Here is a 55,622-nt window from a genome sequence, read left to right on the forward strand (position 1 = left end):
GATGAAGATCGCCGATCTGGAGCGCGACGCCGACCTGCTGCCGCGCATCTCGCCGCTGGCCGAGGCGCTGCTGGCCGAGCACCCCGAGGCCAGCCGGCCGCTGATCCGCCGCTGGCTGGGCGAGGAAGCCGGCCGCTACGGGCAGGTCTGACAGCTGCAAGCCAGCAGCGTGAAATCGTTCGCCGCAAAAGAAAACCCCGAAGGTGGAAGCCTTCGGGGTTTTCTTGTAGCTCGGCGCTTGTAGCTCGGCGCTTGTAGCTCGGCGCTTGTAGCTCGGCGCTTGTAGCTCGGCGCTTGTAGCTCGGCGCTACAGGTGCTTCAGCAGTCCCTGCAGGCGGTCGAGGTCCCTGGCATCGCCGACCAGCCGCACGCGGCCGGCCATCATGCCGTCGAGGAAGGCCTTCTGGGTGGGCTTGCGGAGCACCCGGATCGCGCTGTCCGCGTCCTCGAAACGCAGCTCCAGGTCGAGATCCACCGGCAGGCCGTTCCCGGTCTCGATGCCGCGAGGCGACATCCGATAGTGGCGGGCGATGGCGAGATCCTCGGTGCCGATGCCCCAGTCGAGGCGTTTCAGTTCACCCAGGCGCTCGCGGAAGGCGGGCTTGCGACGCAGCGCACGCTTGAGCAGCACGCCGAGCACCCACAGCATCAGGCGGAGCTTCATCGGGATACCGTTGGTCGGAAAGCGAAATGAGGAAGGATCGCGCGGCCCGAGCATCGGGCCGCGCCTCGCGCCTTACTTGGCGACGGCGTCCTTGAGGCCCTTGCCCGGCTTGAAGGCCACGGTCTTGCTGGCCGGAATGGTCAGGGACTCGCCGGTCTGGGGGTTCTTGCCGGTGCGGGCGGCACGCTCGCGCACGGTGAAGGTGCCGAAACCGATCAGCGACACGTCCTTGCCGTCGGACACGCTGCCGGTGATCTCGTCGAGAATGACGTTCAGCACCTGGCTGGCCTTGTCCTTGGAAAGATCGGCACGTTCGGCGATCGCCGCGGCGAGTTCGGGTTTGCGCATACAGCCCTCCTGGTTTGACATCCTGCCGATGATCCCATCGGCCGCATTGTTGTTCGCGGTGATTCATGCACCACTCGCATGCCGCCGACGGGGCGGCATGCGGATGACGCCGTGTGGCAACGCCGCTGCCAGACCCGGAATCCCGGGGGCGCCGTCGTTGACGTCACTAGCCTAGCAACGGCGGCGCAGCGCGCGCCAGTTCGACTTTCCGACGCACGCGGGCGCCTGTCAACGCAAATCCGATCAAACGTCCGTCTTCATCCTCGGCCAGGGCGCTCAGATCATGCCCCTCGCCCTCGATGCGCCAGCGGGCGGGAGAGACGGCGGGAGGAAGCGCCACCACCGGCAGCAGCGGCGTCTTCACCAGCACCGGCCAGGGCCCGTAGCGCACCTCGGTGGGCGTGCCGGAAAGCGTCGCCGCCAGCGCCTTGGCGCCGGCCTGCAGCGGCTGGACGTACATGGCATTGACGCCGTCGACGCAGGCCACGTCGCCCAGCGCATGGATGCCGGGCGCCGAGGTCGCCAGATGGCGGTCGACGAGAATCCCGGCCGGCCCCACAGCAAGCCCGGCCGCCTCGGCCAGCGCGGTGCGGGGCCGCAGGCCGGTGGCCACCAGCACCAGGTCGGCCTCGAGGGCGGTGCCGTCGTCCAGGCCCAGCGCCACCCGCTCGCCCTCGGGCGAAAGCAGGTCGACCATGCGCCCGGTGTGCAGGGCGATGCCGGCCTCGACGAAGGCCTCGCCCAGCGCCCGCCCCAGCGGCTCGGGCAGCAGCCGCGGCAGCGGCGCCGACTCCGGGGCGATCAGCTCGACCGCATGACCGCCGGCGGCCAGGTCGTTGGCGAACTCGCAGCCCACCAGGCCGATGCCGACCACGGCGACCCGCGCCGGGCGATCGAGCGCCGCCAGGGCGGCGTGGAAGGCACGGTAGTCGTCGAGATCGTTGACGGTATGGACCCGGCCGGCCAGCGCCTCGGGAATGGCGAAGGGCGGCGCCGGGGCCGCGCCGGTGGCCAGCACCAGCTCGCCCCAGGGCAGCCGCTCGGCGCCGAGGGTCAGGGTGCGCGCGGCCGGGTCGATGGCCTCGACCCGGGTGTGCGTGCGCATCGTCACACCGAGCTGGTCGGCCGCCTCAAGCGCGCTGCGCGAGGCCAGGCGATCCGGCGGCAGGCGCTTGGCGAAGCCGGTGGAGAGCAGCGGCTTGGAGTAGTCCTCGCCGCCGTCGGCGGTGATCAGGGTGATGGGGCGCTCGGACTGCCGGGTCCGGACCTGGCGCGCCAGGCCCAGCCCGGCCATGCCGGAGCCGATGATGGTCAGGGGTGCGCTCATGGGGCTCCTCGCTGCAGGGGCGCGACGGCCCGACATGGTACACTAGCCGCCCTTTGCATTGGACGCGGAGTAGCGCAGTGAATCACGGTCCGGCCCTCGCTCCCCGATGGCGCCCCCTGGCGGCGGCCCGCCCCGCCATGAGCCCGGCCTGGTGGCGTTGGGTCGCCTCACGGGACTCGCTGACCCGTCGGCTGATCGAGGCCGGCGCGCCGCGCCGCTTCCGGGTCAGGCTGCTCGACCAGCGCCTGGGCCGGCCGCGGCGCGACGAGGCCCTGGCACTGGGCATGGCGCCGGGCCGCCTGGCCTGGCGGCGCGAGGTCGCGCTGTGCCTCGACGACCGGCCCTGGGTGATGGCGCGCTCGGTGGCCCCGCTTCACGGCCTCCTTGGCCAGCGGCTGGCGGGCCTCGGCGAGCGCTCGCTGGGTCACTGGCTGTTCCGCCAGCCCGGCCTCGAGCGCGGCCCCATCGAGGTCAGCGCCGACCCGGCCCCCTTCCACGACGCTCCCGGCCCCTGGGGCCGACGCTCGGTGCTGCGCCACGGCCGCTTCGCGGTGCTGGTCCAGGAGTTCTTCCTCGACGACATGGCGGATGACCTGGCCCTGCCGGCGCGATAGGCTCCCAGGCATCGCCCGAAAACCGTGTCGTCCGATTCAACCGAGAGACCCACATGGAACGTTCCCTGATGCGCCCCAAGGGGCTGGACCGGCTGCCCGACTTCCTGCAACTGACCCGCCTCGACCGCCCCATCGGCACCTGGCTGCTGATGTGGCCGACGCTGTGGGCGCTGTGGACGGCGGCCGAGGGCGTTCCCGAGCGCCGGCTGCTGCTGATCTTCGTCGCCGGGGTCTACCTGATGCGGGCCGCGGGCTGCGTGGTCAACGACTACGCCGACCGCCACTTCGACGGCCACGTGAAGCGGACGAAGTCGCGTCCGCTGGCCACCGGACGCATCGGCGAAGGCGAGGCCAAGGCGCTGTTCGCCGGCCTGGTGCTGGCGGCCTTCGTGCTGGTGTGTTTCACCAACGCCTTCACCGTGATGCTGTCGGTGGGCGGCGTGATCCTGGCCTTCGTCTACCCCTTCATGAAGCGCTACACCCACCTGCCCCAGGTGGTGCTGGGGGCGGCCTTCTCGTGGGCCATTCCCATGGCCTTCGGCGCGGTGCTCGGCCAGGTGCCGCTGGAGGCCTGGCTGCTGTTCGCCGCCAACGTGCTGTGGACCGTGGCCTACGACACCGAGTACGCCATGGTCGACCGCGACGACGACCTGCGCATCGGCATCAAGTCCACCGCGGTGCTGTTCGGCCGTGCCGACCGGCTGATCATCGGCCTTTTGCAGCTGGCCACGCTGGCCCTGCTGGCCTGGGCCGGCGAACGCCTCGGCCTGGGCGGCTTCTTCTGGGTCGGCCTGGCCGCGATGGCCGCCACCTTCGTCCACCAGCAGCGGCTGATCCGCCATCGCGATCGCGATCGCTGCTTCCAGGCCTTCCTCAACAACCATTGGTCGGGGCTGCTGGCGTTCGCCGGCATCGCGCTGTCGCTGTGGCCGGCCGCCGGCGGGTGATGCCGGACGGGGTCGAACGACGGGGCTAAGCGGGGGCGACAGGCGGTGACTGTCACGGTATTGTCACAAGGACATGCTGTCATCGTCACCAATATGTCACTGATCTCGACCATGAGGCCCCGGGATGACCGCCAAGACCGTACTGATCGTCGATGATGAAGCGCCCATCCGCGAGATGATCGCCGTGGCGCTGGAGATGGCCGACTATCGCGTCCTCGAGGCGGACAATGCCCAGAGCGCCCACGCCATGGTCGTCGATCACCAGCCCGACCTGGTGCTGCTGGACTGGATGATGCCCGGCACCAGCGGCGTCGAGCTCGCCCGCCGCCTGAAGCGCGAGGAAGGCACCTCGGAACTGCCGATCATCATGCTCACCGCCAAGGGCGAAGAGGACAACAAGATCCAGGGCCTCGAATCCGGGGCCGACGACTACATCACCAAGCCCTTCTCGCCCCGCGAGCTGGTGGCGCGCCTCAAGGCGGTGCTGCGCCGCGCCACGCCGCGCGGCGTCGAGGAGCCGGTGCAGGTCGAGGGCCTGATGCTCGACCCGGTCAGCCACCGGGTCAGCATCGACGGCCAGTCGCTGGAGATCGGCCCCACCGAGTACCGCCTGCTGCAGTTCTTCATGACCCACCAGGAGCGCGCCTATACCCGCGGCCAGCTGCTCGATCAGGTCTGGGGCGGCAACGTCTACGTCGAGGAGCGCACCGTGGACGTGCACATCCGCCGCCTGCGCAAGGCGCTGGGCGAGCCGCACCAGCAGCTGATCCAGACCGTGCGCGGGACCGGCTACCGCTTCTCCGCCAAGGGCTGACGTGGGCCGGCTGTGGCGACGCGAATGGTGGCGGCTGGGTGCCCTGGTGGGCGCCGGCGCCCTGGTCGGCTGGCCCTTCGGCTTCAGCGGCACCGGCATCGCCGTGGGGCTCGCCCTCTATCTCTTCTACCAGCTGCGCCAGCTGCACGCCCTGCAGGAATGGCTGACCCATCATCCCCATGACGAGCCGCCCTCGGCCTCCGGCCTGTGGGGCGAGCTGTTCGATCGCCTCTACCGCTACCAGAAGGGCCAGCGCCTCACCCAGCGCCGGCTGCGCGACACCCTGAGCCGTATCCAGGAGTCCTCGGAGGCGATGCGCGACAGCGTGGTGATGCTCGACCGCCACGGCGACATGGAGTGGTGGAACAGCGCCGCCGAACGCATGCTGGGCCTCAAGCCGGCCCTGGACCGCGGCCAGCACATCACCAACCTGATGCGCGACCCAAGCTTCGTCGACTACTTCCACGCCCGGGACTATCGCGAGCCGCTGACGCTGTGCTCGCCGATCGACGAGAACCTCATCCTGCAGTTCCAGATCACCCTCTACGGCGACGACGAGCGCCTGGTGATGGCCCGCGACATCACCCGCCTGCACCGCCTGGAGCAGATGCGCCGCGACTTCGTGGCCAACGTGTCCCACGAGCTGCGCACCCCGCTCACCGTGCTGGCGGGCTACCTCGAGACCTACGGCGACATGGCCGAGATGCTGCCCGAGCGCCTGGGCCGAGGCATCGGCCAGATGCAGAGCCAGACCAAGCGCATGCAGAACCTGGTCAACGACCTGCTGCTGCTGTCGCGGCTGGAGAACGACCAGGGCGGCCACGACGACATCCGCATCGACCCCACCAGCCTGCTCGAGGCCGTGCGGCGCGACGCCGAGGCGCTGTCCGAGGGCCACCACCAGCTGGAGGTGGCGGTCGAGGAGCCCCGCGGCCTGCTCGGCTCGGAGAAGGAGCTGCACAGCACCGTTTCCAACCTGGCCTTCAATGCCGTGCGCTATGCCGGCGAGGGCAGCCGCATCGTGCTGCGCTGGCGCCCCTGGGGCGACGGCGCCTGCCTGGAGGTGGAGGACGACGGCGAGGGCATCGATCCGCTGCACATCCCGCGCCTGACCGAGCGCTTCTACCGGGTCGACAAGGGCCGCAGCACCGCCACCGGCGGCACCGGCCTGGGGCTGGCCATCGTCAAGCACGTGCTGCTGCGCCACGACGCCCAGCTGGAGATCGACTCCCGGCTCGGCGAGGGCGCCACCTTCCGCTGCATCTTCCCCACCGCCCGCCTCACCGACGCCGCGCCAGCTTCGCGGCGCGCTTGATCCCGTCCCCGGACGCCACTCCGCCCGACGCAGGCCGGGCGGAGGGATGTCACGTGATCACGACGCCTGCCCGGGGCGCGGGCATCAACGCCTCGCCGGGGCGGCATCGGGCGTCAGCGCCCGGTAGTGGTCTTCCCACATCAGCACCGCGCCGGCCACGGCACCGGGCAGCAGGAACAGGTTGGCCAGCGGCAGCCAGGTGATCAGCATCACCCAGCCGCCGTAGGTGAGCGTCGGCCAGCGGCGCGCGGCCAGCCGGCGGCGCATGTCGGCGAAGGTCACCTTGTTGTTGTCCATGGGATAGTCGAGGTAGGTGACCGCCATCATCCAGGCCGAGAACAGCAGCCACAGCAGCGGGGCGACCAGGTTGATCACCGGGATCCAGCCGATCACGAACAGCAGCGCCATGCGCGGCAGGATGTAGCCCAGCTTGACCAGTTCACGGCCCAGGGCATCGATGGCGGTGCGTGCCAGGCCACGGTCGTCCAACGGCGGCCGGCCGGTCACCTCGCGCTCGACCTTCTCGGCCAGCAGGCCGTAGAAGGGCGCGGCGATCAGCTGGGTCACCAGGGTGAAGCTGAAGAACACGATCAGCCCCAGGCTGAGCACGAACAGCGGCCAGATCAGCCACGACAGCCAGTCGAGCCAGCCCGGCACCATGGCCATCCAGCCGTCGAGCCAGCCGCCGAAGTGGGTCAGCACGTAGCTCAGCATGGCGGCGTAGACCACCAGGTTGGCCAGTATCGGCAGGAACACGTAGCGGCGCAGGCCGGGGGTGTAGACCAGGCGGGTTCCCCGGGACAGCGCCGAGAAGGCATCCAGCATCGGTATCGTTTCCTCCATCGCAACGACGGCGGCCGTCGCCAGGGGCGACGGCCGCTTCTTTGACGGTAGCGGTCGAGCGGGGTTCAGCCCTCGTCGCCGCGCACCTCGTCGTCGAGATCATCCGGGGCCGTGTGGCGGATGTCGAGCCCCTTGACCAGATAGACCACGTATTCGGCCAGGTTGTTGGAGTGATCGCCGATCCGCTCCAGGGCACGCAGGATCCACATGATGCCGAGTACCGGGGATATCGCCCGGGCGTCTTCCATCATGAAGGTCATCAGCGAGCGCATGGCGCTCTTGTACTCGTTGTCGACCTGCTCGTCCTCCTGGACCACCTTGAGCGCCATCTCGGTGTCGAAGCGGGCAAAGGCGGTCAGGGCGTCGCGCATCATCTTGCGCACGTGCTCGCTGATCACGCGTACCTCGACGAAGCCGCGGCTGCCGTTCTGGCTCTCGACCAGCTCCAGGGCGTTGCGGGCGATCTTGCTGGCCTCGTCGCCGATGCGCTCCAGGTCGGAGGCGGCGCGGATCACCGCCAGCACCAGGCGCAGGTCGGAGGCCGCCGGCTGACGGCGGGCCAGGATCTGGGTGCACTCGTCGTCGATCTTGATCTGCATGTCGTTGACGGCGCGATCGTTGTCGACCACTCGCTCGGCCAGGGCGGAATCGCTGTCGAGCAGGGCACGGACGGCGTCCTGTACCTGCTTCTCGACCAGACCGCCCATGGCCATCAGGTGGGTCTTGAGCTCCTCGAGCTCATGATTGAACTGCCGCGAGATGTGCTGGCTGTGGATATCGCTGGTGATGTCCATGAGACTCTCCTGAGGGCGCTGGCGTCAGGCCATGCGTCCGGTAATGTAGTTCTCGGTGCGCGCGAGGCGCGGATTGGTGAACAGGGTATCGGTGGGGGCGTACTCCACCAGTTCGCCGCCCTGCAGGAAGGCGGTGTAATCCGAGACCCGTGCCGCCTGCTGCATGTTGTGGGTGACCAGCACCAGGGTCAGGCTCGACTTCAGGTTGCGGATCAGCTCCTCGACCTTGAGCGTCGAGATCGGGTCCAGGGCCGAGGCCGGCTCGTCGAGCAGCAGCACCTCGGGCTCCACCGCCAGGGTCCGGGCGATCACCAGGCGCTGCTGCTGGCCGCCGGACAGCGCCCAGGCCGAGGCCTGGAGGCGATCCTTGACCTCTTCCCACAGCGCCGCCGAGCGCAGTGACCACTCGACGATGTCGTCGATACGCCGCTTGCGCAGCCCGCCCTGCAGCCGCAGCCCGAACGCCACGTTGTCGTAGATCGACATCGGGAAGGGGTTCGGCGCCTGGAACACCATGCCGACCCGCCGGCGCAGCTCGGCCACCGCCACCTCGGGGGCATGGATCTCCTGGCCCTCGAGCCGAATCTCGCCCTCCCGCCGCACGTCCTCGTTGAGGTCGTGCAGGCGGTTGAGGGCGCGCAGCAGGGTCGACTTGCCGCAGCCCGAGGGCCCGATGAAGGCGGTGACCCGATGACGCGGCACCCGCAGGCTGAGGTCGCGCAGCGCCGGCTTGTCGCCGTAGCGCAGCCCGAAGCCCGAGATCTCCAGGCAGGAGGCCTCGGGCGCGAAATCGATGAAGGCTCCGTGCCGCGGAGCCGGGTCCTGCTTGACCGGCATTACATACCCCTTGGCACCACGGCCGGCCTCAGAGACGCGAGAGGCTACCGTGGCGTGATCTCAGATGATGGCGCAGAAATATTGCAGTCAGGTTAAGCACCAGGATCACCAGTACCAGCAGCAGCGCCGTGGCATAGACCAGCGGCATTGCCGCCTGGACATCGTTGCTGTGGAAGGCGGTATCGAAGATGTGATAGCCCAGATGCATGAACTTCCTTTCAAGGTGAAGGAAGGGGAAGTCGCCGTCCAGCGGCACCTGGGGCGCGAGCTTGGCCACGCCGACCAGCATCAAGGGGGCCACCTCGCCGGCCGCCCGGGCCACCGCCAGGATCATCCCGGTGAGCATCGCCGGGGTGGCCATCGGCAGCACCACCCGGCTGAGCATCTCCAGGCGGGTGGCGCCCAGCGCCAGGGCGCCTTCGCGCTGGCGGTCGGGGATCCGCGCCAGCCCCTCCTCGGTGGCCACGATCACCACCGGCAGGGTCAGCAGCGCCAGGGTCAGCGAGGCCCACAGCAGGCCCCCGGTACCGAAGGTCGGCGATGGCAGCGATGCCTCGAAGAACCATTGATCGAGGCGGCCCCCGAGGCCGTAGACGAACACCCCGAGGCCGAACACGCCGTAGACGATGGAGGGGACGCCGGCCAGGTTGCGCACGCCGATGCGCACCAGCCGGGTCAGGCGCCCCTGGTGGGCCACCTCGTTGAGATAGACCGCCGCCAGCACACCGAAAGGCGTGACCAGCAGCGACATCAGCATCACCATCAGGATGGTGCCGAAGATCGCCGGCCAGACCCCGCCCTCGACGTTGCCCGCCCGCGGTCCCTCGGAGAGGAAGCGCCACAGGCCCTTGCCCCAGTCGGCGAACTTGGCCACGGGGCTCATGGCGTTGGGCCATCGAGCACGCAGGATCTCCTCGACGGGCAGGCGAATGCGACGACCGTCGGCGCTCTCCATCACCACCAGATCGCCCACCATGCGATCGCGCAGGACACGGATCCGTGCCTCGACGTCGCCCAGCACGCGGTTTGTCTCCGGCGTCTCGTCCCACTCGGCCCGGGCCGCCAGCGGCAGCAGGGCCCGGTCGCGCAGCCGGGCGATCTCCTCACGCCATCGCACCTGCTCCGCCAGCCGAGCGCGCAATGCCTCCCACGCCGCCTCGCCCTGCAGGCGCTCGCCCTCGTCGGGCATCCAGGCCACCAGGCGACCGATGAAATCCCCCCAACGACGGCGTTCCAGCACCATCAGCTCGCGGGGATAGGTCTCGGTCTCGATATCGGCCACCGGGACCCAGGTCCAGATATCGCCGTTCAGGTCGCGGTTGCCGGTGCGGTAGAGGCGCTCCTCGCCCTCGGCGTCGGGCAGCGGCGTCTGCCTCACCTCACGGCCGGCCAGGACCCGGCCGTCGGCCAGGGTCAGCTGGGCCACGTCGCTGGGCCAGAAATGCCCCAGCCCCCGCGAGGCCAGCAGCACCAGCAGCAGGGCCAGGAGCAGCAGCGACAGCGAGATGCTGCCGGCGGCCAGCCAGGCCCAGGGACCTTCGCCCCGGGGCAGGCGGGCTCGTCCCGGGCGTCGCCAGGCACGGATCATGGCGTGCCCCCCAGCCGGCGGTAGCGACGACGCAGGCGGGTGCGAACCACCTCGGCCAGGGTGTTGACCAGGAAGGTGAAGACGAACAGCAGCAGCGCGGCCAGCAGCAGCAGGCGATAGTGGGTTCCGCCGGGCGCCGCCTCGGGCAGTTCGGTGGCGATGCTGGCAGCCATGGAGCGCAGGCCGTCCAGCGGGCTGGCGGTCATCAGCGGCGTGTTGCCGCTGGCGATCAGCACGATCATGGTCTCGCCCACGGCACGCCCGGCGCCGATCATCACCGCCGAGAACACGCCCGGCCCGGCCGCCGGCAGCACCACGCGCCACAGGGTCTGCCAGCGCGTCGCGCCCAGCGCCTGGGCGCCCTCGGCCAGGCTCTTCGGCACCCCGGAGAGGGCATCCTCGGCCAGGGCGTAGACGGTCGGCATCACCGCGAAGCCCATGGCCATGCCGACGATGATGGCGTTGCGGCTGGCGTAGTCGAGCCCCAGGTGGGCGGCGAGCCAGGTGCGCAGGTCGCCGCCGAACCACCAGCCCTCCAGCCAGGGCGCCAGCCCGTTCGCCAGGCCCCACAGCAGCAGCAGCCAGGGCAGCAGCCACAGCGCCGACCAGCCCAGCGGCAGGCGCTGGCGTACCCGGCCGGGCAGCCGGCTCCACAGGGCACCGCCCAGCACCAGGCCCGGCGGCAGCAGCAACAGCAGGGTCAGTCCCAGCCCCAGGTGGCGTTCCAGCCAGGGGGCCAGCACCAGGCCGGCGAGGAAGCCGATCACCACGCCGGGCAGGGCCTCGAGCAGCTCCAGGGTGGGCTTGATATGAGCGCGCAGCCGCCGCGACATGAACAGCGCCGAGTGCGCGGCCGCGCCCAGCGCCAGCGGTACGGCGATCACCAGCGACCAGGCCGCGGCCTCCAGGGTGCCCCAGGCCAGCGGCGCCAGGCTGAAGCGCGGCCCCGGCTCCCCCTCAGGCAGCGCCGGCTGCCAGCGATAGACGGGCTCGTCCAGGCCGGGATAGGGCTGGGGCAGCCACAGCGACGCGAGGCTCACCTCGGGCTCGCCCGGCGACGACGACCAGAACAGCGGCAGGACCTCGACCGCCAGGAACACGCCGATGGCCATCACGGCGGCGATCACGCCGATGCCGCCGGCGGTGATCAAGGCCGTGGCCAGGCGGTCGCGGCCCTGGCGCAGGCGGCGTCGCAGCAGCGGTGAAGAGGAAGAGTCGTGCATGAAGGCCGGCGAGTCGGTGGGTTAGCGCAAGGTTACGACATTGTCATGACAGTCGGGTGACACTGTCACGTCTCGTCGCGCGTGGGCTGCAGGATGCGTCGCTGGCGGGCCAGGCTCGCGGCCGGCAGCGACACGAAGCCCATCTCCTCGACGATAGCCTGGCCCTCGACCGAGAGCACCAGTTCGAGGAAGGTCCGCTCGGCGACGGGCAGCACCTCGCCCGGCGGCTGATTGACGTAGATCCTCAGGTCCCGGGCCAGCGGATAGTCGTCGCGACGCACCGCCAGAGGCGTGGGCTCGTGCAGGCGCCCCTCGGGGTCCCGCAGGGCCAGCGCGCGCACGCCGGGCGTGAGGTGATTGAGGCCGGCGTAGCCGATGGCCAGGGGGTCGTCGGCCACCGCCTCGACCACCGCGGCCGACCCTGGATGTTCGTTGACCTCGGGGCGGAAGCTGCCGTCGCACAGGCCCTCGCGGCGGAACAGTCCGTGGGTGCCGGATACCGCATTGCGACCGTGCAGCACGATGGGCCCCGCCGGGAAATCGAGCCCCAGCGCCTGCCACTGGTGGATGCCTCGCTCGGCCCCACAGTAGTGAGTCTCGGAGAAGATGGCGTCGAACTCGCGGCGCGCCAGGCTCGACAGCGGGTTATGGCGATTCACCACGACCACCAGCGCATCCCGCGCCACCACGATCTCCCGCGGTGGATAGCCATGACGATCGACGAAGGCCTGGCGCTCTTCCTCGCTCATCGGCCGCGACATGGGCCCCAGCAGGGTGGTACCGGCGGTCAGCGCCGGCGGGGCGCTGGCCGAGCCGGCCACCTGGAGCTGAACGCGCAGCCCCGGGTAGTGCTCGCTGAGCAGTTCGCCCCAGCGCAGGATCAGCCCCGCCATGGTGTCGGAGCCGACGGTATCGAGGGTGCCGACATGGTGTTCGGCCGAGGCCGGCGCGCTCCAGAGCCCGACGAGGACCAGCAGCCAGGCCGGCAGGCAGCGACGAAGGACCGCTATCATGAAGTTTCTCCCGCTCATACGGATCGGGCGCGACCCTCGTCCCCACAGGGTAGAGTGGCCACGCCCTCGACGTTTATCATGTTTCGCTGATCCCTAGCCGGTGACGATCGCTCCGTCGATCCCCCACCATGACGCCCACACAACAACAAGCCAGGCGAACCGATGCCATGAGCGAACTCGACGACATTCCGGCCCCCCGCGGCCATCTGACTCTCAAGCTGGTCGCCCGCCGCCAGGACACCAACTTCCATGGCGACATCGCCGCCGGCTGGCTGGTCGGCCATATGGAGCAGGCCGCCGAAATCGCCGCCGGCCGCGAAGCCGGAGGGCGCACCGCCACCGTGGCCATCGAGGCCATGGATTTCCTGTGCCCGGTGCGAGTCGGCTCGATGGTCAACATTTTCACCGATGTGCGCGAGATCGGCCACAGCTCGATCAAGATCGATGTCGAGGTCTGGAGCCGCTCGCCCCACGAGCGCGACCCCGACGAGCTGCACAAGGTCACCGAGGCGCGCTTCGTGACCGTGGCGCTGGACGACAACGGCCGCATCCGCGCGGTGCGTCAGGGCGGCTGAGCCGCCCCGAGTCGCCTCAACCGACCAGCGCCTCCCGCGACTTCAGGTAGTCGAACTCGCCGATGCCGGTGAAGGCGCTGACCCGCTGCTGGAAGTCGCGATAGGCCTCGAAGATCCGCTTCGAGGCCTCGTCGTTCTCGACCTGCCGCTGGATGACCTGCCCGGACGACTCGTGCAGCGCCGCCATGACGTCGTCGGGGAAGCGGCGCAGCTTGACGCCGTGATCGTCGACCAGGGTCCGCAGCGCCTCGGCATTGCGGAAGGCGAACTCGCTGAGCATCGCCAGATTGGAGGCCCGGCAGGCCTCGGTGACCACCGCCTTGAGATCGTCCGGCAGGGCGTTCCAGGCCTCCAGGTTGACCGTGCCCTCGAGGATCGCGCTGGGCTCGTTCCAGGCCGAGGTATAGTAGTAGTCGGCCACCTGATGCAGGCCGAAGGCCAGGTCGTTGTAGGGGCCGACCCAGTCCGCGGCGTCGAGCACCCCGGTCTCCATGGAGGTGAAGATCTCGCTGCCCGGAATCGTCAGGGTGGTCACCCCGATGCCGTTCATGGCCTCGCCGGCAAGCCCCGGCAGGCGCAGCTTGAGCCCCTGCATGTCGTCCAGCGAGTGGATCTCCTTCTTGAACCAGCCGGCCATCTGGGTACCGGTGTTGCCCACCGCGAAGGGCTTGAGGTTGTGCTCGGCATAGAGCTCGTCCCACAGCGCCTGCCCGCCGCCGTAGTAGAGCCAGGCGTTGGTCTCGGTGGCGGTCATGCCGAAGGGCACGGCGGTGAAGAACTGCGCCGCGGCGACCTTGCCACGCCAGTAGTAGGAGGCGGAGTGGCCCATCTCGGCGGTGCCGGCCGAGACCGCGTCGAAGACCTCCAGCGCCGGGACCAGCTCACCGGCACCGTGGACCTTCACCCGCATGCGTCCACCGGACATGCGCTCGATGCGCTCGGCGAGGTCGTTGGCGCCAGTGCCCAGGGCCGGGAAGTTCTTGGGCCAGGAGGTCACCATGTTCCAGGTGATGGTCTCCTGGGCGCTGGCGGTGCTGACGAAGGGGGCGGCGACGGCACCGGCGGTGCCGGCCCCCAGGGTCTTGAGGCTGGTCTTGAGAAAGTTGCGACGCTCCATGGAGAGGGCGGCTCCTTGTCCTTGCTGTTCTTTTCGTATCGCATGCCGAAGCATGTCAGTGTCCGCCGGGCAGTATCGCGAAAGCGGCATTTATCAGCAAGCGAACGACTGCCGTGCCATGAACAGGATGGTTCGGGGCTGATCCGTCGGCGGCCGCGAGCCATGGCACGCCGACGTGGAGGACGCGCTTACAGATTCAAAGCGGCGTCAGTTTCGCGAACCCCAGCACCAGCCACTTGTCGCCCTCGCCCTCGAAGCTGACCTGCACCCGGGCGCGCTCGCCCTCGCCCTCGGCGTTGAGGATCACGCCCTCGCCGAAGGTCGGGTGGCTGACCCGCTGGCCCAGCGCCAGCGAGGGCAGGTCGGCGCCGCCGTCGACGCTCTCCTGGCGCGGGCCGGGGCGCGAGGCGGTGACCGGCCGCGAGACCTGGCCACGCAGCCGTACCTCCTCGAGGCAGTCCTCGGGCAGTTCGCGCAGGAAGCGCGACGGCCGCTGGAAGGTCTCCTTGCCGTGCAGGCGGCGCAGCTCGGCGTGGGTCAGGTAGAGCTTCTGCATCGCCCGGGTCAGGCCCACGTAGCACAGCCGGCGCTCCTCCTCGAGGCGACCGGGTTCCTCCATCGACATCTTGTGCGGGAACAGCCCCTCCTCGACGCCGGCCACGAACACCACCGGGAACTCCAGGCCCTTGGCCGAGTGCAGGGTCATCAGCTGCACGCAGTCCTCGAACTCGTCGGCCTCGTGCTCGCCGGCGTTGAGCGCGGCCTCGGCGAGGAATGCCTCCAGCGCGGCCATGCCCTCGCCGGCCTCCACGGTGTCCAGGGTCTCGCCCTGGCTGAAGGCCTTGGCGGCAGTGACCAGCTCCTCGAGGTTCTCGACCCGGGCCTGGCCCTTCTCGCCCTTCTCGTTGCGGTGGTGCTCGACCAGCCCGGTGCGCTCGTTGACGTGATCGATGATCTCGTGGAGCGCCATGCCGGAGGTCTCGTCGTCGAGCCGCTCGATCAGGTCGGCGAAGGCCTTCACCGAGGACACCGCGCGGCCCTTGAGCGAGCCATCGAGCTGGGCGTCGTGCAGCGCCTGCCACAGCGAGATGCCGACATGGCGGGCGCGCTCGCGCAGCACCTCGACGGTGCGGGTGCCGATGCCGCGTGCCGGCACGTTGATCACCCGCTCCAGCGAGGCATCGTCGTCGCGGTTGAGCAGCAGCCGCAGGTAGGCCAGGGCGTTCTTGATCTCCAGGCGCTCGTAGAAGCGCTGGCCGCCGTAGATGCGGTAGGGCACGCCCTGGCGGATCAGCGTCTCCTCGATCACCCGCGACTGGGCATTGGAGCGATAGAGGATGGCGATCTCGCGGCGCGTCATGCCCTCCTCGACCTTCTCGCGGATGGTGTCGACGATGAAGCGCGCCTCGTCCAGGTCGTTGAAGCCGCCGTACAGCGAGATCGGCTCGCCGCGGTCGCCGGCGGTCCACAGCTCCTTGCCCATGCGCTCGGCGTTGTGGCGAATCAGGGCGTTGGCGGCGTCGAGGATGGCGCTGGTCGAGCGGTAGTTCTGCTCCAGGCGCACCGTCTTGGTGGCGGGGAACTCGTCCTCGAAGCGGCGGATGTTCTCGATCCGCGCGCCGCGCCAGCCGTAGATCGACTGGTCGTCGTCGCCGACCACGGTCATCGGCGTGGTCATGCCGGTGAGCAGCTTCAGCCAGGCGTACTGCAGGGTGTTGGTGTCCTGGAACTCGTCGACCAGCACGTGGGCGAAGCGCTCCTGATAGTGGGCCAGCAGGGCGGGATTGTCGCGCAACAGCTCGAGGCTTCGCAGCAGCAGCTCGCCGAAGTCGACCAGGCCACCGCGCTCGCAGGTCAGCTGGTAGCGCTCGTAGAGCTCGACCATCTGGGTCATGTAGGCGTCGCCGTGGGCGTCCACCTGATGAGGGCGCAGCCCCTCCTCCTTGCAGCCGGAGATGAACGACTGCACCTGGCGCGGCGGGAAGCGCTCGTCGTCGACGTTATGGTCCTTGAGCAGCCGCTTGATCAGGCGCAGCTGGTCGTCGCCGTCGATGATCTGGAAGTGCTGGGGCAGCCGCGCGTCCTGCCAATGGGTGCGCAGCAGGCGATGGGCGATGGAGTGGAAGGTGCCGACCCAGACGTGGCGCAGCGAGATGCCCAGCAGCGCCTCCAGGCGGGTACGCATCTCGCGGGCCGCCTTGTTGGTGAAGGTCACCGCCAGCACGGCGTAGGGCGAGAGCCCCTCGGCCTGCATCAGCCAGGCGATGCGATGCACCAGCACCCGGGTCTTGCCGGAGCCGGCGCCGGCCAGCACCAGCATGTTGCCTTGGGGCGCGCTGACGGCCTCGCGCTGGGCCGGGTTCATGTGGTCGAGAATCGCCGTGACGTCGTCCATAGCGGGAAGCATCGCTGCTCGGAAAATGGCCCGACAGCTTACCATATCGCGCCGGTCACGGCCGGTTCAGGACTCGTCGGGCTCCGGATAGCGCAGCGAGTTGAGGCTCTTCTTCACCGACTTGAGCTGCTCGGCGAGCCTGGGGCCGCGGGACTTGGCCACGCCGACCGCCAGCACGTCGATCATCACCAGGTGGGCGATCCGCGAGCTCATCGGGGTATAGATCTCGGTGTCCTCGTGAACGTCGATGTACAGCGGCAGGGTCACCTCCTCCGCCAGCGGCGAGCCGCTGGGGCACAGTCCGATCACCGTGGCGCCGGCCTCGCGGGCCAGGCGCACGCTGGCGACCAGGGCCCGGGTGCGCCCGGTCTGGGAGATCGCCACCACCACGTCGCCCTCCTTGAGCGTCACCGCCGACATGTTCTGCATGTGCGGGTCGGTGTAGGCGGCGGTGGAGATCTGCAGGCGGAAGAACTTGTGCTGGGCGTCGAAGGCCACCGCGCCGGAGGCGCCGAAGCCGTAGAACTCGACCCGGTTGGCCATGCCCAGGGCATTGATCGCCTGGCTCAGCGAATCGTTGTCCAGGCGGTCGCGCACCGAGAGCAGGGTGCCCACCGTGGAGTCGAAGATGCTCTGGGAGAATTCCGCCACCGAGTCGCTGTCGTTCATCGAGAACTGGGCGAACTGGCTGCCGGTGGCCAGCATCTGGGCCAGCTTGAGCTTGAAGTCCTGGAAGCCGTTGCAGCCCAGGGCGCGACAGAAGCGCACCACCGTCGGCTCGCTGACCTTGGCCTCGGTGGCCAGGTCGACGATGCGCATATGGATCACTTCATCGGGATTGCGCAGCACGAACCTCGCCACCTTCTGCTCGGAGCGGCGGAAGTGCGTCATGCGGCGTCTCATTTCATCGAACAGGCCAAGGCTCACGCGGCACTCCTGGATCGGCGGATTCGAGGGGGAATGCCCACAGTATGCCCCAACCGACGCCCCCATGGGCAGCAAGGCGCCGAAAGGATCGTTGACACTCCTATCTTCATCATTCTGTCAAGAGGCGTATAGTAAGAATTGCAGTGTCGCGCAGCGTCCCTGATTCGATGCCGGCACCCTCACTGCAGACAGGAGAGTCGATCATGCGTAATGTCGAACGGTTATCCTCCGTCAAGAGCGAACTCCTCGACATCTTCATGAGCATGGAAGTCGTCGAGCACGAAGAACGCTCCCGTACCGCCGCCCAGCGCAACCTGCGCGCCCGCCGCGGCATCGAGCTCCACGAGGAGTTCAAGCGTCTCAGCCAGGACATTGCCGACCTGCCCGAGGACGACGCCGACGAGATGCACTGATCCGGACTCCCGCGACCGCAGGCACCCAACGCAAAGAGCCCCGCACGGGGCGGGGCTCTCGGGCGCAGGAGACATCTCCCGACATCGCCGTGCCATCAGAGGCTGGTGAAGAACACCACGGCCACGCCGATCGGCGCGATGAAACGGGTGATCAGGCTCCACAGGCTGAAGTCGTAGACGTCCATGCCCAGCTCGCGGCGCACGCTTTCCTTGTCGAGGCACCAGGCGGTGAAGACGATGGCGCCCAGGCCGGTAAGCGGCAGCATGAACTTGCTGGTCACCTTGTCCAGCAGGTCGAAGACGTTCAGGCCGAACAGCACCGGGTCGCTCCACAGGTTGAACGACAGCAGCGCGGCGATGCCCAGCGCCCAGGCCGCCACGCCGGCCACCAGGGCGGAGCCCACGCGCGGCAGCGGGGTGCGCTCCTCGACGAACTCCACCACCGGCTCGAGCAGCGAGATGGCCGAGGTCAGGGCGGCAAAGGTCAGCAGCAGGAAGAACAGCAGGCCGACCACGATGCCACCGCCCATCTGGCCGAACGCCAGCGGCAGGGTGACGAAGATCAGCCCCGGGCCGGAAGCCACATCGAGGTCGTTGGCGAACACCAGCGGGAAGATCGCCAGGCCGGCGCCCAGCGCGATCACGGTATCCATGATCACCACGGTACGCGCGGTCTTGAGCAGGTTGACCTCTTCGCCCAGGTAGGAGCCGTAGGCCATCATGATGCCCATGCCCAGCGATAGGGTGAAGAAGGCATGGCCCAGGGCCGCCAGCACGGTCTCGCCGGACAACTTGCTCCAGTCCGGGTTGAACAGGTAGGCGAGCGCCTCGCCGAAGTGGCCGGTGGTCATGCCGTAGCCGACCAGTACCACCATCAGCACGCCCAGCGCCGGCATCAGGATGCGCGCGGCGCTCTCGATGCCCTGGGTGACGCCGCGGGCCACGATGCCGATGACCAGCAGCATGAATACCGAATGGCCGGCCAGCAGCAGCCCCGGGCTGCCCAGCATGTCATTGAACAGTTCGCCGATGCCGTCGGCGCCCTGACCGCTGAAGGCACCGGTGACGGAGTTCAGGGTGTAGTACAGCGACCAGCCGCCGATCACGCTGTAGAAGGACAGGATCAGGAAGGCACCGAGGATGCCGCTGATACCGACCACCATCCAGGCCCGTGTGCGGCCAGAGGCCTTGGCCAGGTCGGCCATGGCATTGGCGGGATTGTTCTGACCGCGGCGGCCGATCATCCACTCGGTGACCAGGATCGGCAGGCCGATCAGCGCGATGCACAGCAGGTAGACCAGCACGAAGGCCGCGCCACCGCTCTCGCCCACCATGTAGGGGAACTTCCAGATATTGCCCAGACCGACCGCCGAGCCGGTGGCGGCGAGGATGAAGCCCAGCCGGGACGACCAGTGCGCGTGTTGCTGTTGCTTGAGGGACATAATTCACCTTGAAGGGTCGTGTCGCCATCGATCGATCGGATGCGATGACGTTCTGATTGTTGTCGCCACGTCCACGCCGTGCCGGATCTCGGTTCGGCGCATTCAAGGGCATAACGCATGCCAAGCAGGATCACTACCAGGGCTGCGTTTCCACCGGGGATGGAAGGTGGAAACCGCAAGGAAACACCGCGACACCCCACAGGGGTTAGGCGTGAGGGTCGGCGATATTCGATGGCAAGTGACGAGCGAGTCGTAACATATCCGATCGTCTGCCCGGAGGCCACCCATGGCGGCAAAACCACGCAGCGCGCGGCCTCCCGTTCAGAACGTGGCGCTGGTGGCTCAGAACAGCGTGGCCTGACGCTCGCCGGGGAAGTCGCCCAGCGGCGGCAGTTCGGCCCGCGCCGCCACCGAGGCATAGAGCCGGCGCGCCAGCTGAGGCGCGCGGCGATTGTCGGCGGTATGCACAAACAGGAAAGGGGTTTTCCCCTGTTTTATCCACAACGAAAGACGTTCGATCCAGGGCGCGAAATAGTCGATATTGATCGCTTCGTCAGCATGTCCAATGAAGCGCACCACGGGCGCCTCCCCTGTGGAAATCACATGTAGCGGGCGCTTCGGCTTCTCGTGCTGGGCCTGCTGCATGCCCGGGTGATGACCGGCGGCGGTGGAGAACAGCGGCCGCACGTCGAGCATCACGCGGTTGGCGCCGTGACTTATCAACAACCTGTTGAGCGCCGCCTCGGCCGTCCCCTTGTGGAAAAACTCACGGTGGCGCACCTCGACCGCGCAGGGCAGCCCGCTCGGCCAGCGTTCCAGCAGCGCCTCGAGACGCGGCAGCTCCTCGGCGCCGAAGTCTCGCGGCAGCTGAATCATCATCGGCCCCAGGCGATCGTGCAGCGGCGCGAGGGCCGCGAGGAAGTCGTCGAAGCCCGCCTCGACGTCGACCAGACGCCGCTCGTGGGTCAGCGACTGCGGGAGCTTGAAGCAGAAGCGGAAAGCGGGCGGCGCCTGGCGCGCCCAGGCCGCCACCGTCTCGCCGCGGGGCGCGCCGCTGTAGAAGGTGGTATTGCCCTCCACCGCCGAGAACACCCGGGCATAGTCGGCCAGCAGGTCGTCATTCCCGCCGTGGGGCGGGTAGAGGCCGCAACGCCAGTCGGGGTTGGCCCACATCGGCAGGCCAATCGGCAGGCGAGTGGCTTCAGCGGCGCCCGTGGCAGCCCCGTTCCTCATTCCACGGTGACGGACTTGGCCAGGTTGCGCGGCTGATCGACGTCGGTGCCCTTGAGCACGGCGACGTGATAGGAAAGCAGCTGCAGCGGCACGGTGTAGAGGATCGGCGCCAGGGCTTCCTCCACATGGGGCAGGCGCAGCACCCGAATGCCTTCGCCGTCCTCCAGCGCCACGCCCTCGTCGGCGAACACGAACAGCTCGCCGCCCCGGGCCCGCACCTCCTGGAGGTTGGACTTGAGCTTGTCGAGCAGGGCGTCGTTGGGCGCCACCGCGATCACCGGCATCTCGGCGTCGACCAGCGCCAGCGGCCCGTGCTTGAGCTCGCCGGCGGGATAGGCCTCGGCGTGGATGTAGGAGATCTCCTTGAGCTTCAGCGCGCCCTCCAGCGCCACCGGGAACTCGGGTCCACGGCCCAGGAACAGGGCATGATGCTTCTCGGCGAAGGCCGCGGACAGCGCCTCGACCGCCGGATCCAGCGCCAGCACTTCACCGACCTGGGCCGGTAGATGGCGCAACGCCTCGACCAGTGACGCCTGCTCGTCGGCGTCCTGGCCGCGGACGCGGCCCAGCGCCAGGGTCAGCAGCATCAGCGCGGTGAGCTGGGTGGTGAAGGCCTTGGTCGAGGCCACGCCGATCTCGGGGCCGGCCTGGGTCATCAGCGTCAGGTCCGACTCGCGCACCAGCGAGCTGCCCGGCACGTTGCAGATCGCCAGGCTACCCAGGTAGCCGAGCTGCTTGGCGAAGCGCAGCGCGGCCAGGGTATCGGCGGTCTCGCCGGACTGGGACAGCGTCACGAACAGCGTGCCCTCGGGCACCACCACCCGGCGATAGCGGAACTCCGAGGCCACCTCGACCTGCACCGGTACGCCGGCATAGCGCTCCAGCCAGTAGCGCGCCACCATGCCGGCGTGATAGCTGGTGCCGCAGGCCACCAGGTGAATCTGGCGCACCCGACCGAACAGCGCCTCGGCCTCGGGGCCGAAGCTCTCCACCAGCACGCTGCGATCGCCGAGCCGGCCCTCCAGGGCCGCGGCGATCACTGCCGGCTGCTCGTGGATCTCCTTGAGCATGAAGTGGCGATAGCCGCCCTTGCTGGCCGCGCCGTCGCCGTGCTCGAAGGTCTGCACCGGACGCTCCACCGCGGCGCCGCCGGCGTCGAAGACCTCGATCCTGCCGCCGTCGGAGAGGCGCACCACGTCGCCCTCCTCCAGGTAGATGAAGCGGTCGGTGACCTGCAGCAGCGCCAGCGGGTCGGAGGCCAGGAAGGCCTCCTCGATGCCGACGCCGACCACCAGCGGGCTGCCCTGGCGGGCACCGATCACCACGCCGGGTTCGTCGGCGTGCACCACGCCCAGCGCATAGGCGCCGTCGAGCCGGGCCAGCACGCGCTGCACGGCGCCGAGCAGGTCACCCTGCTCGGCCTCGCGGGCGATCAGGTGGGCCATGGCCTCGGTATCGGTCTCGGAGGAAAAGGCATAGCCCTCGCCCTCGAGCTCGGCCTTCAGCGCCTCGTGGTTCTCGATGATGCCGTTATGCACCAGCGCCACGCGCTCGCCCGACTGATGGGGGTGGGCGTTCGCCTCGCTGGGCTTGCCGTGGGTAGCCCAGCGGGTGTGCGCGATGCCGCTGTGGCCGGCCAGGGGCGCGGCGGCGAGCGTCTCCTCCAGAGCCGCCACCTTGCCCAGGGCGCGGCGACGATCGAGCCGGCCATCCCCGGCCTGCACGGCCATGCCCGCGGAATCGTAGCCGCGATACTCGAGTCGCTTGAGCCCTTCCAGCAGGATGCCCTGCACGTTGCGCTGGGCGACGGCGCCGACGATGCCACACATGGTTCGCTCCTTAGAGGTCGTCTTTCTTGACCGGCCGCTGCCAGTCTTCCTTGCTGATCAGGCGTCCGCGGCTCACCGCCAGGCTGTCGTCCGCCACGTCGCGGCTCAGGGTCGAGCCGGCGCCCACGGTGGCGCCACGGCCGACGCGCATCGGCGCCACCAGGGCGGTGTTGGAGCCGATGAAGGCCCCGTCGTCGATCTCGGTACGGTGCTTGTTGGCGCCGTCGTAGTTGCAGGTGATGGTGCCCGCGCCGACGTTGACGTCGCGCCCCAGCCGGGCGTCGCCCACATAGCTCAGGTGATTGATCTTGCTGCCTTCGCCCACCTCGGCGTTCTTGGTCTCGACGAAGTTGCCGACCTTGGCGCCCACCGCCAGGCGCGAGCCGGGACGCAGCCGGGCGAAGGGCCCGATGCGGTTGTGACCGGCCACCACGGCGCCCTCGAGCACGCTGTGGGCTTCGATCTCGCTCTCGGCCCCCACGTGGCTGTCGCGGATCACGCAGTAGGGACCGATGCGCACGCCCTCGCCCAGCTCGACATCGCCCTCGAACACGCAGCCCACGTCGATCTCGACATCGTGACCGCAGGTCAGGGTGCCGCGCACGTCGAGGCGCGCGGGATCGGCCAGGGCCACGCCGGCGGTCATCAGCGACTCGGCGATGTCGCGCTGGTGGGCGCGCTCGAGCTGAGCCATCTGCAGACGGTTGTTGACGCCCTCGACCTCCAGCGCCCGGGCCGGCTGGGCGGTGGCGATCTTCACGCCCTCGGCGGCGGCCATGGCGATGACGTCGGTCAGATAGTATTCGCTCTGGGCGTTGTCGGCGGACAGCTGCGGCAGCCAGCGGCGCAGCTGGGCGGCGGTCATGGCCATGATACCGGTGTTGCACTCGCGCACCGTGCGCTCGGCCTCAGAGGCATCCTTGTGCTCGACGATGGCCACCGCCTCGCCGGCCTCGTCGCGCAGGATGCGACCGTAGCCGGTGGGATCGTCGAGGGTCACGGTGAGCAGGCCCATGTGCTGCTCGTCGACCCGCGCCAGCAGGTCGCGCAGGGTCTCGCGGCGAGTCAGCGGCACGTCGCCATAGAGCACCAGCACCTTGCCGTCACCGAGGTGATCGAGCGTTTGGGCCACGGCGTGGCCGGTGCCCTTCTGCTCGGTCTGACGGGCAAAGCGCACCGGGCAGTCGGACAGCGCCTCGCGTACGCGGTCGGCGCCATGGCCCACCACCACGTGGGTGCGATCGGCCTCGAGGCCGGCGGCGGTGTCGATCACATGACGCACCAGGGGGCGGCCGGCCAGGCGATGCAGCACCTTGGGCAGGGTCGAACGCATCCGGGTACCCTGCCCGGCCGCCAGTATCACCACGTCGAGGCTCATCGGGACTCCTTGTCGATCAATCGTTGAATCGGGCCATTCTAGTGCCTAGGGGGCCTCGCCTGCCATGCCGGCGGTGGTCTCGCCGACCACCCTGACGCCCATCTCCGCGAGCCTGTCGCGACCGAAGCGCTCGGCGAAGGCCGGGCTCGCCACGCTCAGCCAGTCGTCATCGGCGGCGTTGCGCACCAGCATCAGCACCGCCAGGTCATGGTCGACGGCCACCGCCATGCCTTCCTGCTCGCCGAGCACCGACATGGCGGTGGCCCAGGCGTCGGCGCGGGCATTCGAGTCATCCACCACGGTCACCGAGGCCATGCGATGGCGGATCGGCCGACCGGTACGCGGGTCGATGGTGTGCGAATAGCGCCGGCCGTCTTCCTCGAAGTAGTTGCGATAGTCGCCGGAGGTGGCCACCGAGGTATCCTCCAGCGGCAGTACATACTTGGCCTGGGGCCGGCCGTCGCGGGGCAGCTCCACGCCGATGCGCCAGGGCTCGGCCTCGGCGTCGCGATGGCCGGCCACCTCGAGTTCGCCACCGATGTTGACCAGGTAGTTGTCGAGGCCCTGGGAAGCCAGATAAGCCGCCACCCGATCCGTGGCATAGCCCTTGGCCACGCCGGAGAGGTCGACGAACACGTCCTTCAGGCGCCGCGCACGGCGCTGCTCCGCATCGATCTCCAGGGTCTCCATGCCGATCTCGGCGAGGCGCTGCTCGATCAGGGCATCGTCCGGCACCTCGCGCGGCCGCGCCTCGGGGCCGAAGCTCCACAGGTTGACCAGGCCGCCCACGGTGACGTCGAAGGCGCCGTTGCTGGCCTCCCCCACCCGATGGGCGATCGACAGCACCTCGATCAGCGGCGCGGAGAGCGTCTGCCATTCGCCCAGCGGCGCGTGGTCGAAGGCCACCAGTTCGGCGTCGTCACGGTAGGTGGACATCGAGGCATCGACGGCCTCGAGCTCGTCGAGGATGCCTGACTCCAGCGCATCGCGGCGTTCGGCGGTGATCGGATCCGCCAGCGTCACCTGATAGAAGGTGCCGAATATATCGCCCTCGAGCGTGACCGGCGTCTCGAGCGTGCGCTCGGAACAGCCGGCCAGCAGGGCGGCCAGCGCAAGCGTCAGGAAGGCGAAGAGAAAACGTGGGAGTGGCATGAGTCCTCCAACAGGTAAATAAGTGCTTCTTCAACCGAACAGCCAGATCAGGGCCACACCCAATATCAGCCGATAGACCACGAAGGGCTGCATGCCGATGCGGCGGATGAAGACCAGGAAGAAATGAATGCACAGGTAGGCGCTGATGCCGGACAGCACCGTGCCCGCCGCCAGGTCGCCCCAGGCCACCGGGACCTCGTCCTGGGCCAAGCCCAGGGCCTCCAGGCCGCCGGCCAGCACGATCACCGGGATCGACAGCAGGAAGGAGAAGCGAGCCGCCGCCTCGCGGGACAGGCCGAGCATCAGCGCCGCGGTCATGGTGATGCCCGAGCGCGAGGTGCCGGGAATCAGCGCCAGGGCCTGAGCCAGACCGATCCACAGGGCATCGCGGACGCTCATCCGGTACTCGCTGCGCGTGCCGCGATGGCGCCAGTCGGCGATCCCCAGTACCACGCCGAACACGATCAACCCGCCGGCCAGCACCAACGGCGAGCGCATCACCTCCGAGATGACATCCTCGAACGCCAGGCCCACCACCGCCACCGGGATGGTCGCCAGGATCACCCACCAGGCCAGGCGGGCGTCGTCGTCGGTGCCGCGGCCAGCGACGCTGCGCCCCCAGCTGGCCGTCATGGTCACCAGCTCGTGGCGGAAGTAGAGCACCACCGCCGCCAGGCTGCCCAGGTGCAGGGCCACGTCGAAGGCCAGGCCCTGGTCGGGCCAGTCGGAGAAGACCGGTACCAGGATCAGGTGCGCGGAGCTGGAGACGGGCAGGAACTCGCTCAATCCTTGAACGAGGGAGAGCACGACGATCTGTAGCCATTCCATGGGCGGGGTCTCTATCAGCAAAAACGGTAAGTAGCTTGGTAAATCAAGGCCTAAGGACCCTGGCGACGCGTCGACGTTCCCCGGCTTGGGCGTTTTTTATCCGACCGGCAATACCATGGTGGCGATGCCAAAGTAGATCAGCACCCCGGAGGCGTCGATCAGGGTCGTCACCAGCGGCGCCGAGGCGGTCGCCGGGTCCCAGCCCAAGCGATCGAGCACGAACGGCAGGCACATGCCGAGCAGGCTGCCGAACAACACGATGGCGATCATGCTGACCGCCACCACCATGGCCACCGCCTCGCCGCCGCGAAACACGCCGATAGGCGCCACGGCGAGTGCCATGGTCAGCCCCAGCGAACCGGCCACCAGCAGCTCGCGACCGAACAGCTTGCCCCAGTCGCGCACCCCGACGTCGCCGGTCGCCAGGCCGCGCACCGTCAGGGTCGCGGCCTGGGCGCCGGCGTTACCGCCGCTGCCGATCAGCAGCGGCAGGAAGAACACCAGCGCCACCTGGGCCGAGATGGTCGCCTCGTAGTGGGCGATACCCGCGCCGGACAGCAGGTTGCCGAATACCAGCAGCACCAGCCAGGTCACCCGCTTGCGATACAGGCTCCACAGCGGTACCCGGCTGACGCCATCCTCCAGGGCGCCGATCGACATCCCCTTGTGGAAGTCCTCGGTGGCCTCGGATTCCACCACGTCCAGGGCGTCGTCGTGGGTGACGATGCCGACCAGGCGACGCATCTCGTCGACCACCGGCAGGGCCAGCAGATCGTAGCGAGCCACGATCCGCGCCACTTCTTCCTGGGGCGTGTCCACCGAGGTGTGGATGACGTCGTGGATCATCATGTCGTCGACCCGGGCGCCGGGGCGCGCCACCATCAGCTGACGCAGCGACATGGTACCGGCCAGGCGCCCCTCGGGGTCGATCACGTAGAGCTGGTAGACCGTCTCGGCGTCCGGGGCGGTCTGGCGCACGCGCATCATCGCCCGGGAAACGGTCATGCCGGCGGGAATGGCCACGTAGTCGGAGGTCATCAGGGCGCCGGCGGTGCCTTCCTCGTAGCTCGCCAGGCGCTTGAGTTCCTCGCGCTCCTGGTGGGCCATACGCCGCAGCAGCGCCTCGCGGCGATCGTCGTCGAGCGCCTTGAACAGGTCGGCGCGCTCGTCGCCGCCCATCTCCTCGAGCACCGCCTGGAGGCGGTCGTCGCCCATGCCCGCCGCGATCGCCAGCTGCTCCTCGCCGTGCAGATGGCCCATGACGCTGGCACGCCGTTCCAACGGCAGGCAGTCCAGCAGCGCGCGCGCGCGCAGTTCATGCTCGCTCTCGAGCAGGTCCTGGAGAATTTCGGCGATGTCCGCGGAGCGAAGCTCCGGCAGCAGGGTGCCCAGGCGCTCACGGTCGTCGACCTCCAGGGCGGCGAGCAGGCCTTCCTTGTGGCGATTCAGGGCATCGCTGAGTGGCATGGTCTGATCCTCCCTGTGCCAGCGCGAACGAGAAGGGGCGTCATCATCGCACAGGGCGTGGAAGGCGTCAGCTTCGGCGGCGTCCCTGGAGGCGCCGCCGGGAAGGGATGAGGCCGGGACACGGATCGCTGTATCCTTGACCGACGCAGGCACCGATCGGCCTGGCATCGATGCAGGGAGGACGACAGGAATGGAACGCAGGATTCTCGACACGCTGGCCGAACTCGGCTTCACCAGCCGCGCCCGCCTGAGTGAACTGGCGCGCCGCGAAGGCATCGAGCTGCCGCCATTCCTGTTGCGGGTGCTGTCCATCGTGGGCCGGTTCCCGGCGCACAACCAGCAGCAGCTGCTGCAGCGACGCGGACATGACAAGGGCCAGGTGGCACGCGCCTTCAAGCAGCTCGAGCAGCAGGCATTGATCCGCCGCAGCGGCAGCTCCACCCCGCGGCGCATCACCCAGGCGGCGCTGACCGAGGAAGGCCAGCGCCTCTTCTCGCGGCTGGAGGCGGCCCGTGGCGAACTGGCGAGCCAGGCGCTGTCGGGCTTCGCGCCCGAGGAAGTCACGCAGCTCAACGCCCTGCTGCAGCGCATGCTGGAGAACGTGGACCGCACCGCCGACTGAGCGCGCCCGCCCCTGCACACGCGGGACTCTCGGATCCTGCTACCGGCACAAGTTGACATAGTCAACTTGTGCCGGTAGCGTGTGCGCTCCTTCGCGGCCCCCTCACCGCGCCACTATCCCCACCGCCAGAGCGTTCGATGTCCCTGCGACTTGTCCTCGGGCTGGTAGGCATGCTGCTGGCCTGTATCGGCGCGGATATCAACCAGGAAGCGACCTCGCTGGCCCTGGCGGATGTCCGCGGCGCCTTCGGATACAGTGTCGATCAAGGCAGCTGGTTTACCACCCTCTACAGTATCGGTGCCGCCATGGGCATGCTGGTCGCGCCGTGGCTGGCCATGACCTTCTCGGTACGCCGCTTCGCCGCCGTGGCCGCCGTCTCGCTGGGCCTGCTCGGGCTGGCCTGCGCCGCCACCGAGTCGCGCTCGCTGCTGCTGATGCTGCGCTGGTGTCAAGGGCTCACCACGGGCTTTCTCATCCCACTGCTGATGATGGTCGCCCTGCGCTTCCTGACCCCGGCGCTAAAGCTGTTCGGCCTCGCCGCCTACGGCCTGACGGCCACCTTCGCGCCCAACATCGCCATGCCCGTGGTTGCCTGGGCCCACCACGGTCCGGGCATCGGCTTCGTGTTCTGGGCGGTCCTGCCGCTGTGCCTGGTGGCGTCGGGGCTGATCCTCCATGGCCTGCCGCAGGATCCGCTGCGCCTGGCGCGCTGGCGGCAGTTCGACTGGCTCGGCTGGGGGCTGGGCTGGGCACTGTGTGCCAGCGTCGTGACCCTGTTTGCCCAGGGCGAGCGCCTGGACTGGCTTCACTCGCCGCGGATCCGCGGGCTGGCCATGGCCAGCCTGGTGCTGCTGCCCCTGTTCCTGTGGCGCTGTGCGTTCGGGCCTGCGCCGCTGATCCGTCCGCAACTGCTCAGACGCGTCAATTTCGGCTTCGGCGTCTGCATGCTGGTCGGGGTGATCGCCCTGAGCGCCTCCAGCGCCTCTCTGCCCGCCGAGTTTCTCGCCGAGGTCCAGGGCTATCGCCCGCTGCAGAGCCTGCCGGTGACGCTGGCCGTCGCGCTGCCGCCGCTGATGATCCTGCCGCTCGCGGCCTTGGTGTTGAATGTCGAGCGCATCGACTCGCGCTGGATCATGGCATCGGGGCTGCTGCTGATGGCAGCGGCCAGCTGGTCGAACAGCCACGTCACCCTGGCGTGGATGCGGGAGCAGTTCTACGTCGCCCAGGTGGTCTTCGCGATCGGACAGTCCATGGTCGTGGTCGGCCTGCTGATGACCGCCACTGCGGTCGTCGATCCCATGGAAGGCCCCTTCGCCTCGGCGACGATCAACACCTCCCGGGCGCTGGCCGGTCCGGTGGCCGGCGGCCTCATCGGGCACTACCTCGCGGTCGCCATCGATCGCCACGCCCATGCCCTGATGGAACGGCTGGGCACGATGCGTTTCTCGCTGATGCAGTCGGCGCCGCTGAGCGGCCACGGCCGCGAGGCGTTGAACTGGCCCATGGGAGGCCCAGGCGGCGAGGCCTTGCTGCAGCTTCATGAACGAATCGATGCGCAGGCGACGGTCCTGGCCTATGCCGATGCCTGGCGCCTGATGGCGCTGCTGGCCCTGCTGCTGGTGCCGCTCTGCCTGCTGCCCAAACGCACCCACGCACCGCGGTTCAACCGCCCCCGACCGATATGACCGATACCCAGACGCCCCAAGCCCCTTCCCGCTCCCTCGCCCCACGCCTCATCGGCGCCGCCGCGCTGCTGTGCGTGACCCTGGGGGGCGCCTTCCTGACCGCCCCCTGGTGGATGAGCGACGGCCGAGCCTGGACCAACAATGCCAAGCTGGATGCCGACTACACGGTCATCTCGCCGCGCGTCGCCGGCGATATCGTCGCCGTGCACGTCGAGGATCACGAGACAGTGTCGCGAGGCGACGCCCTGATCGACATCGACCCGCGCGACTATCGTGCCGCCGTCGATGCCGCCGAGGCCCGGGTGGCGTCGGCGCAGGCCAGGCTGGCGGAGATCGAGGCCGAACTGGCCAGGCAGCCGTCTCGAATTCGCCACGCCCAGGCCGTGGTGGACGAGGACATCGCCAACGTCGACTACGCCCGCCTCGACGCCGAGCGCTACCGCCGCCTGCGTCATGACGGCAATGCCTCGCAGCAGAACGCCCAGCAGGCCGCCGCCAACGCCTCGGCACTGGACGCCCGCCGCCAGGCGGACCAGGCCAGCCTGGACGACGTGCGTCATCAGACTCAGGTCCTGGAAGCGCGGCGGGCGAGTGCGCAGGCGACGCTGGCCCAGGCCCGGGCCGAGCGTGAACAGGCCCGTCTCTCGCTGTCTCATACCCGGGTGGCGGCGCCTAGAGACGGCATTGTGGCCGAACAGGCCGGTCGCGTCGGCGCCTGGACCGAGGCCGGCGGGGCGCTGATGGCGATCGTGCCGACCGATGCGATCTACGTCACCGCCAACTATCGGGAGGTCGAGATCACCGAGGTTCGCGTCGGCCAGCCGGTGACGATCTCGTTGGATGCCTATCCCGGGATGACGCTCGAGGGCCACGTCGACAGCCTCGCCCCGGCCACCGGCACCACCTTCTCGCCGATCTCCCACGACGATGCCTCGGGGAACTTCACCAAGATCGTCCAGCGCCTGCCGGTGCGCATCGCCATCGAACCGGATCAGCCCGGGCTCGACCGGCTCAAGGTCGGCCTCTCGGTCGAGACGACCATCCATACCGACGCCGACGGCTGAGCCTCGAAGAGCCTTCCCGCGGCCATCGCCCCGCCTGCCGACCAAAAAAAGCGCCCCCCGACTCAGTCGGGGGGCGCTTTCATCGCACGGGGCGTGGCGCGACCTTAGCCGCTGCGACCCACCTTGCGACGCAGCTGCTGGATGGTCCGCAGCTGGGCCGCAGCCTCGGCCAGTTCAGCCGTGGCGCGGGTGTAGTCCATCTCGGCGGACTTGTCCTGCATCGCCTTGAGGGCCTGCTGGCGGGCCTCCTCGGCGGCGGCCTCGTCCAGGTCGTCGGCGCGCACGGCGGTATCGGCGAGCACGGTGACGACCTCGGGCTGGACCTCGAGGAAGCCGCCCGAGACGTAGAAGTGATCCTCTTCACCTCCGCCACGGACGATGCGCACCGGGCCGGGGGCCAGTTCGGTGAGCAGCGGCGTGTGCCCCGCCAACACCCCGAGATCCCCCGCGCGACCGGCTGCCACGACATGCTCGGCTTCGCCGGAGAAGATCGACGCCTCGGCGCTGACGATCTCGCACTTGAAGGTTTTCGTCATGATGACGTCTCCCAGGTGGAGGGATTACTTCATCTGGTTGGCTTTCTCGACGGCCTCGTCGATGGTGCCGACCATGTAGAAGGCCTGCTCCGGCAGCTCGTCGTACTCGCCGTCGAGGATGCCCTGGAAGCCACGGATGGTTTCCTTCAGCGACACGTACTTGCCGGGGGCGCCGGTGAAGACCTCGGCGACGAAGAACGGCTGCGACAGGAAGCGCTGGATCTTACGCGCCCGGGACACGGCCAGCTTGTCCTCGTCGGACAGCTCGTCCATGCCCAGGATGGCGATGATGTCCTTGAGCTCCTTGTAGCGCTGCAGCACGCCCTGCACGCCGCGAGCGGTCTTGTAGTGCTCCTCGCCGACGACCAGCGGATCCAGCTGACGAGAGGTGGAATCCAGCGGGTCGATGGCCGGGTAGATACCCAGCTCGGCGATGGAACGCGCCAGTACCACGGTCGCGTCGAGGTGCGAGAAGGTGGTGGCCGGGGACGGGTCGGTCAGGTCGTCCGCGGGCACGTACACCGCCTGCACGGAGGTGATGGAGCCGGTCTTGGTGGAGGTGATGCGCTCCTGCAGGACGCCCATCTCCTCGGCCAGGGTCGGCTGGTAACCCACCGCGGAGGGCATGCGGCCCAGCAGTGCGGACACCTCGGTACCGGCCAGGGTGTAGCGATAGATGTTGTCGACGAACAGCAGCACGTCGCGGCCTTCATCGCGGAACTTCTCGGCAATGGTCAGGCCGGTCAGGGCCACGCGCAGACGGTTCCCGGGCGGCTCGTTCATCTGGCCGTAGACCAGCGACACCTTGTCGAGAACGTTGGACTCCTGCATCTCGTGATAGAAGTCGTTGCCCTCACGGGTACGCTCACCGACACCGGCGAACACGGAGTAACCGCTGTGCTCGGTGGCAATGTTGCGGATCAGCTCCATCATGTTGACGGTCTTGCCGACACCGGCGCCGCCGAACAGGCCGACCTTGCCGCCCTTGGCGAACGGGCACACCAGGTCGATGACCTTGATGCCGGTCTCCAGCAGCTCGCTGGTGGCCGCCTGGTCGGCATAACCCGGTGCCTTGCGGTGGATCGGCATGCGCTCTTCTTCGCCGATCTCGCCCGCCTCGTCGATGGGCTCGCCGAGCACGTTCATGATCCGACCCAGGGTCTCCTTGCCGACCGGCACGGAGATGGCGGCCTGGGTGTTGGTGACGTCCATGCCACGCTTGAGGCCCTCGGTGGAGCCCATGGCGATGGTGCGCACCACGCCGTCGCCCAGCTGCTGCTGGACTTCGAGAACGGTCTCGGCATCCGAGACCTTCAGCGCGTCGTAGACCTTGGGAACATCGTCCCGCGGAAACTCTACGTCAATCACCGCGCCGATGATTTGTACGATACGTCCGCTCATCTTGGTTCCTCTCAAATACCTGCAAATGAAACCCGGTTGCCGGAAGGGATTCGCCCTTCCTCGGCGTTATACGGCGGCGGCGCCACCGACGATCTCGGAGATTTCCTGGGTAATGGCCGCCTGACGGGCCTTGTTGTACACCAGCTCCAGGTCGTCGATCAGATTGCCGGCATTATCGGTGGCGCTCTTCATGGCGATCATCCGCGCGGCCTGTTCGCAGGCCACGTTCTCGACCACCGCCTGATAGACCTGCGCCTCGACGAAACGCACGAGCAAGCTGTCCAGCAGCTCCTTGGCATCCGGCTCATACAGGTAGTCCCAGTTTCCGGGACGCTTGTTTTCTTCGTTCTGCTCTTCGGCACCCATCTCGGGCGACAGGGGCAGCAGTTGGCGAACCACCGGCTTCTGCGTCATGGTGTTGACGAATTCGTTGAACACCACGTACAGACGATCCAGCTTGCCCTCGTCGTAAGCGTCCAGCATCACCTTCACGCTGCCGATCAGCTCGTCGGCTTCCGGCGCCTCGCCCAGGCCGCTCTTGGCCGCGACCAGGCTGCCGCCATACTTGCGGAAGAAGTGGGTGGCCTTGCTGCCCAATGCGCAGAAATCCAGCTCGGCGCCACTGTCGCGCCAGGCCTTGGCCTCCTTGACGACGGCCTTGAACATGTTGACGTTCAGGCCACCGCACAGGCCGCGGTCACTCGACACCACGATGTAGCCGACCCGCTTGACCTCGCGATCCAGCATCCACGGATGCTTGTACTCGGGGTTGGCGTCGGCGACGTGGCCGACCACCTTGCGGATCTGCTGGGCGTAGGGCTGGCTGGCCTTCATCCGGTCCTGCGCCTTGCGCATCTTCGACGCAGCGACCATCTCCATGGCACTGGTGATCTTCTGCGTGTTCTTGATGCTGCCGATCTTGGTGCGTATCTCTTTTGCAGCTGCCATAGCGATCTACTCCGTTCGTGGCCCTCAGAAAGCTCCAGGGCCCGCTCCCCGGGAGGAGCGGGCCGGCGGGGTCACCAGCTCTGAGTGGCCTTGAACTTGTCGAGACCGGCCTTGAGGCCGCTCTTGATGTCGTCGCTGTAGTCGCCGGACTCATTGATCTTGTCGAGCAGCTCGGCGTGCTCGGCCTTCATGTAGTCCTGCAGGGCACGCTCGAAGTCCAGCACCTTGCTGACCTCGACGTCTTCCAGGTAGCCCTCGTTGGCGGCGTACAGGGAGACGGCCATCTCGGCCACGGACATCGGCGCGTACTGGTTCTGCTTCATCAGCTCGGTGACGCGCTGACCGTGCTCCAGCTGCTTGCGGGTGGCCTCGTCCAGGTCGGAGGCGAACTGGGCGAAGGCCGCCAGCTCACGGTACTGGGCCAGGGCCAGACGCACGCTGCCGCCGAGCTTCTTGACGATCTTGGTCTGGGCGGAGCCACCGACACGAGACACCGAGAGACCGGCGTTGATGGCCGGACGGATGCCCGAGTTGAACAGATCGGTCTCGAGGAAGATCTGACCGTCGGTGATGGAGATCACGTTGGTCGGAACGAACGCGGAGACGTCGCCACCCTGGGTCTCGATGATCGGCAGCGCGGTCAGCGAGCCGGTCTTGCCCTTGACTTCGCCGTCGGTGAACTTCTCGACGTAGTCGGCGTTGACGCGCGCGGCGCGCTCGAGCAGACGGGAGTGGAGATAGAAGACGTCACCCGGGAAGGCTTCACGGCCCGGCGGACGACGCAGCAGCAGGGAGACCTGACGATAGGCCACGGCCTGCTTGGACAGATCGTCATAGACGATCATGGCGTCTTCACCGCGGTCGCGGAAGTACTCGCCCATGGTGCAGCCGGAGTAGGCGGCCAGGAACTGCATCGGGGCCGGATCGGCGGCGCCGGCGGCGACCACGATGGTGTGCTCCATGGCGCCGTGCTCTTCGAGCTTGCGCACCACGTTGGCGATGGTCGACTGCTTCTGACCGATGGCCACGTAGACACAGGTGACGCCGGTGCCTTTCTGGTTGATGATCGCGTCGATGGCGATCGCGGTCTTGCCGATCTGGCGGTCGCCGATGATCAGCTCACGCTGGCCGCGGCCGATCGGCACCATGGCGTCGATGGACTTGAAGCCGGTCTGGATCGGCTGGTCGACGGACTGACGGGTGATGACGCCCGGGGCGACCTTTTCCACCGCGTCGGTCTTGTCGGTGCCGAGGTCGCCCTTGCCGTCGATCGGGTTACCCAGGGCATCGACCACGCGACCGCGCAGCTCGGGGCCCACCGGCACCTCGAGGATGCGGCCGGTGCACTGGGCGGTCATGCCCTCTTCGAGCTGCAGGTAGTCGCCCAGCACCACGGCGCCGACGCTGTCGCGCTCGAGGTTCAGCGTCATGCCGTAGATGCCGCCGGGGAACTCGATCATCTCGCCGAACATCGCGTCGGTGAGGCCGTGGATCTGCACGATACCGTCAGACACGCTGACGATGGTGCCCTGGTTGCGGGCTTCGGTCGCGACATCCAGCTTCTCGATACGCTGCTTGATGATGTCGCTGATCTCGGAAGGATTCAGTTGCTGCATGCCATGTCCCTCAGACTCAGGCGGAAAGGGCCTCGTGGAGGCGGTTCAGTCGACCGCGCACCGACCCGTCGATGACGGTGTCGCCGGCGCGCAGGATGACGCCTCCCAGGAGGGTGGAATCCACCTGAGTGGTAATGGAGATTTCGCGGTTCAGACGCTTGGCCAGCGCGCTCGCGAGCTTGTCCTGCTGCGCTTCGTCCAGCGGGAAGGCAGAGACGATGTCGACGTCCATGCGCTTCTCCTCCTGGGCCTTGAGCAGCTCGAATTGCTCGGCGATGACCGGCAGGGCCGTCAGGCGACCCTGCTGGCCGACCAGACGCAGGAAGTTGCGCACGTCGTCGTCGACGGCATCGCCGCAGATCTCGACGATCGCATCCACCTTCTGTGCGCTGGAGAGTCGCGGGTTGCCCAGCACTCGACGGCGCATGTCGTCGTCTTCGACGACATGCGCCACGGTGGTGAGCATGCCGGACCAGTCCTCGAGCGCCTTACGTCCGACGGCGTGTTCGAAGGCCGCCTTGGCGTAGGGGCGAGCGACGGTAGACAGTTCCGCCATGGGTCACCTCCTCCTCAAAGCTCTTCGGCAAGTTGGTCAACGAGCTTGCCGTGCTGCTTCTCGTCGATGGAGGCTTCCAGGACCCGCTCGGCGCCGACGATGGCGAGCCGCGAGACCTGGCCACGCAGCTCTTCCTTCGCGCGGTTCACTTCCTGGTCGATCTCGGACTTGGCCTGGGCGATCATGCGCTCGCCTTCCTGGCGGGCCTGATCACGCGCCTCGTCGATCATCTGGGTGGACCGCTTGTGGGCCTGCTCCAGGATTTCGGCCGCTTGCTCCTTGCTTTCACGCAGGGTCTCGCTGGCCTGCTGTTCGGCCAGTTCGAGGTCGCGAGAAGCACGGCTGGCAGCATCCAGGCCATCGGCGATCTTCTTCTGGCGCTCATGGAGCGCATTGCTGATCGGCGGCCACACGTACTTGGTGCAAAACCAGACGAAGATCGCGAAGGCGATCATCTGTCCGATAAGCGTCATGTTGATATTCACAGGGGCGTACCTCTGACAGATTCGTGGCGACCGGAAACAAGCAAACCGAGCGCAGCGCGCTCGGTATGCCAATCGTTAGCCGGCGACGACGAAGATCAGGTACATCGCGATACCAACGCCGATCATCGGCACGGCGTCCAGCAGGCCGGCCATCAGGAAGGTCTTGGTCTGCAGCTGGTTGCCCAGCTCCGGCTGGCGAGCGGTGGTCTCGAGCAGCTTGCCGCCCAGCAGAGCGAAGCCGATGCCAGTACCCAGAGCGCCCAGGCCGATCATGAGGGAAGCGGCGATGTAGACGAGTTCCATGATGATACTCCTTACGAGTTGAGGTTAAGTTTCAAGGGTTTATCGGGTATTACGCGATTCAGTGATGCTCGTGAGCAGCGTTCAGGTAGACCACCGTCAGCACGGTGAAGATGAACGCCTGCAAGGTGATGACCAGGATGTGGAAGATGGCCCAGGGAACGTTGAGGGTCCAGGACACCCAGAACGGCAGCAGGGCGATCAGGATGAAGATCACCTCGCCGGCAAACATGTTACCGAAGAGACGCAGGCCAAGGCTGAGCGGCTTGACGAGCAGGCCGATGATTTCCATCACCAGGTTGAAGGGGATCAGCAGCCAGTGGTTGAAGGGCGTCAGCGACAGCTCCTTGGCGAAACCACCGAGGCCCTTGACCTTGATGCTGTAGTAGATGATCAGGCAGAACACGCCCAGCGCCATGCCCAGGGTGGCATTGGGGTCGGTGGTCGGCACGAGCTTCATGTACTCGACCCCGAAGCGGGCGAACAGGGCGGGCGCGAAATCGACCGGCACCAGCTTGAGCAGGTTCATCAGGAAGATCCACACGAACAGCGTCAGCGCGATCGGCGCGATCAGCGGGTTCTTGCCCTTGAAGGCGCCGCGTACGGTGGATTCGATGAACTCGAAGACCATCTCGATGGCGTTCTGCAGCTTGCCGGGCACGCCGGTGGTCGCGGCCTTGCCGACCTTGCGGAACAGCCAGATGAACAGCGCGCCCATGGCCAGCGACCAGCCCATGGTATCCAGGTGAATGGCCCAGAACCCCATGTCCTGAGCCTCGGCAGCGGAGTGCGCAATGGACCAGCCGTTCTCGGGGTGGTAGCCATATGTCAGGTTTTGCAGATGGTGCTGGATATACTCCACAGGAGTCGGGTTATTGCCTGCCATGAGCTGCCTCGATTTCAGTGGGGTAATGGTCGCGTGCCCAGCCAGGCGGCCAGCCAGTGAACGAACAGCATCACCACATAAACGCCAAAGAATAAAGCATGATTTGAGGGGGGCACTGCGATGAACACCACCGCGAACAGAGCCACCGTCAAACCAAACTTACCCGCCTCCGCACGATAGAGGCCGCTCACCATCCGGCGCGCTTGGCGGCCGCCCCGGTGACGAAACATTCGCCAGGCGAAGTAGCCGTTGGCGATCAGCGCCACGCCGCCACCCAGCAGGATCGAGACCGCGTCTCCCGGGCTTCCCAGAAGCCGTCCCAGGCCGGACAGCGCACCGAGCATAGCAACCTGCGCGGCCATCAACCATCCGAGAATCGGGCGCCTGTACCTGGCTGCCATGGGATCTCCGTGCACGTTGCCGACATTGGGGCCGACGTCGGCGTCCCGTTTCCTCGCGCCCCGCCGTCGGCGGTAGCCAATGGCGAGCCCGGCGCGATTATAGGGAACCCCCTCGATGCCTTCAACCGATCGCGGGCCGATATCGCGCGAAATCGCCCCAGCTTACGACTAAAAGTCGATAAGTTTCGAAAAACTGTTTAGCACCCTAATAGGGTCTACTTGATGTGGCCGAGGATGCCGTCCAGCTCGTCCAGGCTCGAGTAGCGAATGGTCACCTTCCCCTTCCCGCCGCGGCCGTGCTGGATCTTCACCGGTGCGCCGAGCAGGTCGCCGAGGCGCGACTCCAGGCGCGCCACGTCGGGGCTCGCGGCCGGGGCCTCGGCCTTGGCCGGCTGCCCCTCGGCGAGCCGTTTCACCAGCGCCTCGGTGGCGCGCACCGTGAGGTCCTTGTTGACCACCTCATGAGCGGCCTGGCGCTGCTTGGGGCCCGACAGCGCCAGCAGCGCCCGGGCGTGCCCCATGTCCAGGTCGCCGCGTTCGAGCAGCGTCTGCACTTCGGGATCCAGCGCCAGCAGGCGCAGCAGGTTGGCCACCTGGGCTCGTGAACGGCCCACCGCATCGGCGGCCTGCTGCTGGGTCAGCTCGAACTCGTCGAGCAGCCGCTTGAGCGCCAGCGCCTCCTCGATGGGATTGAGGTTCTCGCGCTGGATGTTCTCGATCAGGGCCAGAGCCAGGGCGACCTCGTCGGTGACCTCGCGGATCACCGCGGGGATGACGTCGAGCTCGGCGAGCTGGGCGGCCCGCCAGCGCCGTTCGCCGGCGATGATCTCGTAACGCTGCTCGCCGATCGGCCGCACCACGATCGGCTGCATCACGCCCTGGGCGCGGATCGAGTCGGCCAGCTCCTCGAGGGCCTCGGGCTGGATGTCGCGGCGCGGCTGGTACTTGCCGCGGGACAGCTGGCCCAGCGGCAGGCGCTCGAGCCGCTCGTCGGCGGCGGGAGCCAGCGGCTCGGCGCCGTTGAGCTCGCCCTCCTCCGTCGCCTCCTCTGCCCCGGGCAGATCCAGGCTTTCGCGGCGGCGGGCGCCGGCGCCGATCAGGGCATCCAGCCCGCGTCCCAGAGCGCGTTGTTTGCGCGTCATCGAGTTCCCCTCATCGGTAAGCACCAAACGGTGTCGGCTACAGCGACAGGCGGCGAATCAGTTCCTTGGCCAGCACCCGGTGTGCCTGGCTGCCCCGCGAGAAGCGGGCGTACTTGGTGACCGGCAGGCCGTGGCTGGGCGCCTCGGCGACCCGCACGTTGCGCGGGATGGTGGTCTTGAGCAGGGCGTCGCCGAAGTAGTCGCGCAGCTGCTTGCTGACGTCGCGGGTCAGGCTGTTGCGGCCGTCGAACATGGTCCGCAGGATGCCATGGATCTCGAGCCCCGGGTTCACGCTGCCCTTGATCTGCTCAACGGTATCGAGCAGCGCCGAGAGCCCTTCGAGGGCGTAGAACTCGCACTGCAGTGGGATCAGCACGCCATCGGCGGCGGTCAGGCCGTTGACGGTCAGCATGTTGAGCGAGGGCGGGCAGTCGATCAGCACCACGTCGTATTCGCCGGCGACCTCGCCCAGCGCCTTGACCAGGCCCTGCTCGCGCCCTTCCTCGCGGTCGAGCAGCTCGACCTCGGCGGCGGTCAGGTCGCCGTTGCCGGGCAGCAGCGCGTAGCCGGCCTCGGGGCAGTCCAGGATCACCTCGGTGGCCCGCTTCTCGCCCAGCAGCACATCGAGCACGCTGCCGTCGAGGGCGTGCTTGTCGACGCCGCTGCCCATGGTGGCGTGGCCCTGGGGATCCAGGTCGACCAGCAGCACGCGCCGCTCCAGGGAGGCCAGGCTGGCGGCCAGATTGACGGCGGAGGTGGTCTTGCCCACGCCGCCCTTCTGGTTGGTCAAGGCGATAATCTTGGTCACGGCGACATCCTTGCGTTGGGAGACAGGGTTCACGGCGGCGCCCGGCGGCCTCCCCGGGCGCGGCTCAGCGCTCGCCGGGGGCGCGTTCGAGGATCACCAGGCGGCGATCGCCCACCGAGAAGGGCACCCTCAGCGTATGGCGGGCCACCGCCGCGATCCCTTCCGGCAGGCCGGCGAGCTCGTCCTCCACGGCGGGCCCCTTCATCGCCAGCCACTGTCCCCCCTCCCCCGGTAGCTCCCGGCTCAGGGCGAGGAAGTCCTCGAGACTGGCGAAGGCCCGCGAGATGACCTGATCGAAGCCGCCGGCGGGGGCCTCGAAGGCTTCCACCCGGGCCTGGACGGGCGTGACTCGCTCGAGGCCCAGCTCCATCACCGCCTGACGCTGGAAGCGCACCTTCTTGCCGTTGCTGTCGAGCAGCGTGACGTCGAGCTCGGGCGCGAGAATCGCGAGCACCAGCCCTGGCAGGCCCGGGCCGGCGCCCACGTCGAGCAGGCTCGGACCGGTCACGAAGGGCAGCACGGCGGCGCTGTCGAGCACGTGCCGGGCGACCATCTCCTCGGGATCGCGTACCGCGGTGAGGTTATAGGCGCGATTCCACTTGTGCAACAGCCCCACCAGGGCCACCAGCCGCTCGCGGCGAGCCGCCGGCACGTCGAGGCCGAGCTCGGCCAGGCCGCGCTCGAGGCGGTCGTTCAGGATCGTATCGTTCGGGGTCATCCGTTGGCCACTCGGGTGTCGTCCAGCAGGCGTCGCTTCTTGAGGTGGATCAGCAGGATCGAGACCGCCGCCGGGGTCACGCCGGAGATACGACCGGCCTGGGCCAGGGTCTCGGGACGCGCCTCGATGAGCTTCTGGCGGATCTCGTTGGACAGCCCCTCGACCTGCTCGTAATCGAAGTCGTCGGGCAGCCGGGTGGCCTCGTGGCGCTTGAGCTTGTCGATCTCGTCCTGCTGACGGTCGATGTAGCCCTGGTACTTGGCCTGGATCTGCACCTGTTCGGCGACGCGCTCGTCCTCGACCGGCTCACCGACCAGGCCGGCCACGTCGGCGTAGCCGAGCTCCGGACGCTTGAGCAGGTCCAGCAGGTTGTATTCGCGTGCCAGGGGCTGGCCGGTCTTCTCGGCCACGCGGTCGGCGGCCTCGGTCTTGGGCTGCACCCAGCTGGCCTTGAGGCGCGCGCTCTCGGCCTCGATGCCCTCGCGCTTGGCGCTGAAGGCGGCCCAGCGGCGGTCATCGATCAGGCCCAGGCCACGGCCGGCCTCGGTCAGGCGCAGGTCGGCGTTGTCCTCGCGCAGCAGCAGGCGATATTCCGCCCGCGAGGTGAACATCCGGTAGGGCTCCTTGGTGCCCAGGGTGATCAGGTCGTCGACCAGCACGCCGAGGTAGGCCTCGTCGCGCCGCGGCCACCAGGCCTCGAGCCCGCTGGCCCGACGGGCCGCGTTGAGGCCGGCCAGCAACCCCTGGGCGCCGGCTTCCTCGTAGCCGGTGGTGCCGTTGATCTGCCCGGCGAAGAACAGGTTGTGGATAAATTTCGTTTCCAGCGAGTGCTTGAGGTCTCGCGGATCAAAGAAATCGTACTCGATGGCGTAGCCCGGACGAGTGATGTGGGCGTTTTCCAGGCCCTTCATCGAGCGCACGACCTGCAGCTGAACGTCGAACGGCAGCGAGGTCGAGATGCCGTTGGGATACAGCTCGTGGGTATCCAGCCCTTCCGGCTCGATGAAGATCTGGTGGCTCGCCTTGTCGGCGAAGCGATGCACCTTGTCCTCGATGGACGGGCAGTAGCGCGGCCCGACGCTCTCGATGGTGCCGGAGAACATCGGCGAGCGATCCAGGTTGGCGCGGATGATCTCGTGGCTGCGCTCGTTGGTCTGGGCGATGTGGCAGCTGATCTGGCGCGGGTGCATCTCGCGGCTGCCGAGATAGGACATCACCGGCGTCGGGGTATCGCCCGGCTGCTCCTCGAGCGCCGAGAAATCGACGCTCTTGGCATCGATGCGCGGTGGCGTGCCGGTCTTCAGGCGATCGACGCGGAACGGCAGCGCACGCAGGCGCTCGGCCAGGGCGTTGGAGGGCGGATCGCCGGCGCGACCGCCACGGCTGTTGTCCAGCCCGATGTGGATCACCCCGCCGAGGAAGGTACCGGTGCACAGCACCACGGTCTCACCCATGAACCGCACGCCGGTCTCGGTGACCACGCCACGCACGGTGTCGCCGTCGACGATCAGGTCGCCGGCGGCCTGCTGGAAGATCGTCAGGTTGGCCTGGTTCTCCAGCATGCCGCGGATCGCCGCCTTGTAGCGCACGCGATCGGCCTGGGCGCGTGTCGCCCGCACCGCGGGGCCCTTGCGGGAATTGAGTACCCGGAACTGGATGCCGCCCATGTCGGTGGCGAGTCCCATGGCGCCGCCCAGCGCATCGATCTCCTTGACCAGATGGCTCTTGCCGATCCCGCCGATGGCGGGATTGCAGGACATCTGACCGAGGGTCTCGATGTTGTGGGTCAGCAGCAGGGTCCGGCAGCCCATGCGAGCCGAGGCCAGGGCGGCTTCGGTCCCGGCATGGCCACCGCCGATGACGATGACGTCGAAGCGGTCGGGGTACTCCAAGGTTCACCTCGATCGGCGCCGTCGCGCCGAATGTTGCGGTTCAGGGGTCGAATCAGCCCGCCAGTATAACCCCCTTGTGGGTAATCGTCAGGGTTTTCCACACCCGTTCAGGCCAATCCGCCTCCCTTCCGCGGAGACTTAAATAAAAAAACATATAGATAAAAAGAAGTTCTGTTGTGGTAGTGATTACTGGTGTGGACATTTCTCGTGGATAACTGATTTTACCACTTACTTATCAACACCTTGTAATGTTGACCGAAGCAAGGAAAAGGCGCGGACCGCCTGCGGAGGGCATGTTCGGGGCCTGTGGGTAACATCCCGGGTTACCCACAAGCCAGCGCGAACACGGCTTGTCCACCGAGTTCTTCCGGGCTTGTCACCGCGGCTGTGAACAACCACCTCGTTCTGTCCCCAGCCCCGCCATGGCCCGCGTGAGCGACGAGCGGCGAAAAATCTTGTCCACAGGCCGAAAAACGCCCAAAAAAAGGGCCCTGTCGCTGACGACAGGGCCCTTTGAGGCGGGAGGCATGGCGCTTGTCAGTGCTTGAGCACCCGGGACAGGAACTGCCGGGTGGGCTCGGCCTGAGGCGAGTCGAAGATCGTCTCCGGTGGCCCTTCCTCGGCGATCTCGCCCTTGTGAATGAAGATCACCCGGTCGGCCACCTCACGGGCGAAGCCCATCTCGTGGGTGACGATCAGCATGGTCATGCCCTCGTTGGCGAGCTCGCGCATGGCGTCCAGCACCTCGCCGATCATCTCCGGGTCCAGCGCCGAGGTCGGCTCGTCGAACAGCATCAGCCGCGGTTCCATGGCCAGCGCCCGGGCCAGTGCCACGCGCTGCTGCTGGCCGCCGGAGAGCTGGGTCGGATACTTGGCGGCCTGATCGGCGATGCCGACCCGGTCGAGCAGGCGCTCGGCGGTATCGGTGGCCTCATGGCGGCCCAGCCCCCGCACCTTCATCGGCGCCAGGGTGACGTTGTCCAGCACGCTCAGATGCGGAAACAGGTTGAACTGCTGGAACACCATGCCAACCTCGGTGCGGATCTTCTGCAGCGCCTGGGTGGCCTTGCCGTGGGGCTTCAGGGGATTGCCATCGACCTCCAGCTCGCCCTGCTGGAACTCCTCCAGGCCGTTGATGCAGCGGATCAGGGTCGACTTGCCGGAGCCGCTGGCACCGATGATCACCACCACCTCGCCGGGAGTGACCTCGAGATCGATGTTCTTCAGCACGTGCAGGTCGCCGAAGGACTTGTTGAGCTTCTCCATGCGGACGATGCGCTCGCCGCCGGAGGGGGACGTCGGTTGGTTCATGTGCGTGTCTTCCTTCATTGTCCGACCAGGCCCTTGCGCTCGAGCAGGCGCAGCGCCGCCGAGAGCGACAGGGTGATGACCAGGTACAGCATGGCCACCATCAGATAGACCTCCAGGGCGTTGAAGGTGGTGGCGATATAGACCTGGCCCTGGCGGACCAGCTCGCCCACGCCGATCACCGAGAACAGTGAGGTGTCCTTGATGCTGATGATGCCTTGGTTGCCGAGCGACGGGATCATGCGTCGCAGCGCCTGGGGCCAGATGATGTAGCGGAAGGTCTGGCGCCGGGACAGGCCCAGCGACAGCCCGGCCTCGCGCTGGCCGCGCTCGATGGACTGCACGCCGCCGCGGACGATCTCCGAGATATAGGCGCCGGAATTGACCGCGATGGCGGCGATGCCGGCCACCAGGGCGTTGATGGGGCCGCCGAGCAGCTGCGGCAGGCCATAGAAGATGAACAGCACCTGCACCAGCACCGGCGTGCCGCGGAAGACCTCGATGTAGGCCACCGCGGGCACTCGCAGCCAGCGCGACGGGCTGATGCGCAGCAGGCCGAACAGGATGCCGATCAGGAAACCGATCGCCAGGCCGGCGAAGGAGATCAGCAGCGTATAGGGAATCCCCGTGAGCAGATGGGGAATGGAGGCGAAGGCCGCCTGCCAGTCGAATTGAAAGGTGACGTCCACGTGGGAACTCCGTCAGGATGCGCAGGAGAGTGACGAGCCGAAATGCAACGGGGCCGGGTCATGTGACCCGACCCCGTTCAGGCGTTGGGCGACGATTACTCGCCGCTGGCGCTGCCGAACCACTTGCTGTGGATCTCGTCGTAGGTGCCGTCTTCCTTCATCGAGGCCAGGGCCTCGTTGACGGGCTCGACCCAGTCGCTGCCCTTGACCAGCACGATGCCGTACTGCTGGCCCTCGTAGAGCGGGCCGACGACCTTGGCTCGGCCCTCGCCCTGGGTCTGGGAGAAGTAGCCGACGTTGGGCGCATCGTAGAAGACCGCGTCGACGCTGCCGCCGAGCAGCGCCATGTACATGTCGCTGGAGCCCGGATAGGGGGTGATGTCGGCGTCGTCGCCCAGGTTCTCCTGGAGATAGTCGTAGCTGGTGGAGCCGATCTTGGTGCCGACCGACTTGCCTTCCAGGTCCTCGATGGACTGGATGCTGTCGTCGTCGGCGTTGACCAGCAGGCGCAGGCCGCTGTCGTAGTAGGGATCGGAGAAGTCGACGATCTCGGCGCGTTCGTCGGTGATGGTGATGCCGGCGATGGCGATGTCGACGTTACCGGTCTGGACGGCGGGGATGATGCCGTTGAAGTCCATGGTGCGCAGGTTGTACTCGAACCCGGCCCGCTCGGCGACTTCGGCGACGATGTCCATGTCGAAGCCGACCATCTGGCCGGTTTCCTGGTCCATCATCTCGAAGGGCACAAAGCTCGGGTCGGTGACGACGTCCAGGGTCTCCTGGGCGTGGGCCGAGGTGGCGAGGCCCAGGGCGAGACAGGACGCCAGCGAGGCGACCGTGAATTGACGCTTCATGTGCTTCTCCATTGGAGTGATTTGTTGTGGAGTACAAATCAACCATGGCGAGTTGCCGTGAGAGCGTCAAGTCTCGGCAAATGTTGCGGCGGGGCTGGTCGTCAACGCTGCGGATCAGACCATGAAGGAGGCGCCACAGCCGCAGGTGGTGGTGGCGTTGGGGTTCTGGATCAGGAAGCGCGCGCCGGCCAGACCTTCCTCGTAGTCGACCGTGGAGCCGACCAGGTACTGGTAGGAGAGCGGGTCGACCACCAGCGCCACGTCGCCGAACTCGATCAGGGTGTCGTCGTCGGCGATGTCCTCGGCGAGGTCGAAGCCGTACTGGAAGCCGGAGCAGCCGCCGCCGGTCACGTAGACCCTCAGCGTGAGCCCGGACTTGCCTTCCGCCTCGCCGAGGGCCTTGAGACGGGCCTTGGCGCTGTCGGAGAGCAGCAGAGGGGTAGGAACGAAGGATGCGGCACCGCTCATGGGTGACCTCCCCGGAAATCGATGAATGTCGTGCAGGACGACGATTATCCATAACCCTTAGCAAAAGGGTCAACTATTGAGGAGGGAGCCCTGCCCCCGGCGCGATGGCGACGGGGGCAGGCGATGGCCTCAGGGCATCATCGCCGGGGCGTCGAGGCCGGCGAACTCGTCGAGGCCGAACATCAGGTTGAGGTTGTGCACGGCCTGGCCGGAGGCGCCCTTGACCAGGTTGTCGATCACCGAGAGCACCACCACGGTGTCGCCGTCGCCGGGGCGATGCACGGCCATCCGGCAGACGTTGGCGCCCTTGACGCTGCGCGTCTCGGGGTGGCTGCCCGCGGGCATGACGTCGACGAAGGGCTCGTCGGCGAAGCGCTGCTCGAACAGCGCCTGCAGGTCGCCCGGCTCGCCTTGCAGGCGGCCGTAGAGGGTGGCGTGGATGCCGCGGATCATCGGCGTCAGGTGCGGCACGAAGGTCAGGCCCACCGGGCCGTTCGCGGCGTCGCCCAGGCCCTGGCGGATCTCGGGCAGGTGACGGTGGCCGGAGGCGCCGTAGGCCTTCATCGATTCGCTGGCCTCGGCCAGCAGCGACGGCACCTTGGCGCCGCGGCCGGCGCCGGTGACGCCGGACTTGCAGTCGGCGATCACGTGATCGGCGTCGATCAGGCCGGCCTCCAGCAGCGGCAGCAGGCCGAGCTGCACGGCGGTGGGGTAGCAACCGGGCACGGCGATCAGGCGCGCCTGGCGAATCCGCTCGCGGTTCACCTCGGGCAGGCCGTAGACAGCCTCCTCGAGCAGTTCGGGCGCGCCGTGGGGCTGGCCGTACCAGGCGGCCCACTCGTCGGCGTCGCGCAGGCGGAAGTCGGCCGACAGGTCGATGACCCGGGTGCCGCGCTCGAGCAGATCAAAGGCCAGGGCGTGGGCCACGCCGTGGGGCGTAGCGAAGAACACCGCATCGCAGGCCGCCAGGCGCGCCGGATCGGGCTCGCTGAAGCGCAGCTCGTCGTAGTGGCCGCGCAGGTTGGGATACAGTTCGCTGACCCCGAGCCCGGCCTCGCTGCGCGAGGTGATGGCCTCGACGCTGACCTCCGGGTGGCGAGCCAGCAACCTGAGCAGTTCGACGCCGGTATAACCGGTGCCGCCGACGATTCCGACCTTGATCACGATGGGGCTCCTCGATGGTGGACGCTGGGACCTGAGTGGGAGGATATGATACACAAGAGGAAGGGCTCCCACCCAGCCTCGTAGGGGTCAGGGTTGAAATAGGGGCCGGGGTCTAACAGGAAGGACACCTTGCCGCGTTTTCCACTTCCCCGCTTCAGTCTCGATCGTTTCCGCCGCCAGCTGGCCAGCGTGGATGCACTGCCCCAGCTCTGCGTGCTGGGACTGGTGTCCGGCCTGATCACCGGCGGTCTGATGGTGCTGTTCCGCCTGGCGCTCCAGCTGGGCGCCATGATCTTCCTGCCCGGTGGCAATCCCGAGAACTTCGAGGCGCTGTCGCCGCTGACGCGTGCCCTGCTGCCACTGCTGGCGGTGACGCTGATCGGTGCCTGGCTATGGTGGTTGCGGCCCGCCGGCCGACAGATTGGCATCGCCCACGTGATCGAGCGACTGACCTACCATCAGGGGCGCTTCCCGGTGCGCAACTGGTTCACCCAATGGTGGGTGGGCCTGATCTCGGTGCTGGGCGGGCTCTCGGCGGGGCGCGAAGGGCCTGCCATTCATCTGGGCGCGGCGGCCTGCAGCGGACTCGGCCAGCGCCTGCGCCTGCCGCACAACAGCCTGCGCGTGCTGGTGGCCTGCGGCACCGCGGCGGGCATCTCGGCCTCGTTCCATACGCCGGTCGCCGGGGTCATCTTCGCCATGGAAGTGGTGATGATGGAGTACACCATCACCGGCTTCATGCCGGTGATCCTGGCCTCGACCATGGGGGCCGTGGTCTCCCAGGCGGTGTTCGGCTTCGAGCTGCCCTTCGAGGGCACCGGTCTCGCCCTGGGGTCGCTGCTCAACCTGCCGTGGATCGTGCTGAGCGCACTGGGCATCGGCCTGCTGGCCGGCGGATTCGTGCGCGTGGCGCGTGCCGGCGATCGCCTCAAGCGCGTGCCCTTCGCGCTGCGCTTCGCCCTCGCCGGAGGTGTGGTCGGCGCCATGGCCTGGTGGTACCCCCAGGTGCAGGGTATGGGCTACGACACCCTGGGGCTGACCATCGGCGGCTCGCTGAGCCTCGACGTTCTGCTGGCGGTCGCCATCGGCAAGCTGCTGATCACCGCCTTCACCGTGGCCTGCGGCATCCCGGTGAGCATCATCGGCCCGGTGGTGGTGGCCGGCGGAGCGGCCGGTGCCCTGTGCGGCCTGCTCGGTGCCCAGCTGCTGCCGGATCTTGCCGCCGGCCCCGCCGTCTACGCCATGCTGGGCATGGCCGCGATGATGGGGGCCGTGTTGCAGGCGCCGCTGGCGGCGCTGATGGCGCTGCTGGAGCTGACCCATAACCCCAACCTGATCCTGCCCGGCATGCTGGCGGTGGTGGTGGCCGGTCTGACGTCGCGTCAGCTGTGCGGCTGCGACGGCTTTTTCATCAGCGTGACCCGCCACGGCCTGCATCCGCTGCAGCAGCCGCTGATGCAGGCCCTCAGCCGGGTCTCGGTGCCGGCGGTGATGGAGCGCGATCTGGTACGCTCGCGCCGTCGGGTGACCCTCGACCAGGCCAGTGCCCTGCTCGTGGCGAAGCCGGTGTGGATCGTGATCGAGCGCTCCAGCGATGCCAAGCCGACCCTGGCGCTGAAGGCGGCCGACCTGGCGCGCTGGATGCTCGAACACGACGAGACCGACAAGCTGATCGACAAGGAGGGCCGCCTGGACCTGCTGGAGATCCCCGGGCAGCGCCTCGACCTGGCGCCAATCCACCTGCAGGCGACGCTCTCCGAGGCCTTCTTGCGGCTCAACACCAAGCATGCCGACGCCCTCTACGTGGAGCACGGGCATCGGCCGAAGCAGAAGCGGATTTCCGGTATCATCACCCGCGACGCCATCGAGCGTTACTATCGCTACAGCGATGCACCCCCCGGCTAGGAGTCGACATGTACCTCTGGATCAAGGCCCTGCACCTGGTGGCCGTGGTGACCTGGTTCGCCGCCCTGTTCTATCTGCCGCGCCTCTACGTCTACCACGCCATGGCCCGGGATCGCGGCGAGTCCCAGGCCATCGAGTATTTCAAGACCATGGAGCGCAAGCTCTACCGGGGCATCATGACGCCCTCGATGATCGCCGTGCTGGTGCTCGGCGGCGGGCTGCTGGCGCTGAATCCGGGCTGGCTGTCTCAGGGCTGGATGCATGCCAAGCTGACCCTGGTGGCGGCGCTGGTGGCCTATCATCACGTGTGCCTGATCTATCTCAAGCAGTTCGCCGACGGTCGCTGCAGCCGCAGCCATCGCTACTTTCGGATCTTCAACGAGCTGCCGGTACTCGCCCTGTTGGCGATCGTCCTGCTCGCCGTGCTGAAGCCGTTCTGATGACAGGGGATGCGCAGACTCACCCCCATCTGCCGGCGGTACTGGTGCTGGCCGGCCACGATCCCACCGGCGGCGCCGGCCTGGTGGCCGACAGCGAGGCGGTGGCCGCCTGCGGCGGCTGGGCGCTGACCGTGCCCACGGCGTTGACGGTGCAGAACTGCCGCGACGTCGGCGCCGTGCAGCCGGTGGACGGCGTGCTGATCCGCGACGCCGCCGCGGCGCTGGAGGACATCGAGATCGCCGCCATCAAGGTCGGCCTGCTGGCCTCCGAGGCGGCCCTCGACGCGGTGGTGGAGATCATCCGGCGCCGGCCGGGCGTGCCGGTGGTGGTCGACCCGGTGCTCAGGGCCGGCGGCGGGCATGAGTTGTCCACACCCACCTTGATCGAGACCTTTCGCCGGCGCCTGCTTCCCCTTGTGGATATCCTGACGCCCAATCGCCGGGAGCTGGGCCGACTGGCCGGTGGCGCCTGCGCCGACGACACCGAGCGTGCGGTCGAACTGATGCACCTGGGCTGCCAGGCGGTGCTGGTCACCGGTACCGACGATCCCGAGGAGCGGGTGCCCGCGGGGCGGGTACGGCACACCCTGCACGTGCCGGACGGCGATCGCCAGTGGACCTGGACGCGGCTGCCAGGCGTGTTTCACGGCTCCGGCTGCACCCTGGCGTCGTCGCTGGCGGCGCGGCTGGCCCAGGGAGAATCGCTGGTGGCGGCCTGCGAGCAGGCCCAGGCCTACACCTGGCAGACGCTGTCCCATGGCTGGCGCCCGGGTCACGACGACGGCGACGATCAGTGGCTGCCGAGGCGCCTGTGGCGGCTGCCGGTGGCTCGCTTCGAGCAGGACGCCTAGGCGCCGGACTGGTCATCCACGGCCCAAGCATCGAGAATGAGGCCATGACCGAGACATCTTCGCGGGGATTGAGCGACGTTCACCGGGGAATCACCGCTCGCCCAGAGATTGTCCAGAGATTTATCCACAAGCCGAACGCCGTGACCGCGCGGCTCCGGCGTGATGCGACGCTTACTTTCAACAGCTAATGAGGTTGACATGACCACATCCGCCCAGCTCTTCGAACGGGCCTGCCGCCATATTCCCGGAGGAGTGAATTCGCCGGTGCGTGCCTTCAAGGGCCTGGAACGTCCGCCGGTGTTCATGGAGCGGGCGCGGGGCGCCTACCTGTTCGACGTAGAGGGCAAGCGCTATGTGGACTACGTCGGTTCCTGGGGGCCGATGATCACCGGCCATGCCGACCCGGAGGTACTCGGCGCGGTGCGCGAGCGCCTCGACAGCGGCCTCTCCTTCGGCACGCCCACGGCCATCGAGACCACCATGGCCGACCTGATCTGCGAGATGATCCCCAGCATCGAGATGGTGCGCATGGTCAACTCCGGCACCGAGGCCACCATGTCGGCGATCCGCCTGGCCCGCGGCTATACCGGACGCGACAAGATCGTGAAGTTCGAGGGCAACTACCATGGCCACTCCGACTCGCTGCTGGTCAAGGCCGGCTCCGGTGCCCTGACCCACGGCGAGCCCAGCTCGCCGGGCGTGCCGGCGGCCCTGGCCGAGCACACCGTGACCCTGTCGTACAATGATCCGGATGCGGTCGAGCAGTGCTTCGAGGAGATCGGCGACCAGGTGGCCTGCATCATCGTCGAGCCGGTGGCCGGCAACATGAACTGCATTCCGCCGCAGCCCGGCTTCCTCGAGACCCTGCGCCGGGTCTGCGATCGCCATGAGAGCGTGCTGATCTTCGACGAGGTGATGACCGGCTTCCGCGTCGCCATGGGCGGTGCCCAGGCGCATTACGGCGTCGAGCCCGACCTGACCTGCCTGGGCAAGATCGTCGGCGGCGGCATGCCGGTGGGCGCTTTCGGCGGCCGCCGCGGCATCATGGAGAACATCTCCCCGCTGGGGCCCGTCTATCAGGCCGGTACCCTGGCGGGCAATCCACTGGCCATGGCGGCGGGCATCGCCCTGCTCACCAAGCTGCGCGAGCCGGGCTTCCACGACGCTCTCAGCCAGCGCGTCGAGACCCTGTGCCACGGCCTCCAGGAGCGGGCCGATGCCGCCGGCATCGACATGATCACCCAACAGGCCGGTGGCATGTTCGGCGTCTTCTTCACCGGGCAGAGCCGGGTCGATAACTTCGCCCAGGCCACCGCCTGCGACGGCGACGCCTTCCGCCGCTTCTTCGCCAGCATGCTCGAGCAGGGCGTCTACATGGCGCCCTCCGCCTTCGAGGCCGGCTTCATGTCCAGCGCCCATGCGCCCGAGGACATCCAGCTGACCCTGGACGCGGCCGAGGTGGCCTTCGCCGCCATGCGCCAGGACTGACGGCACCCGACAAGACCGCGTGAACGGAGAAGAACGATGAACCAGCGACACGCCCCCGGAAGTCCGACCCGAGATGTCACCCTGGAGACGCTGGTCGAGCGCCTGAGCGCCTGGCATGCCGATCACGCCACCGACGAGGCCACGCCCCTGCATGAGGCCGTTCAGCGGCGCGTGGCCGCCGAGACGCAGGCCCTGACGGCGCTGATCGTCGCCGACGAAGACCGCCAGCGACTGCAGGCCCTGAGTCGCTGGCTGGAGGAGAACCTGTCCCGCCTGGCGCCCGTCTTCAAGACGCGCGAGGCCCGGCGGCTGCCGCGCAGCTGGGCCTGCGAGCACCCTGACAGCCGGCTGCTGGACGAGGGGCGCGTGGTGATGGTCAATGCCATCGATCGCGACCTTCAGGGCCACGGCGCCGAGGTCGTCCAGGATCCGGCCGCGGACCTGGCCTCGCTGCTGGTGGGGCTCGAGGTGCGTGACGAGTCGCGGCTGGCACGGCTGGCGCTGGACGGGTACCTGCGGCTCAGCGGCGACTACCAGGCCGCCCGGCTGCTGTCGGTGTTCCGGGTGCTCGAGTGCCTGGCCGGCGCGCGTCGCGCCCTGCGTCGGTTGGAGGCGGCCGAGGGCGACGACGAGCGCCCTGCCCTGCGGGCGGAGACCATGGGCGCCTGCCGCCGCTATCTGGAGCTGGCGGAACGGCACGCGGAGTTCCGCTTTCCGCCGCTGGTCATCGGCGTCGGGGTGTCGGGCAGTGGCAAGAGCCGCTTCACCCGCAACCTGGTGACTCGCCTGGGCGCGGTGCGGGTGGCGTCACATGCTGAGCGGCGTCGCCTGCATGGACTTTCTCCACAGGCGGTGGAGGGCGAAGCGCCTGTGGGTATCTTCGATGCCTCGACCACCGAGCGTACCTATCAGCGGCTGGCGCAGTGTGCCGGCCACCTGCTGGATGCCGGCCTGCCGGCCTGCATCGACGCGACCTGCCTGACCCAGGCGCAGCGTGACTGGCTGCGGCATCAGGCCGAGAGCCGGGGGCTGCCGGTGCTGCTGGTCAGCTTCGAGGCGGATCAGGCGACCCTGACGCGTCGCATCACCAAGCGAGCCGGGCGCCATGGCGTGACCGCGGAGGAAGGTCTCGCGGTGCTGTCGCATCAGCAGGCGGCCTTCGAACCCTTCTCCGACGAGGAACGCTTCCACCTCGTGCGGCTGGACACGACGGCGGACAACGCCGGCGAAACGCTGGCCGGGCTGATCCAGGAGCATATGCACTGGAGCTGAAGTGCCTGCCGAGACCGGCTACCAGGGCCGGTCTCTCCATGCTTTCTTCCCCATCTTCTCCCTTACTTCTCCTTCTCACGCGTTCCCGAGTGTTACGTCGGCTTGGCATACCGCCCTGCGGTTCGGTGTTAGCTGATACGACATAATATATTGAAAATCAGGGATAAATATTGAGGCGTGACGACAGTGTCAAGACTGAAACAGGTTTGTACCTAATATGTTTCAATATGTTAAAGCACTGTTTTTAAATATTTTATCCTCGCATGGCCACTTCAGGCACGGAGTCACTGTTTCATCAGCCTGACACTCCGCTCGGCAATATCCCGCCATTGCCTTGCCTGCCTCTCCCCATACCCGACGCCTTCCGATTTCTTCGTCCGCACTATCAGAAGGTTACTGAAAGTTGGCACGTCCCGTGCTCTAGGTTTCATGCCTGCGAGTGGGATCTTCAAGGGTTCAAGAGAGACCTCCGGCTCAGCAGGCCGTGACACCGACGCCGGCAGCGATCCGAGGATCGTCCGGCAAGACGCAAGGGATTCTGTCGAATCGAACGGGAGTGTGATCATGAGTACCAAAGCATATGCAATCGCGGGAACTTCCCTGCTGGCGCTGGTCATGGCGATTTCCACTGCCCAGGCCAACCCGACCGCCAATGGCGACGATGCCTTCCAGTTTGTGGCTTCTGACGCCACTGCAAACGCTGGGGATGGTGGTAACAGCGCCGGTGGTGACGGCAACGGTTTTGGCGCGAGCTCTGCTAACGCCAACGGTACCGGCACCGGCGTAGGCGCCCTTCTGGGCTATGGTGAGGGTAAAGGTGAAGGCGGCAAAGCTGAGTCTTCTGGCTTCGGCTATGGCTCCGGCGGTAACGGTGGCCCGGCCGGCGACGGTGGCGATGCCTGGGCCATGAGCGAGTCCTACAACACCGCCATCAGCGTGATCTCCGAGCAGCAGATGAATTCCGTTGTCATCGGGGACTCCATCAGCGTCCGTGGCGCTCGTGGTGCCCGTGGGGCAGCGGGTGGTGAAGGCGGCATCAACGCGGCCGTCAGCGTCGGCGCCGGTCTTGGCGGCGATGGTGGTGACGGTGACGGTGACGATGGTGGTGACGCCGGCGCCCTGGGTCTGGGGGCCGCGGAAGGCGGTGATGGAGTCGGTGCCGGCATCGGGCTGGGTGCCGGTGAAGGTGGCGATTCCGGTGCTGGCGCCCTCTCCGCGTCTGGCAACAGCGATGGCGATGCGACCGGAACCGGGATCGGTGCGCTGCTCGGTCTGGGTCTTGGGACCGCAGATAACTCTGGTGACCAGACTGCCAAAGCCGGTTCCACTGACGCCGATTCCACCGCTGGGGACGGCAGTGGCACCGGGCTCGGTGCCGGCTCAGGCACCGGTGGTGACGGCAGTGCTGGCGGCTGGGCCGGTGCGGTGGCCGGTGACGGCGGCAGCGGCTACGGCGGCGGCGGCGGCGGCGGCAAAGGCGTCGGCGGCGATGCCTATGCCGCAGGGGCCCATGGCGGCGCCGGTGGCAACGGGGGCAACGGCGGCGCAGCCGTCCTGCGCACCGGCGCTTCCAGCATCTCCGTGGCGGCCGGCGGCGTCTACGGCGGCGTGTCCAACATGAACAGCTCCAGCGGGTTCTACAACTCGCAGCTGTCCGGCACCAGCATCTCCGCCCACAGCGGCGTGAGCATCGGCAACTGATGGCTCGGGCCTCGCGAGAGGCCCGTTTGCCCAATCGGGAACTGGCGGACGAGGTTCCGCCAGTTCCTTCACTGTCCGTTTATAGTCAGTGGAGGCAGAGCGATGAAAGGTTCAGTGCAGTGGCTCGCCGCGGGTGCCATCATATTGTCTGCCGGCATGGCGTCGAGCCTGCAGGCCGACGATGCCCGAATGACCGACGGCTTCGGGTCGATGCAGGAAGTCTCGACGGATGTTCTGGAGCAGGCACGGGGTCGAGACGTCAACGTGCATCTCGACCAGGTAACGGTTCAGAGCATTCAGGACATGCAAGCCATCAGCGCCGGATCGAGCTTCAAGGTGGTCAACGGCGACATGGTGACAGGCAATATCACCTTCGAAGGCGGTTCGATGGGCCATTACAGCGGTACCGGCATCTTCAACAACGTGACCGGGAATGCCAATGCGATCAACAACGCCATCGGTATCAGTGTCTATATCGCCAACCCATGAACGACACCCCAAACGGTGGTAATAGTGCCGTTCGGTGTCAGGGGGCTCGATCATGCGTAAGCAGCTGAAAGGCGCTGCCCTGTTCGTCGTCATGATGCTGTCGGCGTCCGAGTCGTTCATTCCGCCTGCCGAGGCGGGAACGGTGAGAATTTCCAATCCCTTCGGCCACTTCGAGGTCGAAGCCAAGAGTCTGGCGGAGCTCAGCTGGGAAGGTGTCGTGCGCCAGCAGTATGACTACAGCTGTGGATCCGCGGCCGTTGCCACCCTGATGACCTACCACTATGACCGCCCCACCACCGAGGGCGAGGTCTTCGAGGCCATGATCCGTCGTGGGGATCGTGAGCAGATCGAGACCTACGGCTTCTCCATGCTGGACATGAAGCGCTTCCTGGATGACAGGGGGCTCAATGCCGATGGCTTCGAGATCGCATTGGATGACTTTATCCGCATCGGCGTTCCGGCCATTACGCTGGTCAATACCGGGGGGTACAAGCACTTCGTGGTCGTCAAGGGAATGGATGCCGACAACGTGCTGGTGGGCGATCCGGCAGCCGGAACGGTCGTGGTGCCCAAGGATATCTTCGAGACGTTATGGAGCAACAAGGTGCTCGGTGTACGCAACGAAATCGAGGTGGCACGAGCGAACTTCAACAGTGAACGGGACTGGCGCGTGCGGCCCCCCTCGCCGATCGAGTCAGGGGTTCAGCGCACCAGCGTGGGATCGTATCTGCTGACACTGCCGGGCGCCAACGAGCTGGGTAGGTGATGATCTCGCAGGAGTGACCAACCATGAGCATGCAGCATGCAGGAAATGTGATGGGGGGAAGCCGGTGGAGAGGCTGCCGGCGGG

At 67.7% G+C, this 55,622-nt stretch carries 56 protein-coding genes (2 of these 56 running past the window's edge); 19 read left to right on the top strand and 37 right to left on the bottom strand.

Translation table 11 applies throughout. From position 1 onward, the window contains the following. A protein-coding gene (gene recG, locus UN84_RS16260) for an ATP-dependent DNA helicase RecG (RefSeq protein ID WP_046078850.1) crosses the window boundary here: on the top strand, positions 1 to 151 show its 3' end. Its footprint begins 1,931 nt before the window's first position; the window shows 151 of its 2,082 coding nt (coding positions 1,932-2,082); its start codon lies beyond the left edge, outside the window; it ends in the stop codon at positions 149 to 151. A gap of 156 nt (positions 152 to 307) precedes the next feature. Here the strand turns inward: recG and UN84_RS16265 are convergent, their stop codons facing one another. From UN84_RS16265 to UN84_RS16275, 3 genes are all read right to left on the bottom strand, one after another. Further along, positions 308 to 664, bottom strand: a complete 357-nt coding sequence (locus UN84_RS16265; RefSeq protein WP_046080328.1) for a hypothetical protein — start codon at positions 662 to 664, stop codon at positions 308 to 310. Between the two features lie 72 nt (positions 665 to 736). Next, a complete protein-coding gene (locus UN84_RS16270) occupies positions 737 to 1,012 on the bottom strand; it encodes an HU family DNA-binding protein (protein WP_016855929.1) in 276 nt (91 codons plus the stop codon). 166 nt (positions 1,013 to 1,178) lie between these two features. Then, entirely contained in the window at positions 1,179 to 2,339 is a 1,161-nt protein-coding gene (locus UN84_RS16275; protein ID WP_082090858.1) for an FAD-dependent oxidoreductase, read from the bottom strand. Between the two features lie 137 nt (positions 2,340 to 2,476). On the opposite strand from UN84_RS16275, the gene UN84_RS16280 reads away from it, so the two are divergent. From UN84_RS16280 to phoR, 4 genes are all read left to right on the top strand, one after another. Next, entirely contained in the window at positions 2,477 to 2,953 is a 477-nt protein-coding gene (locus UN84_RS16280) for a chorismate--pyruvate lyase family protein (RefSeq protein WP_082090859.1), read from the top strand. A gap of 53 nt (positions 2,954 to 3,006) precedes the next feature. Next, positions 3,007 to 3,900: a 4-hydroxybenzoate octaprenyltransferase gene (gene ubiA / locus UN84_RS16285; RefSeq protein WP_046078853.1), complete on the top strand. Its 894-nt coding sequence runs from the start codon at positions 3,007 to 3,009 to the stop codon at positions 3,898 to 3,900. Positions 3,901 to 4,024: 124 nt separating this feature from the next. Then, positions 4,025 to 4,714, top strand: coding sequence for a phosphate regulon transcriptional regulator PhoB (gene phoB, locus UN84_RS16290; protein ID WP_035594446.1), 690 nt, complete (start codon positions 4,025 to 4,027; stop codon positions 4,712 to 4,714). Between the two features lies 1 nt (position 4,715). Beyond that, positions 4,716 to 6,029 carry a phosphate regulon sensor histidine kinase PhoR gene (phoR, locus tag UN84_RS16295; RefSeq protein ID WP_046078854.1) on the top strand — a complete coding sequence of 438 codons (1,314 nt, stop codon included), beginning with the start codon at positions 4,716 to 4,718 and terminating at the stop codon, positions 6,027 to 6,029. Between the two features lie 84 nt (positions 6,030 to 6,113). Here phoR and cysZ read toward each other — a convergent pair whose 3' ends face one another. From cysZ to UN84_RS16325, 6 genes are all read right to left on the bottom strand, one after another. Beyond that, on the bottom strand, positions 6,114 to 6,854 hold the full coding sequence (gene cysZ / locus UN84_RS16300) for a sulfate transporter CysZ (protein WP_035594451.1): 741 nt from the start codon (positions 6,852 to 6,854) through the stop codon (positions 6,114 to 6,116). A gap of 83 nt (positions 6,855 to 6,937) precedes the next feature. Continuing rightward, positions 6,938 to 7,666: a phosphate signaling complex protein PhoU gene (gene phoU, locus UN84_RS16305; protein ID WP_035594454.1), complete on the bottom strand. Its 729-nt coding sequence runs from the start codon at positions 7,664 to 7,666 to the stop codon at positions 6,938 to 6,940. 24 nt (positions 7,667 to 7,690) lie between these two features. Continuing rightward, the gene (gene pstB, locus UN84_RS16310) at positions 7,691 to 8,503 is read right to left on the bottom strand and encodes a phosphate ABC transporter ATP-binding protein PstB (protein WP_046078855.1); all 813 of its coding nucleotides are present in this window, start codon (positions 8,501 to 8,503) and stop codon (positions 7,691 to 7,693) included. 28 nt (positions 8,504 to 8,531) lie between these two features. Then, positions 8,532 to 10,091 carry a phosphate ABC transporter permease PstA gene (gene pstA / locus UN84_RS16315; RefSeq protein WP_046078856.1) on the bottom strand — a complete coding sequence of 520 codons (1,560 nt, stop codon included), beginning with the start codon at positions 10,089 to 10,091 and terminating at the stop codon, positions 8,532 to 8,534. Continuing rightward, positions 10,088 to 11,314 carry an ABC transporter permease subunit gene (locus UN84_RS16320; RefSeq protein WP_046078857.1) on the bottom strand — a complete coding sequence of 409 codons (1,227 nt, stop codon included), beginning with the start codon at positions 11,312 to 11,314 and terminating at the stop codon, positions 10,088 to 10,090. The genes pstA and UN84_RS16320 overlap by 4 nt, the downstream gene beginning before the upstream one ends. Positions 11,315 to 11,379: 65 nt before the next feature. Beyond that, positions 11,380 to 12,327, bottom strand: a complete 948-nt coding sequence (locus tag UN84_RS16325) for a PstS family phosphate ABC transporter substrate-binding protein (RefSeq protein WP_046078858.1) — start codon at positions 12,325 to 12,327, stop codon at positions 11,380 to 11,382. 167 nt (positions 12,328 to 12,494) lie between these two features. Here UN84_RS16325 and UN84_RS16330 point away from each other — a divergent pair, with 167 nt between their 5' ends. Continuing rightward, positions 12,495 to 12,902, top strand: coding sequence for an acyl-CoA thioesterase (locus UN84_RS16330; RefSeq protein ID WP_035594462.1), 408 nt, complete (start codon positions 12,495 to 12,497; stop codon positions 12,900 to 12,902). A gap of 16 nt (positions 12,903 to 12,918) precedes the next feature. Here the strand turns inward: UN84_RS16330 and UN84_RS16335 are convergent, their stop codons facing one another. The 3 genes from UN84_RS16335 to hexR all read right to left on the bottom strand — a co-directional run bounded on the left by UN84_RS16335 (position 12,919) and on the right by hexR (position 17,341). Continuing rightward, positions 12,919 to 14,019, bottom strand: a complete 1,101-nt coding sequence (locus tag UN84_RS16335) for a TRAP transporter substrate-binding protein (protein WP_046078859.1) — start codon at positions 14,017 to 14,019, stop codon at positions 12,919 to 12,921. Positions 14,020 to 14,215: 196 nt separating this feature from the next. Then, complete coding sequence (gene uvrD / locus UN84_RS16340; RefSeq protein WP_046078860.1) at positions 14,216 to 16,414, bottom strand: DNA helicase II; 2,199 nt, start codon at positions 16,412 to 16,414, stop codon at positions 14,216 to 14,218. Positions 16,415 to 16,480: 66 nt separating this feature from the next. Continuing rightward, the gene (gene hexR, locus UN84_RS16345; RefSeq protein ID WP_035594469.1) at positions 16,481 to 17,341 is read right to left on the bottom strand and encodes a transcriptional regulator HexR; all 861 of its coding nucleotides are present in this window, start codon (positions 17,339 to 17,341) and stop codon (positions 16,481 to 16,483) included. Positions 17,342 to 17,544: 203 nt separating this feature from the next. Here hexR and UN84_RS16350 point away from each other — a divergent pair, with 203 nt between their 5' ends. After that, entirely contained in the window at positions 17,545 to 17,754 is a 210-nt protein-coding gene (locus UN84_RS16350) for a PA3496 family putative envelope integrity protein (protein ID WP_016854228.1), read from the top strand. Positions 17,755 to 17,849: 95 nt separating this feature from the next. On the opposite strand, the gene UN84_RS16355 is transcribed toward UN84_RS16350, so the two are convergent. The 7 genes from UN84_RS16355 to mgtE form a co-directional block, all read right to left on the bottom strand. Next, positions 17,850 to 19,196, bottom strand: coding sequence for a sodium-dependent transporter (locus UN84_RS16355; RefSeq protein WP_035594471.1), 1,347 nt, complete (start codon positions 19,194 to 19,196; stop codon positions 17,850 to 17,852). A gap of 342 nt (positions 19,197 to 19,538) precedes the next feature. Beyond that, positions 19,539 to 20,369 (bottom strand): DUF72 domain-containing protein, encoded by an 831-nt coding sequence (locus tag UN84_RS16360; protein WP_237022332.1) that lies wholly within the window; start codon positions 20,367 to 20,369, stop codon positions 19,539 to 19,541. A 56-nt stretch (positions 20,370 to 20,425) separates the two neighbouring features. Then, positions 20,426 to 22,258, bottom strand: coding sequence for a glutamine--fructose-6-phosphate transaminase (isomerizing) (glmS, locus tag UN84_RS16365; protein ID WP_046078862.1), 1,833 nt, complete (start codon positions 22,256 to 22,258; stop codon positions 20,426 to 20,428). A 10-nt stretch (positions 22,259 to 22,268) separates the two neighbouring features. Further along, complete coding sequence (gene glmU / locus UN84_RS16370; RefSeq protein WP_046078863.1) at positions 22,269 to 23,636, bottom strand: bifunctional UDP-N-acetylglucosamine diphosphorylase/glucosamine-1-phosphate N-acetyltransferase GlmU; 1,368 nt, start codon at positions 23,634 to 23,636, stop codon at positions 22,269 to 22,271. A 45-nt stretch (positions 23,637 to 23,681) separates the two neighbouring features. Next, positions 23,682 to 24,788, bottom strand: coding sequence for an FAD:protein FMN transferase (locus UN84_RS16375; RefSeq protein WP_046078864.1), 1,107 nt, complete (start codon positions 24,786 to 24,788; stop codon positions 23,682 to 23,684). Between the two features lie 30 nt (positions 24,789 to 24,818). Then, the gene (locus UN84_RS16380) at positions 24,819 to 25,616 is read right to left on the bottom strand and encodes an undecaprenyl-diphosphate phosphatase (RefSeq protein ID WP_046078865.1); all 798 of its coding nucleotides are present in this window, start codon (positions 25,614 to 25,616) and stop codon (positions 24,819 to 24,821) included. Positions 25,617 to 25,712: 96 nt separating this feature from the next. Beyond that, positions 25,713 to 27,083 carry a magnesium transporter gene (gene mgtE, locus UN84_RS16385; protein ID WP_035594486.1) on the bottom strand — a complete coding sequence of 457 codons (1,371 nt, stop codon included), beginning with the start codon at positions 27,081 to 27,083 and terminating at the stop codon, positions 25,713 to 25,715. A gap of 190 nt (positions 27,084 to 27,273) precedes the next feature. On the opposite strand from mgtE, the gene UN84_RS16390 reads away from it, so the two are divergent. The 3 genes from UN84_RS16390 to UN84_RS16400 all read left to right on the top strand — a co-directional run bounded on the left by UN84_RS16390 (position 27,274) and on the right by UN84_RS16400 (position 30,454). Then, the gene (locus UN84_RS16390; protein WP_052719324.1) at positions 27,274 to 27,705 is read left to right on the top strand and encodes a MarR family winged helix-turn-helix transcriptional regulator; all 432 of its coding nucleotides are present in this window, start codon (positions 27,274 to 27,276) and stop codon (positions 27,703 to 27,705) included. A gap of 137 nt (positions 27,706 to 27,842) precedes the next feature. Then, positions 27,843 to 29,390, top strand: a complete 1,548-nt coding sequence (locus UN84_RS16395; RefSeq protein WP_046078866.1) for an MFS transporter — start codon at positions 27,843 to 27,845, stop codon at positions 29,388 to 29,390. Then, positions 29,387 to 30,454, top strand: a complete 1,068-nt coding sequence (locus UN84_RS16400) for an HlyD family secretion protein (protein ID WP_052719325.1) — start codon at positions 29,387 to 29,389, stop codon at positions 30,452 to 30,454. The genes UN84_RS16395 and UN84_RS16400 overlap by 4 nt, the downstream gene beginning before the upstream one ends. Positions 30,455 to 30,558: 104 nt before the next feature. Here the strand turns inward: UN84_RS16400 and UN84_RS16405 are convergent, their stop codons facing one another. The 18 genes from UN84_RS16405 to argC all read right to left on the bottom strand — a co-directional run bounded on the left by UN84_RS16405 (position 30,559) and on the right by argC (position 46,626). Continuing rightward, on the bottom strand, positions 30,559 to 30,990 hold the full coding sequence (locus UN84_RS16405) for a F0F1 ATP synthase subunit epsilon (protein ID WP_035594491.1): 432 nt from the start codon (positions 30,988 to 30,990) through the stop codon (positions 30,559 to 30,561). A gap of 24 nt (positions 30,991 to 31,014) precedes the next feature. Continuing rightward, entirely contained in the window at positions 31,015 to 32,391 is a 1,377-nt protein-coding gene (gene atpD, locus UN84_RS16410) for a F0F1 ATP synthase subunit beta (RefSeq protein WP_016854219.1), read from the bottom strand. Between the two features lie 66 nt (positions 32,392 to 32,457). Then, on the bottom strand, positions 32,458 to 33,339 hold the full coding sequence (gene atpG / locus UN84_RS16415; protein WP_046078867.1) for a F0F1 ATP synthase subunit gamma: 882 nt from the start codon (positions 33,337 to 33,339) through the stop codon (positions 32,458 to 32,460). A 71-nt stretch (positions 33,340 to 33,410) separates the two neighbouring features. Then, positions 33,411 to 34,955 carry a F0F1 ATP synthase subunit alpha gene (atpA, locus tag UN84_RS16420; RefSeq protein WP_035594496.1) on the bottom strand — a complete coding sequence of 515 codons (1,545 nt, stop codon included), beginning with the start codon at positions 34,953 to 34,955 and terminating at the stop codon, positions 33,411 to 33,413. 16 nt (positions 34,956 to 34,971) lie between these two features. Further along, positions 34,972 to 35,511: a F0F1 ATP synthase subunit delta gene (locus UN84_RS16425; protein ID WP_035594498.1), complete on the bottom strand. Its 540-nt coding sequence runs from the start codon at positions 35,509 to 35,511 to the stop codon at positions 34,972 to 34,974. A 14-nt stretch (positions 35,512 to 35,525) separates the two neighbouring features. Continuing rightward, complete coding sequence (locus UN84_RS16430; RefSeq protein ID WP_026068332.1) at positions 35,526 to 35,996, bottom strand: F0F1 ATP synthase subunit B; 471 nt, start codon at positions 35,994 to 35,996, stop codon at positions 35,526 to 35,528. 75 nt (positions 35,997 to 36,071) lie between these two features. Continuing rightward, a complete protein-coding gene (atpE, locus tag UN84_RS16435; RefSeq protein WP_016854214.1) occupies positions 36,072 to 36,299 on the bottom strand; it encodes a F0F1 ATP synthase subunit C in 228 nt (75 codons plus the stop codon). 58 nt (positions 36,300 to 36,357) lie between these two features. Continuing rightward, positions 36,358 to 37,182: a F0F1 ATP synthase subunit A gene (gene atpB / locus UN84_RS16440; protein ID WP_035594500.1), complete on the bottom strand. Its 825-nt coding sequence runs from the start codon at positions 37,180 to 37,182 to the stop codon at positions 36,358 to 36,360. Between the two features lie 14 nt (positions 37,183 to 37,196). Beyond that, positions 37,197 to 37,583, bottom strand: a complete 387-nt coding sequence (locus UN84_RS16445) for an ATP synthase subunit I (RefSeq protein ID WP_046078868.1) — start codon at positions 37,581 to 37,583, stop codon at positions 37,197 to 37,199. A 215-nt stretch (positions 37,584 to 37,798) separates the two neighbouring features. After that, positions 37,799 to 38,725 (bottom strand): ParB/RepB/Spo0J family partition protein, encoded by a 927-nt coding sequence (locus tag UN84_RS16450; RefSeq protein ID WP_035594505.1) that lies wholly within the window; start codon positions 38,723 to 38,725, stop codon positions 37,799 to 37,801. Between the two features lie 37 nt (positions 38,726 to 38,762). Then, positions 38,763 to 39,533 (bottom strand): ParA family protein, encoded by a 771-nt coding sequence (locus tag UN84_RS16455; protein ID WP_046078869.1) that lies wholly within the window; start codon positions 39,531 to 39,533, stop codon positions 38,763 to 38,765. Between the two features lie 64 nt (positions 39,534 to 39,597). Then, positions 39,598 to 40,251, bottom strand: a complete 654-nt coding sequence (gene rsmG, locus UN84_RS16460; protein WP_046078870.1) for a 16S rRNA (guanine(527)-N(7))-methyltransferase RsmG — start codon at positions 40,249 to 40,251, stop codon at positions 39,598 to 39,600. Further along, the gene (gene mnmG / locus UN84_RS16465; protein WP_046078871.1) at positions 40,248 to 42,143 is read right to left on the bottom strand and encodes a tRNA uridine-5-carboxymethylaminomethyl(34) synthesis enzyme MnmG; all 1,896 of its coding nucleotides are present in this window, start codon (positions 42,141 to 42,143) and stop codon (positions 40,248 to 40,250) included. The genes rsmG and mnmG overlap by 4 nt, the downstream gene beginning before the upstream one ends. A 537-nt stretch (positions 42,144 to 42,680) precedes the next feature. Then, positions 42,681 to 43,454: an amino acid ABC transporter ATP-binding protein gene (locus UN84_RS16470; RefSeq protein WP_046078872.1), complete on the bottom strand. Its 774-nt coding sequence runs from the start codon at positions 43,452 to 43,454 to the stop codon at positions 42,681 to 42,683. 14 nt (positions 43,455 to 43,468) lie between these two features. Further along, positions 43,469 to 44,140, bottom strand: coding sequence for an amino acid ABC transporter permease (locus UN84_RS16475; protein ID WP_035594515.1), 672 nt, complete (start codon positions 44,138 to 44,140; stop codon positions 43,469 to 43,471). A gap of 95 nt (positions 44,141 to 44,235) precedes the next feature. Then, the gene (locus tag UN84_RS16480) at positions 44,236 to 44,994 is read right to left on the bottom strand and encodes a transporter substrate-binding domain-containing protein (RefSeq protein ID WP_035594518.1); all 759 of its coding nucleotides are present in this window, start codon (positions 44,992 to 44,994) and stop codon (positions 44,236 to 44,238) included. A gap of 114 nt (positions 44,995 to 45,108) precedes the next feature. Then, positions 45,109 to 45,462: an iron-sulfur cluster insertion protein ErpA gene (erpA, locus tag UN84_RS16485; RefSeq protein ID WP_035594520.1), complete on the bottom strand. Its 354-nt coding sequence runs from the start codon at positions 45,460 to 45,462 to the stop codon at positions 45,109 to 45,111. Positions 45,463 to 45,591: 129 nt separating this feature from the next. Next, entirely contained in the window at positions 45,592 to 46,626 is a 1,035-nt protein-coding gene (argC, locus tag UN84_RS16490) for an N-acetyl-gamma-glutamyl-phosphate reductase (protein ID WP_046078873.1), read from the bottom strand. A 129-nt stretch (positions 46,627 to 46,755) separates the two neighbouring features. Between argC and UN84_RS16495 the strand changes: the two genes are divergently transcribed. The 9 genes from UN84_RS16495 to UN84_RS16535 form a co-directional block, all read left to right on the top strand. Next, positions 46,756 to 48,531, top strand: a complete 1,776-nt coding sequence (locus tag UN84_RS16495) for a chloride channel protein (protein WP_035594525.1) — start codon at positions 46,756 to 46,758, stop codon at positions 48,529 to 48,531. A gap of 8 nt (positions 48,532 to 48,539) precedes the next feature. Continuing rightward, positions 48,540 to 48,971: a protoporphyrinogen oxidase HemJ gene (gene hemJ / locus UN84_RS16500; RefSeq protein WP_046078874.1), complete on the top strand. Its 432-nt coding sequence runs from the start codon at positions 48,540 to 48,542 to the stop codon at positions 48,969 to 48,971. Beyond that, entirely contained in the window at positions 48,971 to 49,822 is an 852-nt protein-coding gene (gene thiD / locus UN84_RS16505; protein WP_046078875.1) for a bifunctional hydroxymethylpyrimidine kinase/phosphomethylpyrimidine kinase, read from the top strand. The genes hemJ and thiD overlap by 1 nt, the downstream gene beginning before the upstream one ends. Before the next feature lie 198 nt (positions 49,823 to 50,020). After that, entirely contained in the window at positions 50,021 to 51,310 is a 1,290-nt protein-coding gene (hemL, locus tag UN84_RS16510; protein WP_046078876.1) for a glutamate-1-semialdehyde 2,1-aminomutase, read from the top strand. A gap of 36 nt (positions 51,311 to 51,346) precedes the next feature. After that, a complete protein-coding gene (locus tag UN84_RS16515; protein ID WP_046078877.1) occupies positions 51,347 to 52,582 on the top strand; it encodes an AAA family ATPase in 1,236 nt (411 codons plus the stop codon). Between the two features lie 564 nt (positions 52,583 to 53,146). Next, positions 53,147 to 54,283 (top strand): hypothetical protein, encoded by a 1,137-nt coding sequence (locus UN84_RS16520; RefSeq protein WP_146909141.1) that lies wholly within the window; start codon positions 53,147 to 53,149, stop codon positions 54,281 to 54,283. 102 nt (positions 54,284 to 54,385) lie between these two features. Next, a complete protein-coding gene (locus UN84_RS16525) occupies positions 54,386 to 54,772 on the top strand; it encodes a hypothetical protein (protein WP_146909144.1) in 387 nt (128 codons plus the stop codon). A gap of 52 nt (positions 54,773 to 54,824) precedes the next feature. Continuing rightward, the gene (locus UN84_RS16530) at positions 54,825 to 55,538 is read left to right on the top strand and encodes a C39 family peptidase (protein WP_082090860.1); all 714 of its coding nucleotides are present in this window, start codon (positions 54,825 to 54,827) and stop codon (positions 55,536 to 55,538) included. Positions 55,539 to 55,561: 23 nt separating this feature from the next. Then, positions 55,562 to 55,622, top strand: partial view of a hypothetical protein gene (locus UN84_RS16535; RefSeq protein WP_146613001.1) — the 5' portion only. 602 nt of this gene lie beyond the right edge of the window; the window shows 61 of its 663 coding nt (coding positions 1-61); the start codon lies at positions 55,562 to 55,564; the stop codon falls past the right edge of the window.

The organism is Halomonas sp. HG01 (assembly GCF_000968715.2).
Lineage (GTDB): Bacteria > Pseudomonadota > Gammaproteobacteria > Pseudomonadales > Halomonadaceae > Halomonas > Halomonas halophila.

Excerpts from the sequence above, each read along its gene's own strand:
- UN84_RS16265 (WP_046080328.1), bottom strand. The coding sequence starts at position 664 with ATGAAGCTCCGCCTGATGCTGTGGGTGCTCGGCGTGCTGCTCAAGCGT.
- UN84_RS16270 (WP_016855929.1), bottom strand. The coding sequence starts at position 1,012 with ATGCGCAAACCCGAACTCGCCGCGGCGATCGCCGAACGTGCCGATCTT.
- UN84_RS16275 (WP_082090858.1), bottom strand. The coding sequence starts at position 2,339 with ATGAGCGCACCCCTGACCATCATCGGCTCCGGCATGGCCGGGCTGGGC.
- UN84_RS16280 (WP_082090859.1), top strand. The coding sequence starts at position 2,477 with ATGAGCCCGGCCTGGTGGCGTTGGGTCGCCTCACGGGACTCGCTGACC.
- ubiA (WP_046078853.1), top strand. The coding sequence starts at position 3,007 with ATGGAACGTTCCCTGATGCGCCCCAAGGGGCTGGACCGGCTGCCCGAC.
- phoB (WP_035594446.1), top strand. The coding sequence starts at position 4,025 with ATGACCGCCAAGACCGTACTGATCGTCGATGATGAAGCGCCCATCCGC.
- cysZ (WP_035594451.1), bottom strand. The coding sequence starts at position 6,854 with ATGCTGGATGCCTTCTCGGCGCTGTCCCGGGGAACCCGCCTGGTCTAC.
- phoU (WP_035594454.1), bottom strand. The coding sequence starts at position 7,666 with ATGGACATCACCAGCGATATCCACAGCCAGCACATCTCGCGGCAGTTC.
- pstB (WP_046078855.1), bottom strand. The coding sequence starts at position 8,503 with ATGCCGGTCAAGCAGGACCCGGCTCCGCGGCACGGAGCCTTCATCGAT.
- pstA (WP_046078856.1), bottom strand. The coding sequence starts at position 10,091 with ATGATCCGTGCCTGGCGACGCCCGGGACGAGCCCGCCTGCCCCGGGGC.
- UN84_RS16320 (WP_046078857.1), bottom strand. The coding sequence starts at position 11,314 with ATGCACGACTCTTCCTCTTCACCGCTGCTGCGACGCCGCCTGCGCCAG.
- UN84_RS16325 (WP_046078858.1), bottom strand. The coding sequence starts at position 12,327 with ATGATAGCGGTCCTTCGTCGCTGCCTGCCGGCCTGGCTGCTGGTCCTC.
- UN84_RS16330 (WP_035594462.1), top strand. The coding sequence starts at position 12,495 with ATGAGCGAACTCGACGACATTCCGGCCCCCCGCGGCCATCTGACTCTC.
- UN84_RS16335 (WP_046078859.1), bottom strand. The coding sequence starts at position 14,019 with ATGGAGCGTCGCAACTTTCTCAAGACCAGCCTCAAGACCCTGGGGGCC.
- uvrD (WP_046078860.1), bottom strand. The coding sequence starts at position 16,414 with ATGGACGACGTCACGGCGATTCTCGACCACATGAACCCGGCCCAGCGC.
- UN84_RS16350 (WP_016854228.1), top strand. The coding sequence starts at position 17,545 with ATGCGTAATGTCGAACGGTTATCCTCCGTCAAGAGCGAACTCCTCGAC.
- UN84_RS16355 (WP_035594471.1), bottom strand. The coding sequence starts at position 19,196 with ATGTCCCTCAAGCAACAGCAACACGCGCACTGGTCGTCCCGGCTGGGC.
- UN84_RS16360 (WP_237022332.1), bottom strand. The coding sequence starts at position 20,369 with ATGTGGGCCAACCCCGACTGGCGTTGCGGCCTCTACCCGCCCCACGGC.
- glmS (WP_046078862.1), bottom strand. The coding sequence starts at position 22,258 with ATGTGTGGCATCGTCGGCGCCGTCGCCCAGCGCAACGTGCAGGGCATC.
- glmU (WP_046078863.1), bottom strand. The coding sequence starts at position 23,636 with ATGAGCCTCGACGTGGTGATACTGGCGGCCGGGCAGGGTACCCGGATG.
- UN84_RS16375 (WP_046078864.1), bottom strand. The coding sequence starts at position 24,788 with ATGCCACTCCCACGTTTTCTCTTCGCCTTCCTGACGCTTGCGCTGGCC.
- UN84_RS16380 (WP_046078865.1), bottom strand. The coding sequence starts at position 25,616 with ATGGAATGGCTACAGATCGTCGTGCTCTCCCTCGTTCAAGGATTGAGC.
- mgtE (WP_035594486.1), bottom strand. The coding sequence starts at position 27,083 with ATGCCACTCAGCGATGCCCTGAATCGCCACAAGGAAGGCCTGCTCGCC.
- UN84_RS16390 (WP_052719324.1), top strand. The coding sequence starts at position 27,274 with ATGGAACGCAGGATTCTCGACACGCTGGCCGAACTCGGCTTCACCAGC.
- UN84_RS16395 (WP_046078866.1), top strand. The coding sequence starts at position 27,843 with ATGTCCCTGCGACTTGTCCTCGGGCTGGTAGGCATGCTGCTGGCCTGT.
- UN84_RS16400 (WP_052719325.1), top strand. The coding sequence starts at position 29,387 with ATGACCGATACCCAGACGCCCCAAGCCCCTTCCCGCTCCCTCGCCCCA.
- UN84_RS16405 (WP_035594491.1), bottom strand. The coding sequence starts at position 30,990 with ATGACGAAAACCTTCAAGTGCGAGATCGTCAGCGCCGAGGCGTCGATC.
- atpD (WP_016854219.1), bottom strand. The coding sequence starts at position 32,391 with ATGAGCGGACGTATCGTACAAATCATCGGCGCGGTGATTGACGTAGAG.
- atpG (WP_046078867.1), bottom strand. The coding sequence starts at position 33,339 with ATGGCAGCTGCAAAAGAGATACGCACCAAGATCGGCAGCATCAAGAAC.
- atpA (WP_035594496.1), bottom strand. The coding sequence starts at position 34,955 with ATGCAGCAACTGAATCCTTCCGAGATCAGCGACATCATCAAGCAGCGT.
- UN84_RS16425 (WP_035594498.1), bottom strand. The coding sequence starts at position 35,511 with ATGGCGGAACTGTCTACCGTCGCTCGCCCCTACGCCAAGGCGGCCTTC.
- atpE (WP_016854214.1), bottom strand. The coding sequence starts at position 36,299 with ATGGAACTCGTCTACATCGCCGCTTCCCTCATGATCGGCCTGGGCGCT.
- atpB (WP_035594500.1), bottom strand. The coding sequence starts at position 37,182 with ATGGCAGGCAATAACCCGACTCCTGTGGAGTATATCCAGCACCATCTG.
- UN84_RS16445 (WP_046078868.1), bottom strand. The coding sequence starts at position 37,583 with ATGGCAGCCAGGTACAGGCGCCCGATTCTCGGATGGTTGATGGCCGCG.
- UN84_RS16450 (WP_035594505.1), bottom strand. The coding sequence starts at position 38,725 with ATGACGCGCAAACAACGCGCTCTGGGACGCGGGCTGGATGCCCTGATC.
- rsmG (WP_046078870.1), bottom strand. The coding sequence starts at position 40,251 with ATGACCCCGAACGATACGATCCTGAACGACCGCCTCGAGCGCGGCCTG.
- UN84_RS16470 (WP_046078872.1), bottom strand. The coding sequence starts at position 43,454 with ATGAACCAACCGACGTCCCCCTCCGGCGGCGAGCGCATCGTCCGCATG.
- UN84_RS16480 (WP_035594518.1), bottom strand. The coding sequence starts at position 44,994 with ATGAAGCGTCAATTCACGGTCGCCTCGCTGGCGTCCTGTCTCGCCCTG.
- erpA (WP_035594520.1), bottom strand. The coding sequence starts at position 45,462 with ATGAGCGGTGCCGCATCCTTCGTTCCTACCCCTCTGCTGCTCTCCGAC.
- hemJ (WP_046078874.1), top strand. The coding sequence starts at position 48,540 with ATGTACCTCTGGATCAAGGCCCTGCACCTGGTGGCCGTGGTGACCTGG.
- thiD (WP_046078875.1), top strand. The coding sequence starts at position 48,971 with ATGACAGGGGATGCGCAGACTCACCCCCATCTGCCGGCGGTACTGGTG.
- hemL (WP_046078876.1), top strand. The coding sequence starts at position 50,021 with ATGACCACATCCGCCCAGCTCTTCGAACGGGCCTGCCGCCATATTCCC.
- UN84_RS16515 (WP_046078877.1), top strand. The coding sequence starts at position 51,347 with ATGAACCAGCGACACGCCCCCGGAAGTCCGACCCGAGATGTCACCCTG.
- UN84_RS16520 (WP_146909141.1), top strand. The coding sequence starts at position 53,147 with ATGAGTACCAAAGCATATGCAATCGCGGGAACTTCCCTGCTGGCGCTG.
- UN84_RS16525 (WP_146909144.1), top strand. The coding sequence starts at position 54,386 with ATGAAAGGTTCAGTGCAGTGGCTCGCCGCGGGTGCCATCATATTGTCT.
- UN84_RS16530 (WP_082090860.1), top strand. The coding sequence starts at position 54,825 with ATGCGTAAGCAGCTGAAAGGCGCTGCCCTGTTCGTCGTCATGATGCTG.